A 57,671-nucleotide genomic window follows, 5' to 3' on the forward strand; every position below is an offset into this window, starting at 1 on the left:
AACCGCAATCGACACGGGCAGCGGGTCGAGTGCAGAGATCATCGCCTCAAGTATGCAATCGGGCAGCCCGCCGCCAAATATCACGGTCTCGGGGTCGAAGATGTTCTCGAGCATCGCTATAGCAGGCGCCAGGTGGTCCGCGGCCTCCACGATCCAATCGAGCAGCGCGGGTTCGCGCGCCTGATACAGGGCTTCGATCGCTTCTACGGTATCGATCCTATGACCGGCCGTTGCCATTCGCGCGCGCAGCGCGACTACAGATACGAAATTTTCTATAGCGCCATCGGGCCCATATAGTGCCGTCCGGTTGCGCGGGGTTATCGCCACGTGCCCGATTTCGCCCGCATTTCCAAACGTGCCGCGCAATGGGCGGCCGTCCTGAATGATACCGAGCCCAAGGCCTGCCCCAAAATAAAGATAACAGAAGTTGTCGATCCGTCGCCCTGCGCCGTAAAGCCGTTCACCCACCGCGGCGGCCGTCGCATCGTTGTCGAGACTGACTGGATACCCCGTCGCAAGGCCGATCATAGGAACCGGGTCGACGCCTTGCCATCCCGGAAGCATGCCCGGCCCGACCGAACTCATCGCCTCGACCTCAAACGGGCCAGGCATAACGACACCGATACCCAGAATGCGTCCGCCCCCGGCCAGTTCGGCGAGGGCGGCAACTTCATGAGCCACGCGCCCCGGGATAACTGCCGGACTGGTGTTCTGGAGCGGTATATGGGCCTGTGCCCTGACCCGGCCTGAAAGATCGAGTAGCACGCCCACCATATGGTCAGCGGCGATCTCTACCCCTGCGGTCATCGGTCCATCGGGGTTTATTGCAAACTGTATTGGTGGCTGGCCGCGGCCCGCCCGCAGGCGGCCCGTTTCGATCAACATGCCTTCATCGAGCAGCTCATCGACAATATTGGCCACGGCTTGTGCAGTAAGCTGGGCGTGGCGAGCAATTTCCGTACGGCCAAGATGGCCGTGTAGCCTTATCGCTTCCAGAACAACCCTGCGATTGTGCGCGCGGTTTCTACCGGGATTTGACCCAATGGCAAGCCGCTTGGACTGCGCGACCTGCCTCCTATTGCTGGTCATGGCCTCTCCCCGAATTCGCTGCCCCCATAAGACGTGGCGCAATATCATTGACCATCCACGCATCCATCCCAGAAGACTTCGACAAGGACAGTTGGTAAAAGCTAGGTCAGGCAATTCAATAACTCAAGTAGATTATTTTATTGACAACTTCTCTGTCCTCGTTTCACCTTGAGCTTTGGAATTGCGGGAATGTCTCGCGTTTCAACAAGGAGCGGACCCGATGCAGCGGGAGGGTATTGCAATAGCCGCATGCAAGGGCATCAAGGAGGTTTCAATGCGCAACCGTTTCACTTTGGCCGGCCTTGCTGCCGGTGTTTCCATGATGGCGATGGGTTCTGCCCAGGCTGTAGAAATCGAATACTGGCAATATGTGTTCGATAGCCGCGTGCAGGCGATGGACCAGCTCATCGCCAACTTCGAGGCAGCCAATCCCGGCATCACCGTCAGACACGTGACTTTTCCCTACGCCGACTACCAGACACGCGTAACCGCCGCCAAATTGGCGGGGCAGGGGCCTGACGTCGTGCAACTGTTCTATGGCTGGCTTGACAATTTTGTCGCGGGCGAACTGATCCAGCCCCTCAATCCCGACGTCTTCCCGCACGAAGAGATTGAGAGTGAGTTTTTCCCCATCGTCGGCGCCATGAAGCGAGGCGAGGACTATTACGGATTGCCGACAGCTGTCCGCTCTCTGGCTCTTTTCTATAACAAGCAACTTTTTGACGAAGCCGGTCTCGACCCCGATAACCCGCCCCAGACCCTCGAGGAACTGCTCGCCGCGGCTGAGGCGACCGTTAAGCGCGACGGCGCGGGCAATATCATCTCGGTTGGTCTTGCGATGGGGATGGCCGCGCAGGACCACCATTGGTGGCGTGAAGGCCTTATTCGCCAGTTCGGCGGTCAGGCCTATTCCGATGACGGGCGCACCGTGGCGTACAACGACGACGCAGGCCTCGCTGCAACGAGCTGGCAGGCCGACCTCTACAATACTCACGGCGTCACCCAGATCGGCTTCATGGATGAACCGCAGGCTGCCTTCCGGGCTGGTCTTGCAGCAATGTCGATTGATGGCACCTTCCGCCTCGGAGCGTTCAACGCCATTGAATCCTTTGAATGGGGGGTTACTGAACTGCCCGCCAACGCCGATGGCTATCGCTCCAACTATGCAAGCTATTTTGCAAATGCCATCGGAGCGAGCGCTTCTGGTGACGAGCTTGAAGCCGCCGAAAAATTCCTGGCCTACATTTCTTCCGAAGAGGCCATGGAAGTGTGGCTGGACATCGTGGGCGAGTTGCCGGCGCGCCAGTCTGCGGCGCTTACAGAAGAAAACCTTTCCCATCCGGTCTATGCGCCCTTCCTAAAGGGGCTCGAATACGCTCATACCACTGTCTTTGTGGATGAAGCGGCTCAGCGGCAGGTCGCCATCGACATGGAAGCCCGGATGTCCATTCAAGGGCAGGACCCTGCGGATGCGCTTGCCGAAGCTGCGGCAGCCGAGCAGGCCATTCTCGACAACTTCTACAGCCGCTAGGACTCGACGCGGTCGACCGGCGCCCGGGTAAGGGCGCCGGCCCCTCAATGGCTCGGCAAGGGGTGTTGCCTTTGTCTTTCGAGCTTCGTCGGGGTGTAGGGAAAAGGGGAGAAGCAATGTCCTTTGGAAATGAGGCTGGCCCGGCCGGTGCTGTCGGTATCTGGGATCGCATTACCATCGGGCAGAAGCGCGTGATCTGGGCTTGGGCCTTTCTCGCCGTGCCGATCGTTTTTTATGTCGGCATTCGCTTTTATCCGACATTCCAAGCCTTCTGGCTCTCTTTCACCAATTGGGACCTTCTGCGCCCGGCCCGTTTCATAGGGCTAGCCAATTACCAGAGGATGTGGGGCGATCCCCAATTCTGGCAGGTCTTTCGCAACACCTTCGCCTATCTCATCATAGGCACCCCAATCAGCCTCGTGGTCTCGTTCGTTATTGCCTATTATCTCGACCGCGTCCGTTTCATGCATGGTTTTATCCGCGCGCTCTATTTTCTGCCTTTCTTGACCACAGCCGCGGCAATGGCATGGGTGTGGCGGTGGTTCTATCAGCCTGTTCCCATAGGCATCATCAACAGTTTTCTGGCCAATTTCGGTTTGCCGTCCCAGCCGTTCCTGCGCTCCACAGAACAGGCGCTCCCAGCAATTATGGTCACCGCCATCTGGGCAGGGCTCGGTTTTCAAATCATCATATTCATGGCCGGCTTGAGGGCGATCCCACAGACCTTTTACGAAGCGGCCCGTATTGACGGTCTGGGCGAGTGGGCCATTCTGCGCAAGATCACCCTGCCGCTTCTCAAGCCCACCACTGTCTTCCTCGTCGTCTTCTCCTCGATCGGTTTCCTGCGGATATTCGATCAGGTCTACAACATGACGACCAACGATCCAGGCGGTCCGCTCAATTCGACCAAACCGCTGGTTCTCCTGATCTACCAGACCGCATTTTCTTCCTATGACATGGGATACGCCGCAGCTCAAACCGTCGTGCTGTTCACGATCCTGCTCGTTGTCTCCTTGTTGCAACTTTGGGTGTTGAGGAATCGCTGATGGCCGCCTTGATGACTCGCCCCGGCAGTCCCGAACTCGCAGCAAACCGCAGAAATATCCGTCCCGGTCGCGTGATGGTGTGGACGCTCTTGTTCATCGGTGGCGTGATAATGGTCACGCCGCTGCTTTACATGTTCTCGACCTCGCTCAAGTCGGCAGGACAAGTCTACGATCTGCGGCTCATTCCGGCCGCACCCACGCTCGACAACTATATCAAGGTGCTGTCAGACGGGCGCTTCCTTCGCTGGTTTTTCAACTCCACCCTGATTGCGCTCTGCGTCACGCTTTCGAACGTATTTTTCGACAGCCTCGTGGGCTACACGCTCGCCAAGTTCGATTTCCGCGGTCGATATCTCGTCTTCATCGCTATTCTTTCGACACTCATGATCCCGACCGAGATGCTGGTCATCCCCTGGTATCTGATGAGCGCGCAGTTCGGCTGGATTGATACGTATTGGGGCATCATGTTCCCCGGTATGATGACCGCCTTCGGCACCTTCCTCATGAAACAGTTCTTTGAATCGGTGCCCAACGACTTTCTTGAAGCCGCGCGTGTGGACGGTCTGAATGAATTCACCATCTGGTGGCGCATCGCCATGCCGATGGTCGTGCCGGCGATTTCAGCTCTTGCCATCTTTACGTTCCTTGGCAACTGGACGGCATTTTTCTGGCCCCTTATCGTCACCAACAGTCGTGAGCTTTATACGCTGCCCGTTGGCCTTTCGAGCTTTGCCGTCGAACAGTCGATCCAATGGGAAATGATCATGACCGGCGCTGCCCTCGCGACAATTCCAACTCTTCTGGTGTTTCTCGTGCTGCAACGCTTCATCGTGCGTGGCGTGATGCTGGCCGGTCTCAAGGGATAGGCGATGATGACAGACCCAAGACTATCGGACACAAGCGTTTTCCCCGACCCGGTCTACACGGAAACGGTGTTACGCCCACTATTCGAAGGGGCCAAGGCTCACCACGTCGAAGGATTTCGCGCCATCGATCGCGCCCATCTCGTGATGTTGGCGGAAACCGGGATTCTCGACGCGGGGCAGGCCTCCGCCCTTGCCTCGGCATTGGTGGACATCGATGCAGAGGTCGACGTCCCGTCTCTTACCTACACCGGGGAGGTCGAGGACTTTTTCTTTCTGATCGAACGCGAACTGCGCAAGCGCCTTGGTCCGGATCTCGCAGGCCGTCTGCATACGGCCCGTTCACGCAACGATATCGACCACACCCTGTTCAAAATCGGGCTGAAAGAGCGGATTGATGTTCTCATCGGTAAGGCCATGGCGCTGCATACCGCGCTCATCGACGCTGCCGAGCGGGAAAAGGACACGCTGATCGTTGCTTATACCCACGGACAGCCAGCTCAGCCCTCAACCTTCGGGCACTATCTTTCCGCCGTAATCGAAGTGCTCGCTCGCGACATCGAACGCCTCTTTGAAGCTCGAGCGGTTGTGGATCTCTCCCCGATGGGCGCCGCTGCGATCACGACGTCGGGGTTTCCTATAGATCGCGAGCTTGTCGCCCGGCTGCTGGGCTTTTCCGCCCCCCTCCAGAATTCATACAGTTGTATTGCAGCGGTGGACTACATAACGGCCACCTATGGCGCGATCGAGTTGATGTTTCTCCATATCGGGCGCCCGATTCAGGACTTTCAGTACTGGACGGCATTCGAGGTCGGCCAACTCTATGTGCCGAATGCGCTGGTGCAGATCTCGTCCATCATGCCGCAGAAGCGCAATCCCGTGCCGATCGAGCATCTTCGACATCTCGCGAGCCAGACCATGGCGCGCGCGCGCGCAATGCTCGATGTGATGCACAATACCCCGTTTACGGACATGAACGACAGCGAGGGCGAAACCCAGGCGATGGGGTACCAGGCGTTCGATTGCGCCTATCGTGTACTCGATCTGTTAAGTTCGGTCATCTCACAGGTGCGGGTCGATTCAACGCGTGTAGCGGGCACAATCCGCCGCTCCTGCATAACCATTACCGAACTTGCAGATAGCCTTGTGCGCCAGGAAGGACTGTCTTTCCGCGAAGGCCACGAAATTGCCGCGACCGTCGCACGCGCCGTGGTCTCGATTGACGGCGATCTTCTGATCGATGGCTACGGTCCTTTCATAGAGGCTTTCGAAAGGCTGACCGGACGCCACACCGCGATAGGACCGGAGCGCTTTGCCGAGCTTGTTTCGCCGGAGAATTTTGTTGCCGTGCGTGCACGATATGGCGGTCCTGCTGCCGGTCCTTTGGGAGAGGCCATCGCTGGCTACCGCGAAAAGGCCGAGTTCTTTTCCGAGATGGCCGCTGGCCATGCGCGGCGAACAGCCGCCGCCGCCGCCGAACTCGATACACGTTTCAACGCCTTGATAGGGGAAGCCTGATGGCCAGGATCGAACTCGAAAGGTTGGTCAAACGCTACGGTGCTACCACGGCTGTGCATGGCATCGATCTGATGGTGGAAGATGGAGAGTTCGTTGTCCTGGTGGGTCCTTCGGGCTGTGGAAAATCGACCACGCTGCGGATGATCGCCGGGCTGGAGGATATTTCGGACGGCGTGTTGCGTATCGGCGGCGAGGTGGTCAACCAGCGCGAGCCCAAGCAGCGCAACATCGCCATGGTCTTCCAGAACTACGCCATCTACCCGCATATGACCGTGGGGCAAAACATTGGATTTGGTCTCTACACATCCAAGCTTTCCAAGCCGGAAAAGCAGGCCCGCATCCTTGATGCGGCTAAAGTTCTCGGCCTCGAAGACCTTCTCGAACGCCGCCCTGCAGCCCTGTCGGGCGGACAGCGCCAGCGTGTTGCCATTGGACGCGCCATGGTCCGGGATCCCGTCGCTTTTCTTTTCGATGAGCCACTTTCCAACCTCGATGCACAGTTGCGCGCGGCCATGCGTATCGAGATCAAACGCCTTCATCAGCGTCTGGGCACCACGATCGTCTATGTAACGCACGACCAGATCGAGGCGATGACCATGGCAGACAAGATCGTTGTGATGCGGGACGGACGAATCCTTCAGGTAGGATCGCCTACCGAACTCTACGAGCATCCGGTAGACATCTTTACAGCACGCTTTATCGGCAGTCCCTCGATGAATCTCATCGAGGCGAATGCTGCCGGAGCGGAGATCGCGGTTGCCGGCCAGTCACTGCAAGGTTTCAAGGCCGAACACTCAGGACCTGTCCAGATCGGTGTCCGGCCACACGATCTGGTGGTTGGCGAGGCCGGCGGAGGCGGCCTTTCGGTTACCGGAAGCGTGACTGCGGTCGAACCGTTGGGGTCCGAAACTCTCGTTCATCTCGATATTGCAGGTGCGCAGATCATCGCCACCGCTCCGGGGCGCGTCGTACCCAAGGTGGGCTCCCAGATTGCCGCGCACGCCGAACCGGGAGCGCTCTATGTGTTTGACGCAGCCAATGAGAGAGCGCTCGGCCGCCTATGAGGACAACAGAAAAATCAGCAGTGCTCAGCCTGGGTCGCATCTATTGCGATTTGGTATTCACGGGCCTTGCCGATATGCCACATCTGGGGCGGGAGATCTTTGCTCGTGATATGGTGCCCACGCTTGGCGGGGGCGCCCTGATCACAGCCGCCCATTGTGCCATGCTTGGGCGTCCTGCGGCGTTGGTTGCACGCTACGGCACCGATCCCCTGTCTATGGCCCTCGAGGCGCATTTGGACCAACCGGGCTTGCATCGTGAATATGTGGAGCGTAGCGCGCAAGCAGGCCCGCAAGTGACCGTGGTCATGACTGCCGGAGAAGAGCGGGCCTTTTTGTCGCGCCGAGCCGGGCATGCGCTGCCTGATAGCCTGGACAAAGCACTGGCATGGGCCCGCGCATCGCATCTGCACATCGCAGAATATGCAACGCTACATGAACGCCCTAACCTTGTCGCCTTGGCGCGCCAGCATGGACTGTCGATTTCGCTCGATCCCAGTTGGGATGACGAATTGATCCACGATCCAGATTTCTTTCAACGCACAGCTGGAATCGATCTTTTCTTGCCCAATCTGGAAGAAGCTGCGGCTTTGACAGGGCATCAGGATCCAATGGGGGCTCTTGCTGCTCTCGCGCAGCATTTCCCTTCGGTGGCACTCAAACTCGGCGCGCGCGGGGCCATCGTTACGCTGGACGGCGCAATTTATGCTCAGGACGCTCCCACTGTCCCGGTCATCGACACGACCGGCGCAGGAGACGCTTTCAACGCTGGCTTCATCGACGCCTGGCTGGACGGAAAAACGCCCAATGACGCTCTTGCAGCCGCCATCGAATGCGGGTCGCGCTCGGTGCAGCACCCCGGTGGACTTGGGGGTCCGACCGGCCGGCTACTGGAGCCAACCCGACGGGCAGGGTAGGTAATCGCTCGCAATATATGTTGCCCAGGGTCTAGGTCTCCGCCGTTGTGTCGGAGCAAGGTGATGCCTCGGGATTTCAAAAAGGTTTCGTGAAAATCAGTGAAGGCACCTGCCCACGGATATAGACTTTTAGTTCAACGCCATTATGTTGATGAAATTGTCGACGATTTGAGGGCTCTATGATCACACTGGCGGCGGTCGGCGACGTAGGAGCGAAACGACACGATCCCGACGGCATGTTCGCAGGAATCGCGGACGCCTTGAAAACCGCGGACATACGGTTCGGGCAGCTCGAGACCGTCGTCTCGGATCGAGGCGCGATGAGTCCGAATGCGCGGCTAGCGATGCGAACGTCGCTCGACTTTGCGCCTGCGCTTTCTCGCGCCGGTTTCAATGTCATGAGCTTTGCCGGAAACCATTGTCTCGACTGGGGCTATCAGGGGTTTGACGACACCCTGAGTGCCATGAGCAAGGAACACATAGCGATTTGTGGCGCAGGCGAGGACCTTTCGACCGCGCGGCGCCCTGCAATTCTCAAGGCAAATGGGGAAAGGGTCGCCATCCTTGCCTACAATTCGATTCTACCCGAGGGGTACGCGGCGACCTCCAATCGTCCTGGTTGTGCGCCGCTGCGTGCCCACACGGTTTACACACCCATCGAGCCGGACCAGCCGGGAACCAGGGCTCGGGTGATGAGCTTTTGCGATCCCGGAGACCTCGCTGCGATGAAAGCCGATATCGAAAAGGCCCGCAATGCGGCAGAATACGTAGTGGTATCAATGCACTGGGGCATACATATGACTGAGGCCGTGCTAGCCGATTACCAGCGCGAAGCCGCTCATGCTGCCATCGACTGCGGCGCCGCAGCCGTGATCGGACACCACGCCCATATTCTCAAGGGTGTGGAGTTCTTTCGCGGAGCGCCGATCTTTTACAGTCTCGGCAATTTTGCAATCGAGCAGCCCCAAGTGTGGGATCCGGCGATCGTTGAGACTGAGAGTTTCAGGCATTTGGCGAGCCTCAATCCAGGGTTCGATCCGACCCGGATTTACATGCTGCCGCAAGAAACGCGGTTTACCGGCATTGTGAGACTCCAGATGGCCCAGGGTGCGGTGTCGCGCACCGAGTTCCTTCCTGCCTTCATCGGAGACGATAGTGTGCCTCAGATGGTCGGTCGAACTGACACGAAATTTGATGACATCCTCGCCTATCTGCGGCGTATCAATCAGGCCGAGGGCATCGAAACGCACATTGTCCCTGAAGGGGATGCAATCGTACTTTCCCCATGTTCCGACCGATCGTGATTATCGCATGGCTGTGTAAGTCGACGTAATTGTCGACAAAATGATGGACTAAAACTTCATTCTCCGCTTTGATGCAGCACATGGCGAGTGAGGAGGATGACTTGGCTGATATTTCGCGACCGGCGCCCAGAACCTTTGTTCCACCGAGAAACAATCTGCATGAATTCAGCGCGGATGTGGTGGAAGGTTTCGACGACGCACATGCGGCGTTCAAGGACTTGCGCGGCCGGTGCCCCGTCGCCCATAGCGCTGACTTCGAGGGCTTCTGGGTCCTGACGAAATATGATGACGTTGTCCGTGCCCTCGCTGATTACGAGAATTTCTCGACCGCCCACCAGAACGTCGTGCCGCGGGTAGCGACTTCAGGGCGCCGGCCCCCTTTGCATCTCGATCCGCCCGAACACACGCCGTATCGGCGGGCAATCACGCCGCTGTTCTATCCGGAACGCATGGCATTTTGGGAGCCAGTGGTTCGCAAGATCATCGCCGATCTTCTCACGCCACTGGTTGCGCGTGGTGAGGCAGACATCTGTGTGGACTTTTCCTATCGGTTGCCGATTTTCGTTCTGGCAGAGTTCTTTCATATTCCTGCAGAACAAGCCGAGAAAATCCGGAATATCGGGGCGGACTTCAATCGTGCGTTGCAAGTGCGCGATATGGCGGCACTCGAGCAGACAAGCTTGTTTCTCTACGATGTCGCTCGCGAGATCATCGCCCTGCGTAAGATAAGCCCGCTCGATCCCGGCGTCGACCCGACGAGCGCGATGCTCGCCGCGCGAGACGATGAAGGTAGGCCGCTGCCCGATGATATGATCCTGGGCACCATTCGGCAGTTGCTGGTTGTAGGCATTATCGCGCCAACGACATTTACCGGATCGATGGCCATTCACTTGGCGCGTCACCCGGAACATTTCGCGATGCTTAAGGCCAATCCAGCGCTGATCCCGGATGCGCTCGAAGAATTGCTACGGCTCTATACACCCTATCGCGGCTTTGCGCGCACGGCCAAACGAGACATGGAAATCGGTGGGCGGCAAATCAGGAAGGACGAGCCCATTGCGCTGGCCTTCACGTCTGCAAACCGCGATGCCGATGCCTTCGAGGACCCCGACACCTTCAGGCTCGATCGTCCGGGCGAGAAGAAGCACATGGCATTCGGACGCGGACCGCACCAGTGCGCCGGCGCGCCGCTTGCGCGCCTTATGCTGCGCGTCACACTGGAGGAACTGATCTCGAGAACCGGTGGTTGGAAGATTGTCGGGCCGGTACCGATGACTACATGGCCCGAATACGGTCCGTTGAGTGTACCTGTGCGGTTCCTTGGAGACGATGAGCGCTAACGGAAATGCTCTTCTGCCAACCGCAGTACGTGCTGGTTTCCTGCCCGGACATGCGCGCGCATGGCGGCTTCGGCAGCGTCTGGCTTGCCGGCAAGAATGCAACTGGTGATGACCTGATGGTCGCGGTTGGAACTTGCCATCGAGTCATTGGAAAAGCTGCGCGGAAGTTGCAGGCGGTAAAGCGGCAGTCGGACCCGTGACAAGGACTCTTCGACGTGACGGTTGCCAGCGATGCGGCAGATCGTGGCGTGGTATTCGAAATTCTCGGTGTTGTACCGGTCGACATCATTTGCCGCTTCCGCATCGTCAAGACGACCCTGATGGGCACGGAGAAGATCGCGCTGGTCGGGTCCTAGTTCCATTTCGGCGGCGAGGCGAGCCGATAGCCCTTCAAGCACCTCCCGGACCCTTCCCATGTCGAGGATTTCCCCGCGCGTGAAGCGACGGACATAAACGCCGCGATTGGCAATGAATTCAAGGTAACCCTCTCCGACGAGGGTTTTGAAGACCTCTCGAATTCGGCCGCGACCAACAGAAAATTCCTCGGCAAGGTCGACCTCGATCAGCCTCTGACCGGGCGCATAGCCTCCCCGGTGAATGCGCGTTTTGATGCCTTGGGCGATGGCCATTGCCGAGACCGGCTCTGATGTCGTGGTGGCGCTCATTGTGGACCCTTTACCCCTGCAGGACTGCTTTCGGAGTGCGCAACAAATTAGGGAGAGCAGGAGCGGAATGTCAAACCGAACTCCGAATAGCCGACAATTTTGTTGACTTATTAGTTCATTTTCATAACTATCTCAGCCAGGCATAGCCTATGGGAGGAACCAAATGAACAAGCCAATTACCGGACCGGTCCGACGAGCCGCCTTTGCCCTGCTCTGCGGCGTGGCATTGACTCTTGCGCCGGTCATGCCAGCGTGGGCGCAGTCGGACGATCTCATCGTCGCGCTTTCGACCTTTTCTGAAGAAACGATGACGCCTTGGGGCGGCAGCGGACAACGCAAGACCTATCTCGACGTCGTCTATGAATATCTCACCTATATGGATCCGGAAACGCTCGAAACGGTCCCAGGACTCGCTGAATCCTGGGAGATGAGCCCCGACGGCACGACATGGACGTTCAATCTGCGCCGGGGCGTTCAATTCTCCGGTGGCTATGGCGAGATGACGTCCGAAGATGTTGCCTATTCGATCGCTCGCCTAATTCGCGAGGATTCGCGCGCTGGACCGGCATCGCCGATGCGCCGAGCCATTGCCTCGGTCGAAACGCCCGACGCTTATACGGTCGTCGTCAATCTTAACTTCCCGGATTTCGAGCTGGCGCAGGGCTATTTCGGTGCCGGTCAGCAGCTTGGCGTCGTTTCCAAGAAGCATTTTGACACGCTGGGTGAAGCAGATGCCGAGCCGACCCCGATCGGCACCGGCGCCTATGAGCTGGGCAGCATCACGCCGGGCTCGGAAATCGTCATGACGTTGCGTGACGACGTTGCCGACCATTGGCGCGTTTCGCCCGAATTCGAGAACATCGTGTTCAAGGTCGTTCCGGAAGAATCGACCCGTGTGGCCATGCTGCGAACGGGCGAGGCCGATATTGCTCCGATCGGGTTTGACTCGATCCCGACGGTCCGCGATGCAGGCCTCGATATCGTGTCCGCCCAGGCGACCTGGTCTCCCGTGGTGCGCTTTGGCGGGCTGATCCAGACAGCCGAGAACCGCTACAATCCGGATAATCCGTGGGCGATCCGTGAGGTTCGCCAGGCGCTCAATTATGCCGTGGACAAGCAGACCATTATCGACGAGCTCTTCCAGGGTGAGGGTACTGTTGCTTCCGCTGATACCCCGGTCCCTGCCTGGTTGGACGTTGAGCCCTATCCCTATGATCCGGACCGTGCTCGTGAGCTGCTGGCAGAGACTGGATATCCCGATGGCTTCGATATCACGATCCGGACATTCACCACTGCGCCGGGTGCGGAACTGCCGCTGATGGCGGAGGCTGTCGCGCTTTACTGGCAGGATATCGGGGTCAATGCTTCCATCGAACCTGTGGATTGGCCATCGCTCCGTACCGAGTGGACCGAAGGCCGGGCCAACAATTATGTCTGGACCCATCGTGGTTTCCCGTTCGCCAGCGCAGCGAATGGCCTCGAAGCGGGGTTCATGGCGGCAAGCCTTTTTGCCAGCTTCACCTCACCCGAACTTGAGGCGATGATCCAGAGCTTTTCGGACGAAGGTGATCTGGATGCTCGCAGCCAGAAGTTCACCGAAATCGGGCAGTATCTGCGCGACGAAGCGGCGGCGGTGTTCATCGCCCTGGCCAATGAACCTTATGGGGTGAGCACCAAGGTTGATCAGTGGAAGATCACCACAGCCTATGTGTGGAACTTCGATCAGGTCAGCCGCGCCGACTAGTCTCCCTTGGCCCGGCGTCGCCCTCTCGGGACGATGCCGGGCCAGTTTGATTTCTGGATCGACACCGGACGACCATGCTCAAGATCATCGCCACACGCGTCATCGAAGCGTTCATCGCTCTGCTCCTGATGAGCATCGTGATCTTCTTGTTGAGCCGCCTCACTGGGGATCCGATTGCTCTGCTGTTGGGCGATGGTGCGACTGACGCGGACAAGATCGCGATGGCGCAGGAGCTCGGCCTCGATCGGCCGTTGCCGGTGCAGTATCTCAATTTCCTCGGCAATGCCCTCACGGGCGATTTCGGTCAGTCGGTAACGGCGGGCAAACAGCCTGCGCTTGATCTTGTGCTCTCAAGGCTTCCAGCCTCGCTCAGCCTTGCGGGGGTCGCGCTGATTTTCACGCTCATTATCGGCATCGTTTTCGGAGTACTGGCCTCTGTCACCCGCAATTCGCCAATCGACGTCGCAGCTCGTCTGATTGCGCTGGTAGGTCAGTCGGTCCCTAGCTTCTGGCTTGGCATCGTTCTGATGTACATCTTTGCGGTCCAACTGCGACTTTTGCCGACGTCCGGATACGGGCGGCCCGAGCATTATATCCTGCCGGCAGCGACCCTCGGGCTGTTCACACTTGCCGCTATTACGCGCTTGGTACGGTCCTCGATGCTTGAGGCGCTGGGGAGCGAATACATAAAGCTGGCGCGAGTCAAAGGACTTTCCGAAAGCATCGTCATCTGGAAGCACGCGCTGGCCAATAGCCTTATTCCCGTCATAACCTTCATGGGTACGTTTTTTGCTGTCATGATCACCGGTGCGGTGATTGTCGAGACAGTGTTTTCCTGGCCAGGCATAGGACGGTTGGCCTATGAATCGATCCTGTCGCGCGATTTTCCTGTCGTGCAGACAGTCGTGCTGGTCATCACCTCGCTATTCATCATCGCCAACCTCCTGGTCGACATTCTCTACATCGTCGTCGACCCGCGCATGAGGAGCCGAGGCTGATGCCCGATACGGCGATGGCACTCACGTCAAATGCGGGACGTTTCCGCGCCTTCTGGCGTCAACTCGACTGGCCCCTTCGGGTTGCGCTCGCGATGCTCGTCATATTTGTCTTCGTAGCCATATTTGGCCCCTGGATTTCGCCATATGACCCGCTGCAAGGCTCGCTGAGGGCGCGGCTGGCGCCGCCGGTCTGGCAGGAAGGCGGAAGCTGGGCGCATATTTTCGGCACCGACCGGCTTGGTCGCGATATTCTCTCGCGTATCATTGCGGGCGCGCGGATTTCGCTGACCGTCTGCGTTATTGTAATCGCGCTTGCCGGCGCGGTCGGCACTGCTGTCGGGACGGCCGCTGGCTATTTCGGCGGGTGGACCGACCGAATCCTGATGCGCCTTGTCGATCTTGCCTTGTCGTTCCCGGTTATCCTGCTGGCTCTGTTGCTTGGTGCGATTTCGGGTCCGAGTTTCACCAATATCATCATCGTCATTTCGCTGGTGCTGTGGAGTCAATATGCCCGTATGGCGCGCGGCGAGACGCTCAAGATCCGCAATGAGGATTATGTCGATCTGGCGCGGACTTCCGGGCTATCGGATTTCAGGATTATCTGGCGGCATATCCTGCCCAATATTGCGCCTTCGCTAATCGTTATCGCGACATTGCAGGTCGGTATCGTTATCGTACTCGAAGCCTCGCTGAGCTTCCTCGGTGTTGGCGTACCACCTCCTGCACCCTCCTGGGGATCGATGGTGGCCGATGGGCGGTCCTACATCACCTCGGCATGGTGGCTTTGCATGGTGCCGGGTCTGGCGATCCTGTTCACGGTGATGGCCGTGAACCTTGTTGGCGACGCGCTTGCCGACCGTATCAATCCGGCGCTCAGGGGGCGCAATATATGATGACCCTTGAGACCGAGACACCCTTGCTGGAAATGCGTGAGGTCAGCGTGCGGCTGGGCCGCGGCGCGCAGGCGCCGGCTCTGATCGAGAATATTGATCTGAAAATTTTTCCGGGTGAGACCGTGGGGCTTGTCGGTGAGAGCGGATCGGGCAAGACAACACTGGGCATGGCACTGATGCGGCTGTTGCCGCCTCTGCTCGATCAGGGGCTTTCGGGCGAAATCTTCTATGATGGTGAGGACATCGCAAATCTCCGGGCCGGCGAACTTGCGCGCCTCAGGGGTGGTGAGATTTCGATGATTCTTCAGGACCCGATGGCCTCCCTCAATCCGATTTTTTCCATCGGTAACCAGCTGAAGGAAGGCCTGCGCCTGAACGCAACCGCCAAGGGGAACCTGGAGGCGCGTGCCATTCAGGCGCTCGAGAGCGTAAGGATCCCTTCGCCGAAAACCCGCCTGGCCAACCATCCGCACCAGATGAGCGGCGGAATGCGGCAGCGCGTTGTGGGGGCGATATCGCTGACACGGTCGCCGCGGCTGTTGATTGCCGACGAGCCGACGACATCGCTCGATGTAACGATTCAATACCAGTTCCTTGAACTACTCAAGGATCTCCAAAAGCGCATGCGTATGGCTATGTTGTTCATCACCCATGATTTTGGCGTCGTCGCCAAGATGTGCGACCGCGTGGCGGTGATGTACGCCGGCCAGATTGTCGAGGAAGGACCGGTGCGGGATATCTTTAACCGACCCGCGCACTGGTATACGCGGGCGTTGCTCGAAAGCGTGCCGACCGTCGATCATGCACCAGAGCGATTGCCGACGATCCCCGGATCGCCGCCGACAATAACCGGCCGCCCCCGGGGGTGCCGGTTCCATCCACGCTGTGCCAACGCGCAGTCAAAGTGCTTGGAGCCGCCGGTGGATGTTGAAGTCGGCGCTAAACACCACGCGAAATGCTGGTTTCCGCTTCGGGCGCAGCGGGGTGCGGCATGAGCGAGGCCATCCTGTCAGCGACCGGGCTCGGGCGCGTTTTCAAGATCCAACACAAGGGCAGAAAACAGGACCTTCATGCCGTAACTGACCTTGATCTCGAGCTCCATACCGGGCGCACCCTGGGGGTGGTGGGAGAATCCGGGTGCGGCAAGACGACGCTCAATCGGATATTGTTGCTGCTCGACACACCCACAACCGGTGAGGTCTGGTTTAAGGGCAAGGCCTGCACGACGCTTTCGGGCGAGGCGAGGCGTGAGTTTCGGCGTGCCGTGCAACCTGTATTCCAGAATCCGTTTTCCTCTCTCGATCCACGCATGAGGGTCGGCAAGATTATCGCCGAGCCGCTTTCGACGATTACAGGGATGAGCAGGTCCGATATCGAGAAACGCGTTGGCGAAGTGCTGGAAGCTGTCGGCTTGCAGGCGGCCGATGCCCGGCGGTTCCCCAATGAATTCTCAGGCGGTCAGCGTCAACGTATCGCCATTGCGCGGGCGATTGCATCCAAGCCTGAAGTGCTGATGCTTGATGAGCCGGTCTCCTCGCAGGACATCTCGATCCGGGCGCAAATTCTAAATATCCTCAAGGACCTTCAGGCCGAATACGGGCTGGGTTGCGTGTTTATTTCTCACGACCTAGCAACCGTTCGGTTCATGGCCGACGACGTTATCGTCATGTATCTGGGACGGGTGATCGAAAAAGGGACGGCGCAGGCGATCTGCTCGACCCCGGCTCATCCCTATACCAAAGCACTGCTCGCTGCTGCGCTCCCGCCCGATCCCGACGCCCCCCGGCCCGAGTTGCCGCCACAGGGCGAAATCCCCAGCCCGCTCGATCCGCCGTCGGGCTGCCCATACCATACACGCTGCCCTCTGAAATTCGACCGCTGTGAAACCGTGCGGCCGCCGATGTTTGCGGCCCCCCATGGTGGCGCTGCGGCGTGTCATCTGCTTGATCCGGAAATCGCTCAATGAGCATTGATTTCGTTGCCGTCGGTGATGTCGCACCGGATCGCGAGGTCCCGGCGACCATATTTGAATTCGTCCGCCACCGGATCGGGCGGGCCGATCTCGGGTTCTGCCAGCTCGAGGTGAACCTCACGACGCGCGGCGTGCGCCTACCTCAGGCACGGCACACGATGCGCGGTGATCCAGCGATTGCCGATGCGCTGGTCGGTACGGGGCTTGAAGTGGTGTCGTTTGCCGGCAATCATTGCATGGATTGGGGGCCGGAGGGCTTGTTCGACACCATCGACAACCTCACGCGTGCCGGGGCCATCCAGATCGGGACAGGCAAGGATATCGCGGCGGCACGACAACCAGCCTATGTGACGCGCAACGGTGTGACTGTTGGCTTTGTCTCGGTCAACTCGATCCTGCCCATGAACTATTGGGCAGAGGAAAACAGGGCTGGCTGCGCGCCGCTGCGGGCTCATACGATTTACGAGCAGATCGAGCACGACCAGCCTGGTACCCCGGCGCGGGTTCACACTTACAGTTTCCGGGACGACCTCGATGCGTTGCTGGCGACGATCCGGCAAGTACGAGATAACGCCGATGTAGTCATCCTCTCGCATCACGCCGGCATCCATTTCGTGCCCGCCGTGATCCCCCACTACCAACGCGAGGTTGCCCATGCCGCGATTGATGCGGGCGCCGATCTTGTGCTCGGGCACCACGCGCATATCCTCAAGGGGATCGAAATCTACAAGGGTAAAACGATCGCCTACAGTCTCGCCAACTTTGCCATCGATCTGCGGATGGATGAGGCACATGCCAAGTCCAAGGGGTTCAGGGAAATCCAGAAGCTCAATCCGGACTGGGTGCCCGATCTTTCGAGCCGGTACAATTTCCCTCCGGGCGCGGAAATGAGCGTGATGCTGGAAGCAAAGCTTGGGCGCGACGGGGTAAGCGATGTGCGGTTTGTGCCGATCATGATTGGGCGCGATGCGGACCCCAAGATCGTTGCGCCTGAGCATTCCGATTTCGAGCGCATCCGCGCCTATTTGCAGGATGTTTCCGACAGGGCCGGTCTTGGCAGCACGATATCTGCAGAGGGCGAAGTGTTGCGCGTTTCGCCAGGCGAATGATGCTGACACAGGGCATACTCGAAGCCTATTGCGCGATCGATCGCGCCCGGATTGACGATGTGGTGCTGCGGGCAGCGAAACTCGCTCTGGCAGACGGGCTGGCGGTGATGGTAGCGGCAACCGGGCTCGAGCCAGCGACACAACGCTTCACCGATTATGCTTTATCTTCAGGCCACGGTCCTTCGTCGCTGATTGGTATGCCGCGAAAGGTTTCGGCTGTCCATGCCGCGCTGGCCAATGGCGCACTCGCTCATGCCATCGATTTCGAAGATACCTTCGAAGAAGGCATGATCCATCCCAACGCTTCTCTGATTCCGGCGGTACTGGCGCTGGCGGAAAGCGAGGGGATCGATGAACGGTCCACCCTATTCGCATTGGCGCTTGGCTGCGATTTCTCATGTAGGTTGTCGCTGGCGATTGACGGCGATCCAGCACAATTGGGCTGGTACCATCCCCCGATCCTCTCGGGTCTCGGTGCAACATTGGGTTGCTCGGTCTTGCTGCGCCTGGATGCCGTGGCGACCAACGATGCTCTTGGGCTGTTTGCTGCCCAGTTCATGCTGACCGACGAACTCAAGCGCAGCCCCAACTCTGATCTGCGCGCGGTTCGCGAGGGGTTCGCAGCGCGGGCCGCCGTTGAAGCCGCTCTCCTTGCAAGAGCAGGTGTCAGAGGCGTTGAAAAACCACTCGAAGGCCAGAGCGGTGTATTTCGGATTCTGACAGGAAAGCCGCCGCTGCGGCAGGCGTTTGAAGGCATCGGCTCACGCTATTGGGGGCCGGAAGTGGGTATCAAGCGCTGGCCTGCGTGTCGCGGCACCCACAGTGCGATCCTACTGGCGCAACGCCTGAAAACGAAACAGATTCCGGCAAGTGAAATTGCTCGGATCGGCGTCAAGTTATCCCCGCCTAACGATATGCTGTTCACACCGCGCACCCAGCGAATTGCCCCGTCAACCCCGATAGATGCGAAGTTCTCAATACCTTTTGTCTTGGCGGTCACGCTTCAGGACGGTGCTATTTCCCTTTCGAGTTTTTCCCAGGAGCGGCTGACGGATCCGGCGATTCTTGCCTTGACCAGCCGGGTTCATCTGGACGAAACGGCGGCGGCCGGGGGGCATGAGGCGGAGTATCGTGTTCAATTGAATGACGGATCGATTGTAGCCGAAATCATTGCCGATTTACCGGTGTGGCGCGCGCGCGATATCGATTTGTACGATCTGGCGGGGAAGGTTGGAGAGTGTTTCGGTGCGGGGACAGGTCTGGTGGACGCGGCGACATTCCTCTCAAGAATGAATGAATTCGGTGACGCAGGACCTGTGCGTCTCTCCTCTCTACTCTGGGACCACTCACTTTAAGGGCACAGCCTGATTTCGGCAGCCACCTGACCCAGGTGGGTTCCGACATCGGTTTGGCTCCCAAAGCCAGGAGCGGGGCAGGAGCCGATCGGTCGGCGTGCTAAAGAATGCTTTCGATTCTCAACGGCCAACACAAAAAGTGTTTGATCACACCGTGGCGCTGCAACCCCAGTGCGTCGATTGGTCGTTTCACCCGTCTCGTCTGTTGAAACGGGCCTTATGAAGGCCTGAATGGATATAACGGCCTGTGGACACCGCTTGCGCAGCGGGGCCGAAGCGAACCTTTCGCCAAACTCGACACCGCCATGCCACACCTGTTCTGGAGGTCCTGCCGACCGGATCATCATTATGGTGCGGCGATTTCGCCGCTATCCTCAGCGTATGTGGACCAGTTCGCCACTTAGCCCCGTTTCGAATTCAACGCTGAAGGTCGGCGTGGTCCATCGACCGTCGACCGCAATCCATTCCCTAGTTGTGCTGGTCAAGGGTTGCTCAACAGTGCTCGAATCATGAAGGCGAACATGCCCAGCAGGAGACCCGCAAAGCCCGCGGCGATCCAGGCCAGCAGCGTCGTGCGCGAGATAAACTCGGCGGTCCGACCTACGGCATCTGGTGTGGGCAGAGGCTGGAAGAGTTGCTTGTCATGGGCCAGACGCTCGAGATTGGCCTGAGCCAGTATGGCCTGGACATCGTCCCAGTCACTGTTAAGGGCTTCAACCAAACGGTCCGCTTCGGTGACGAATATCTCCTCAAGGCGCGATTCGTTGACCAGTTCGCGCCCCTCGGAAATCAGGGCCAGGCGGTGTGCAATGCGCTCGCGCTCGACGCCCAATACCAAGGCCCGCTGTTCGTATTCCAATTTGGCTTGGATCAGCGACTCGCGGAAATCGACGCCGGCATTCTCCACCGACATGCTCACGAGGCGATCCACGAGCTCCGGACCGAACTGCTGGACAATAGTAGCGGGAATGGAGGCCATGCCTTCGCCGCTCGAAACATCGGACAACCGGCGGTCGGCGCCGCGTACCAGCAAGGTATCGGACGTCGAAAGGGCGCGATCGAGAATCGCGGCATTCTCGTTTGCGAGCCGAATCTGGCGGCCCAGTTCCTCAAGCTGGAATTGGTATGAGGCTTGCGTGAGTTCCGGCGAGCGGTTGATGCCGAGTGCAGTCAGGGGTTCGAGGACATGGGTAAGCGAGAACCGTTCCAGATTGTGCAGATCGCGCTCGATGTCGTAAAGCGTGCGGTCGGTGAGTGGCGAGCTCAAGGAGTGGGAGCCGGAAATACTGCGCGCGAGGTCTATGCGCGCATAGAGCGTTTCAAATGCCGTCTTGAGGGCATCGAAAGCGGCCGGATAGTCCAGTTCCGTCAGTAGGTCGGACGAAATCAGGTTTGTCCGGGCGCCCGGCACGGGAAGGTCGAGCACGCCCAGTTGGTTGATGAAGATATCGGCCCAGACATCGGGGATAGATGTAACCACCATGCGTCCGACCGCAGGAGGGATGTTATGGCGTGCCGGCAGGTTAAACTGGACGACTGCCCCAGTCGCAAGGGACGCACGGAGAGAGTTGGCAAACTCCTCCTCGATTTGCTGGCGCTCGGCAAAAGTCAGATTTGTCTGGCCGAGGCGGCTGCGGTAGCGCTCGATGACGCCTTCATAGGTCTCGGATGTTGGTGTCACACTGATCGCGGCAGCAAAGTCGCGGTAACTCAGCCCGTAATCGTCAAGTTCCGCTCGGGCGTAAACACGTTGTAAGATGGCTGGCGAGCGCAGATCGTTCGGTGAAAATGTCAACCCGTTGGGATAGGTGCCCGCACTGCCAAGGTTCAATGCGATATTCTGGCGAAAGATCGTTGCGCCAGGCGTAGACAAATATATTGCCAATGAAACCAGAATGGCTGCCGAAAGGGCTACGGTGGCACCAACTATACCGTAAACGCGAGTGCGCCAAATCCCGCGCACAAGATCACCGATACTGATTTCATCGTCCCGTGCAACAGGAGTGTGGGTGGTGGTGTTTGACCGATTCAATTTACGTTTTCCAATGTAAAATAACTAAAATTGTGAGTTTTAAATTATAATTATATATACGAGTCAAGATAGTTTGTGGACAGCAGGATTGTGATTGAAAAGTGGTCGGCCAGCAATCTATGTCATTGCGTATGAGTTTAGAGGTCAGGTAAGAAGTCTGGACAATCATTAAATAAGAAAAACAGATAAATATATTGTCAGGTGGCTGTCGATCGCCGTCGACAGTCGCTCGGATTACTCCTTGTTCAGGCGCTACCGCGCCCCGGTGCCAAATAGAACCGTGCGGACAGTCCGGAAAAGAATTTGCAGGTCCAGGTCGAATGAAAGGTGCTTGATATAATAAAGATCGTAGGCGAGTTTCGTTCTCGCCTCGGCGGGGGTGCTGGTGGCGCCATTGTTGACCTGCGCCCATCCCGTGATGCCCGGCAGCACCAGCGTCCGATAATCCCATTCGGGGATTTCCTTGCGATACCAACGCACAAGATCGGCAGCTTCGGGGCGGGGCCCGATCAAGGTCATATCGCCCTTGAGAATGTTGTAGAGTTGAGGAAGCTCATCGAGGCGCGCGCGCCGTATGAAACGGCAGCCCGGGATGATGCGTTTGTCGGCCACCACGGTGGCGCCGCCCCGCGTACCGCGGTACATCGTCCGGAACTTGTAGAGCCGGAAAACGCGCCCCCCCAAGCCGTAACGATGCTGCACGAACAGAACCTGTCCGCCATCGCGCAAGGAGATATAGGCGGCTGTAAATAAGGCGAGGGGTATAGTGATGGGGAGAGTTAAAACGACGATGAGAAGATCGAGGAGCCGTTTGGCCCGGGCATAGAGACGTTGGCTGGGCGAGTATTGAAGATGACTCAGGTCGAAGGACGACACGTCCACCCTGCCCATGTGAATCTCGAGAAAGCGCGTCCAGGGCAGGATTTCGACGCCCGATAGATAGCATCGGGATAAAAGGTGGGCCCATTCGCCCGAAGGATGCTGATTTGGATCGACGAGGATGGTATCGAACCGGGTCACATCCTCCTCGGGGCTCCCGATCATGGCGACCGTTCCATTGAAAAGCGCCACCACCGTGGGCGCGCCGGCAAAGCCGATCACACCAACCCGATCCCTGATTGCCCTGTGAAAGCCGATATTGGCGAACGCCATCGCAACGGTCGAAACCGGCAGTGCGGCAGCCAGGGCGCCATAGCTCATGGGAATACGAAACGCTGAAAGCACCGTGACGGCAAAGCTGAAGAAGACCAGGACCACGGCCAGGGCGGAAACGATCGGGGCTTCGTTGCGCCGGAAGGCAGTCAGGATGAACGCGCTGAGTACGGGAACGCCGGTAAGCGCGGCAATGGTCGGAACAAGGCTGAAAAAGTCAGCGCGACCGGTGCGGAGAAAGATCGCTGAGTAAATGAGCGTCTGGCCCAGGGCCGCAATGAGCACGGGAATTGCAAACGCGCGTATGTCGCGCCAATAGCGATGGTGCCGGGTTTGCGCGCCAAGCATCCCCAGATGCGCAAAATACGCTCCCGTGCGACGATCCTTGGGTTGCTTCAAGACTTTGTCCATGCACCTGCCGTCCGAAAAATAGATCGCTGCCGGGGGACATGCCATTCCGATGTGCCCCTTTTGGCGGCGTCTTGTCAATGCCGCGGTTAAAGTTTCATTGCTCCGATCATCGTCGCGTTGACCTTGCGGACGTCGAATCGCTCCTCGACCAGGGCGCGGCTGCGTGCGCCCATCGACGCAACGAGCTCTGGCGCGGCGACGAACCGACGCATGGCATCGGCCAACGCTGCCGAGTCGCGCGGGGGCACGAGGAAGCCGTTGCTGCCCTCGATAACGGTCTCGCGGCACCCGGGCGCATCGGTGGTGATGACGGGGCGTCCCATGGCCATCGCCTCCTGGATGGAGCGTGGCACGCCCTCGCGGTAATAGGAAGGCAGGACGAAAACGCTAGCCTGGGCCAGCCAGGGCTTTACCGGCACATGGCCGGGCCATTCGAGAATCCCTTCGGCAACCCAGGCCTCGACGTCGGCCCGCGCGATGCCATGAGGGTTGGAATCGAGCCCGCCCAGAAGCACGAAGCGCGCTTCGGGCGCCTCCCGCTTGATCGCCCGCGCCGCCTCGACAAACTGGAAAATCCCCTTCTCGGCCAGAAGCCGCGCGGCGAGCATGAAGGTCATGGGCGCGACGACCGGCGGCGCGACCGCCCAATCGGCAAGATCCACCCCCGTGCCGTTGACGCGCACGATCCGGTCGCGGGGGGCCAGCCCCATGCGCACGAAATCCTCCACATCGTCCGGATTCTGCATGAAGACGGTCTGGCAGTGCGTCAGCGCCAGCCGGTAAAGCGATTTTGCGGCTCTATGGATCGCCCGCTGCTTGAACGATGATCCCTCCTCGGCAAAGGCATAGCCCAACCCGGCAATCAGCGCATGGCGCCGGGGCACGCCCGCTGCCCTCGCCGCCAGGGTGCCATAGATGACCGGCTTGATGGCAAAGCCGAGCACGCAATCGAGCCTCAGGCCCCGCAACACCCCCACCAGCCGCACGGCATCGGCACCGTCGCGCAGGGGATTGAGCCCGGTACGCGAGAGCGAGAAATCGACCGCCTCGACCCCCAGTGCGGCAAATTTCCGCCGCGTCTCGTCATCGAAATCCGGCGCCAGCGCAAAAACGGCATGTCCCCGCGCAACGATCTCGGCGAGCAGCGGCCCACGGAAATTGAGCAGCGAAAAGGCCTGGTTCCCGATGATGGCGAAGCGTTGGCCCATCAACCACCGAGCCCCAGGCGTTCGGCCAGTAATGCCCGCTCGGCCTCCGTGGGTTTCGCTGACGCGCGAACGCTGCCACGTCCGAAAAACAGCGGCTTGAGTCCCACGGCCTTGGCTGCATTGACGACGTTGTAAAGCCCCAGAGATCGCAACTTGTAGGAAAGGCTCCGCCCGAACTTGGCTGCCAGATAGGAGGGCGGGACGGCGCCCTTGTTGCTTTCGCCCGCAAGCGCTTCCGGCACTGGCGTGACAGGAATGGCGAGGGCGTCGCAAAGCTGGCGCACATAGGCATCGGGATCGGTCTTGAGCACGTCCAGATCCAGTTCGACGATCCGGGCCTCGGGCAGCGCCTCGCGCCAAACCTCCAGCCGCTCTTCATAACGGCTGGCTGTGAGGATCTGGGGAAACTCCGTCACAGCCTCTTCAAGAGGTTTGCGCGTATATCCATAGCGTCGCAGATGCATGTAATGCGACCAACTGCGTGCCACGGGGTCGCGCCGCGCCACGATCAGCGGCACTTCCCCGAGATCGTTGCGCACGCGGCTTGGCGCATCGGGCGAATGGAACAGGCTCGGAGCCACCTCGACGGCAATCCTGTGCCGGGCCGCGTCCCAGTGCCGGAAATGATGGCGGTACCAGTCCAGACCACGATCGTGGTAGCGGTCGAAATAGAAGGTTTCCTTCACCTCGAGCGGCAGGCACACATCCCCCCGCGCCTCCAGATAATCGTGCATCCAGGTGGTCCCGGCCTTCATGGGGCCGATGACGAGGGCCGTGGGGAGAGTCATCGAGCAATTTTCCTGCGCAGTCGCGTATAGGCGGGGACAGCCAGAATTACCAAAATGAATACAAACTTGGACCGATGCCGAAGCGCGGTGCCGAAATTGCTTGTACCCATGGAAAAGGCAACGATCAGGCCTGCCAGGATCAAAAAGACCATCAAGGCGGCCTTGTTACGTTTGATCAGATCGAAATTCGCGGCGACGGCGAAGGTGAGCGCCATGAAGATCAAGCCGTCGGCAAGGCCGATAAAATGGGCAGCTTGGCGAACGTCCCATGGAAAGGGCGAAAAGAGGAAGTAGGCCACCCGTAGCGGCACAAGATAGACCAGTTCCAACCCGTTGCTCGCCACAAGCCAAACGGGATAGCTCGCATCCCCCCTGGCGCGCACCCCGAGCACTTGAAGGTAACGCTCCGGGCCAAGCAGTTGGGTCGGGCGACCCAGCTTGGGGATGGATGGATCGACTAGGAACAGGAGCAGCAGTCCGATTACGGCAGCCATGACAATTGCAAACGACCGCAAAGGCACTCGACCTTTGACCAATCCTGCCGCCAGTCCGGTTCCGGCCGACAAAACAATCAAGGCAACCAGCGAGAGCAGCCCAACTATTATCCCGCCGTGAAACGCCGCGCCCATACCGAAGGCAACGACGGAGCCGGCGAGATGGCGGAGCTTGCCCGAGTTGACCCAGCGAGCGACAAACAGCAGCGCCAGCAATACGAAGAAGGTGATATAGGCTTCACGCATCGTCAGCGCCGCATACATTACCGGTATGGGAAATATGGCTACAATCCATGCCGGTCGCGAAGCGTACTCACGCCCCCATAATTCTGAGGCGAGCTTCCATACGAGATAGACGTTCAAAGTGCCGACCAGCACAGAGAACGCCTGCAGCATAAGAGGGCTGCGATCCGTAAAGGCGTAGGGGATGGCCAAGAAGAGGCTGTAGATGTAAGATGTACTATACCTGAAATCAGTGATGGTACCCCAGATATCCTGAGAGAACTCCCAAGCGGTTCGCTCGAATCCCACCGCATCGGCCAAGCCGCCAGGAAGGGGCAATACGTAATAGTGTATAAGTGCGGCGGAGGTTCTGAGGGTCAGGGCCGTCAGGAGAATAAGCGTGAAGCGCTGCCTACGAGCTACTAGCGCCGAGACCATCAACAAATTAAGGAGAAGCGCGCCAGCGCCAAGAACGTCAGCCATTTTGGGCGAACCCCTTGCAGTGTCGTGTTTCGGCTGGAGTTCGTTGCATGGATCCTAAGGCTTCAAATAGGCCGCAGATGAATCGCAATATGCCGAATCCGGCAAACGCTATATTGTTCGGTTGCGCAAAAGTTCCTTATACATTTCTGCATACTGGCGCGCTATCACTGGCGCGCTGAATTTCCGTTCGGCAACTTCCCGGCCGGATCGAGCGATACGGTCCCGCAGCGCCGCGTCAAACAATAAGACATCGATGCTTTGGGCTAGTGATTCTGCATCGCCTGGTCGACAGAGAAGGCCCGTCTGGCCAGTATCGATATACTCGCGAACGCCGGGCAGGTCGGAAGCAATGACAGGCCTCCCAGCGGCCATAGCCTCTACCGCCGCCAGACCAAAGCCCTCCCAAAGCGAGGGCATTATGCAGATATCGGCCGCCGACATGAGGGCCGGAATATCGTCGCGGAAGCCCGCCAAGTGAACGAAATTCTCAAGGCCAAATCGCGCGATCTCGGCACGAATTGTTTTCTCTTCGGGACCGCGCCCTGCGATCACAAGCTTGAACCTGATTGATACGCTACGCTTCAGGATGCCAATTGCTTCAACAAGACATCGATGGCCTTTGGCCTTTACTAGGCGTCCGACCGAAACCAGCAGCGCTTCATTCTCTTCTACCTCAAACTCATTCCTGATGCGATCGCCTTGCGAAGCATCAGCGCGGAAACGATGGATATCAACTGGATTTGGTATAACCACCGAGCCCTTCTTGTGGAGGTTTGCCCAGCTCTCGGCGACGCCTTTCGAAACATAGGTTCGCCGGTCAAAGGTGCCTTCAATCAGACGTATCACAGTGGATGTCGCCGGATTAAAACCTTCGCGCATGCCGTGGAACGTTGCGCATACGCTGGCTCTGCGGGGCGCGCAGAACGGCGCCAAGAGGATCGAACGTCCCATATGCGCGTGAACTACGCTTGGCGCCTTTTGACGAAGCAACCTATGGAGGGCGTGAATGGAGAGCACTGGATTTGGACTAGACGCGCCGATCACACTGACTGGTATTCCGAGATTCGAAAACTGTGCCGCGACGTTGTCGTTCTCAGGAGCTCTGTTCAAAGCGACAACCTCTACGTCGAACTCGGACTCGATGGAGGGATGAATGTCCCGCAGAATGTGTGGGATCGCGCCTGATCGAAAGGCATTCAACACATGGACAATTTTAGGCTTGCGCATCAGACCTCTGGAATGATCGGGAGCTCTGAAACCAATGACCAAGGTCCCTGCCCGTGAGGCGGGACAACAATAGAATGTCCTCCCGAAAATAATCCTCCAATATGGTACGCATTTCTGGTGTGAGTGTGGCCCTCGGCCGCTCAATGCGGTTCCATTTGCTAATGGCAGTGCCGACGCCAAAGCTTTTAGCCCGCAGACCCATTGCGATCTTTGCCCTGACGGCTAACGTTACCAGGGTTGCGAGCAGTTTGTTCTTCCATTGTTTGGCCGCATTCAGCCTAACAAAACTGTCTGGTTGCCATGCCGGAAGCTCGAGGAACTCCAAGAGCGACTGATAGACTTCTCCTGCGCTAGTATTCAAGTCTTCCATGAAAACGATACGGACCCTTGATGGTGAAACCGCACCAAATAGTCGCTCAAGCTGACGTCCAAGGCTGCAATAGCTTCCGTACTGAAGGTGTTTGGGGTCGACACATCTTAATGGGATATTTTGTCCTTGCGCTCTTGCGGATTGAAGGCGCCAAGCTTTCTCAAAGGACTCGACGTCTTCGTTTAGAGTAAATACGTATTGCTCGTGAAGCGACGCGGCCATCTCGACCGGGTTCCGCACCATTACGATGAATTTAGCTTCGGGTGAGTAGTCAAGAATGTTTCTAACTGCCATATCGGAGTTGAGATACCTGACCGATGCTTCGCCGACCTGCAGGTGTGCGTCACCGGCATCCTTGAACAGCCTCTCATAGCTGGCTAGGTCTTTTATGCCCGGCTTATGATCGGTATCGAAATGGTGCGGCTCCTTTATGGCGGAGAAAAAGACGTTGGGATGTTGCGAGAGCCACGTGGCCATGGAAGTAGTTCCACATTTTGGTGCACCCAATATAAAAAAGGTCGGCTTTTTCAATCTGATTTACCTCTCATGAAGGGGAAACCTACGCGTCCCAGCCGAGTAGTGAAAATTCGAACTCGGCACCTTTTTGAATGTCGCGCTTCTGCTGAGGTGTCAGCAACTCCCTCGTAACGAAGTCGTTCCTGAACTGTCCTTTGGCCATGGGCAATGTGTGGGGAAATGGATTGCCAGTTCTTTCCGCCAAGCTCTTCAGGTGGTCCCAGAGCTCTTCGTAACGAACAACTTGGTCCACAATGACTGAGCCATTATAAGTATATAGTGGATAGTTCAGATACCGATCAGTCGCTAAGAGATTGTCGATCTCCTGAATTAGGTCGTCCGGAGTATAGGAGCCCTGTCGCCCTAGTCTAAATGCCGACTGAGACAACACCTTATCATAGGGGTGCCGGTCAACAGCGAACGTATAGGCTCGCTCCCAGAACCCATTGAGCCTTTTACGTACTGCCGACGCATGCATGTGGCTGACATATTTTGCCCCGAACCAGCCACGATAGTTCATAGCTTGGCCCCCAAACTCGGCGCGAATATCCTCATCACGCGTGGAAATTGGCGTGCAGATATCATTCCCCCTGCACCAAGAACTCATAACAATCTCAGCGCTCGTTCCTGCCGTCTTTCGGGTCTTAATAAAAATAAAGTTGTGAGTGAATGAGGCGATCATTTTTCGTTCGATTCTTGTTGTTCTAGATTGGAGCGAACGGGGGTGGAAATCCTAGGGCGCCCCACGGATAGGCCAAGCGCCGACGCGTCAATTCCCAAGTGGCGGCGAACTACGCCCCACAAAATGAGGTTTTTGGTGGCGATAGTTGTTGCCGTTGCTAGTGCAGCCCCCGTTATTCCGAACATCGGTATCAAGGCATAATTGAGAGCCATGTTGAGCCCAACCATTGCAAAAAGCACCTGAGACAGGTGCCGTTCGTGACCCGACATGGACAACAGAGGGCCGACCGAACTGGCCAACGCATTTATAAGCTGACCGCAAGCCAAAATAACCAATGCAGTATAGCCGGGCTCGAATTCGTTCCCGAATAGAATGCCAATGATTTCGCGACCGAAAACCACGATCACCAGAAATGCTGGCAATGAAAACATAGCCGTCGAGCGAGCTGAGGTGGTGGCGACACGCTGCAATCGCTTCAAATCGCCCTGTGCATAGAGGCGCGCAATATGTGGCATGACAACAAGATTAGCCGCCGAAAGCACAAGGGCGACGAGGACGGCTCCCTGGACGGCGATTTTGTAGTAGCCTACATCTGCGTGTGCCTTGAAAAAACCAAGCATAACGACGTCGGTGTTTGTAATGAGCTGGTTCATCCCCGCTATCATTGCCAACGGCACTGCGCTCGCCAGCCAGAGGCGGGTATGTACTTCGGGGTTTTGAGCCGCCTTGAGCTCCACCGGGCGTGCCCGCAATAGCAGCCATGCCCCGATCATGAACGCCATAAGGCTGGCGACCGCGTGCAGCATCATCGCGTCGGAGGCCGTCAAGGCGCGGGCTGAAAGGCCGAAATGCGCCGCAAGGACCAGCCCGATCAGGAAGGCCGGCCTGAGGATGAATTCGGGCAGTTGTCCCTGCACCACATGGCGCAGTCCGCGCAAGGCCGCGCCGCGCAGGTTTCCCAGCGCCACCAGCGGCACCAGCACGAGGCCCCAGTAAAAAACCGCAATTCCGCCCTCCGGCAGGTTGGCGGCGAATATCCAGGCGGCCAGCGCGCCGATGGCCATGAGGACGGCTGACATCCCCAGCGCCATAAGGCTCGACCAGCGCCACAGCCCCTTCATCAGCCCCCAATTTTCCCCGGCCTGCGCCTTGGCCGTTTCCCGCACGACGAGATTTGGCAGGCCCATCTGGGCGGGGATGGCCATGATGGTGATGAGCGCAAAGACGAACGAATAGACCCCGAACCCTTCCGCCCCCAGCGCGCGCGCAAGAACGATGGCGAGGCCGACATTGAGCAGGGTCGAGCCGATCTTGATCGCAACAGAGCCCACCCCGCCGCGCAAAAGCTGGCCCTTCAGCCCCTGTCCTGAACGAAATGCAGTTAAAAAGGAAGTCAAGGCCATCTTGATAACGCGAATCTTGAGGAGGTTACTCAATAGAGGGCATAAAACGGCCGAAAAGGGGCAATAGAACGTATTTACGCAGATTGGTCACGAACTGAACGCTATCGAACGCTTTCACGGCCTTTATGCAACAACCTCTGCGCAGCGATAGACCGAAATTATCGCTATTCCCCCGATTTGTACGCCCTATACCATTTGACGAAGGCGCCGACTGTCTCCTCGATTCCCTTTTCGGGCACAAACCCGGTCAGGGCCTTGAGCAGCGAGGGGTCGGCAAAGGTCGCGACCACGTCGCCCTGCTGCATGGGCAGCATGATCTTTTCAGCGCTCCTGCCCAGGGCGGCTTCGATGGCCTGGATGAACGTCATGAGCCTGACCGGCTGCCCGCCGGCGATATTGACCACCCGCCAGGGCGCGACGGGAGAAAGGGAGTCCGCGACGCCCTCGACCGGCACAGGCCGGCCCCTTACGGGAACGGCATCGAAGAGCTTCACAATGGCTTCCACGAGATCGTCGACGCTGGTCGCATCGCGCTCCATCTCGCCATTGCCGTAGACTTCGATGGGCTCGCCCCGTTCGATGAGGTCCACGAATTTGTAGAGCGCCATATCGGGCCGTCCCGCCGTGCCATAGACAGTGAAGAACCGGAAGCAGGTGGTGGGGATATCGTTGAGATGCGCGAACGAATGGGTCAGCGCCTCGCCGGCCTTCTTGGTGGCCGCATAGAGCGAGACAGGGAAGTCCGTGCGCTCGGCCTCTTCGAACGGCATCTTTTCGTTGCCCCCGTAGACCGATGACGTCGAGGCAAAAAGAAAATGGTCCGGCCGGTGGACCTTGAGAATGTCTATGAGGTTGGCCGTGCCCACCACATTGGAGGAAATGTAGGTTTGCGGCGCTTCGATCGAATAGCGCACGCCTGCCTGCGCAGCCAGGTGCACGACGATCCGGGGCTGAAATTGCGATACCGTGCGGTCCAGCGTTTCCCGGTCCTCGAGCATGGCCTCGACGAACCGGTATCTGGGGTTCTGCGCCAGGATCGCGTTGCGGTACCGCTTGAGCGAGACGTCGTAATAGGGCGTCATGCCGTCATAGCCGAGCACCTCATGCCCATCGGCAAGGAGCCGTCGCGAAAGATGATAGCCGATGAAGCCCGCGCTTCCCGTGACAAGAACCCTCATTGAGCGGCATCCATATGGAGGATTTGGTTTTGTGTCTGTGCGCCTTGTCCGATGGGTGTGTAGGCGATGCCGGCCTTTTCCATTTCGGTGGCGCGGTAGACATTGCGCAGGTCGACAAAGCAGGGGGTAGCCATCAGGGCCCGGATGCGCCCGAGGTCGAGAGATCGGAACTGGTTCCACTCGGTGACCAGCACCAGGCAATCGGCGTTGTTGGCCAGGTCATAGGCATCGGCGGCGCATTCGAGCCCTTCGATGAGGGATTTGGCCATGTCCATGCCTTCGGGGTCGTAGGCCCGGATTTCCGCGCCGGCGTCGCGCAGGGCCTGGATGATGGCGATGGAGGGGGCATCGCGCATGTCGTCGGTATTGGGCTTGAAGGTCAGGCCCAGAATGCCGATCCGCTTGCCGCGCACCGAGCCCCCGCAGGCCGCGATGACCTTGCGGCCCATGGCCCGCTTGCGGTTCTCGTTGACCGCCACGGTCGCCTCGATCAGCCGCAGCGGCGCGTCATATTCCTGGCCCGTCTTGACCAGGGCCAGCGTATCCTTGGGAAAGCAGCTTCCGCCATAGCCCGGGCCGGCATTGAGGAATTTGGGGCCGATGCGCTTGTCGAGCCCGATCCCGCGCGCCACCGCCTGTACGTCGCCCCCCGCCTTCTCGCACAGGTCGGCCATCTCGTTGATGAAGGTGATCTTCATGGCCAGGAAGGCATTGGCGGCGTATTTGATGAGTTCGGCGGTGCGGCGGCCGGTGAACATCAGGGGCGCCTGGTTGAGATAGAGCGGGCGGTAGACCTCTTCCATCACGGGGCGGGCCCGCTCGTCCTCGAGCCCCACAACGATGCGGTCGGGGCGCTTGAAGTCCTCGATCGCGGCGCCCTCGCGCAGGAATTCGGGGTTGGAGACGACGACGAAATCGGCATCGGGGTTGGTCTCGCCGATGATCCGCTCGACATCGTCCCCGCTTCCCACCGGCACGGTCGACTTGGTGACGATCACCGTGAACCCTTCGAGCGCGCGGGCGATATCGGCGGCCGCCGCATGGACATAGGAGAGGTCTGCATGTCCGTCCCCGCGCCGCGAGGGCGTGCCGACCGCGATGAAGACCACATCGGCCTTGCCCACCGCCGCCGCCAGATCGGTCGTGAAATCGAGCCGCCCCGCCTCCATGTTGGTGCGCACCAGTTCCTCGAGCCCGGGCTCGTAGATCGGCATTACCCCGTCCCGCAAGCGCTCCAGCTTGCCCGCGTCCACATCAACGCACGTCACCCAATGACCGAAATCGGCAAAACACGCCCCGCTCACCAGCCCAACATAGCCAGACCCTACCATCGCTATATGCATTCCTGAGCTCCTCGCTGTCTTCCCATCGCTGCCGATGGTTGTCCCGGTTTTGCTGCGTGCAATTCGATTTGGCGATCCCCGCGCTTTTCTGCCAGTTGCTGCGCATTGGCAAGGCTTGAATTTGACGGAATGAACTTAGACCAGCCAGCCCTGCGCCCAATACCTCATTTTGCAGCATACCCGCCTTGACGAAATCTCATGCACGCAGGCGTTAGACTGAAAACCGTGTCCAGCAAATGACAGCGCCAGCAAACTACACCCGAGCAGGGCAGGAATATGACAATGGGTCGGTCCCGTATGCCGATACGCCTGCTGGACGAACCGGCAATGGCCGCATAACGTGCCTCGGCCTATCCGCCTCAAGTCCGAAAGTCCCCATGCCCTCTACTCTCCTCGATTCCGACTATTACCGCGATCAATACAGCGCCGGGGCGATGCGGGCGGTCTTTTCCGACACCGCGCGCTATCGATCCTGGCTCGACGTCGAGGTCGCCCTTGCGCGCGCCCAGGCCGATCTCGGACTGATCCCGCAGGAGGCGGCGCAAGCCATCGCTGCGGCAGCGAAGGTCGAAAATCTCGATATCGTTGCCATGAAGATCGAGTTCGACAGGGCCGGCTTTGCCATCATGCCTCTGGTGCGCCAGTTGGGTAAGGCAGCGGGGCCGGATGCAGCGCGCTTTGTGCACTGGGGCTCGACCACCCAGGACATTCTCGATACCGGGCTGGTGCTGCAAATGCGTGCGGGGCTCGATCTGATTGCCGCCGAGCTCGACGCGGTCTGCATCGCTTTGGCCGCTCTGGCGCGCACGCATCGCAATTCGGTGATGGCGGGACGGACCTTCATGCAGCAAGCCGCGCCGATCACCTTCGGATATAAAGCCGCGATCTGGCTCGATGAGATGCTGCGCCACCGCGAGCGGTTGCCGCAAATCCGCGCGCGGCTCGAAGTGGTTCAATGCGGCGGCGCGGTGGGCACGCTGGCCACCATTGGAGAAAAGGCCCTCGCGATGCGGAAGCGGCAGGCCGAAATCCTCGGGCTGGGCGATCCCGCCATAAGCTGGCACAACGCGCGAGACGGTTTTACCGAGACCGTTTTCTGGCTGGGGCTCGTCACCGCCAGCCTCGGCAAGTTCGCCACCGAAATCGCCACCCTGATGCGCACCGAAGTCGGTGAGGTCCGGGAACCTTACGAGACGGGGCGGGGAGCCTCGTCCACCATGCCGCAGAAGCGCAACCCGATTGCCTGCCCGCAGGTCATCGCCATCGCCGCCCTCCTGCGCGAAAAAACGGCCTCCCAGATGACGGCGATGATTCAGGAGCATGAGCGTGCCGTCGCAGGAATGCCGATCGAATGGATGGTGATCCCCGAAGCGTTCCTGCTAGCGTCCGGGGCATTCAAGCATATGCGGCCCGTCCTCGAGGGGCTGGAAGTGGATACGGCGCGAATGCGTGCCAACCTCGAGGGCGATGGGGGGCTCATCATGGCGGAGTCCGTCATGATGGGGCTGGCGCCCCACATCGGGCGCAACGCGGCGCATGAACTCGTATTCGGTGCGGCCCAGACCGCGATCGCGCAAAATACCACCTTGCGCGCGCAGCTGGAAACGCTTGACGAATTGAAGGAATACCTCGCGGCCGGTCAACTCGACAGCCTGCTCGATCCCGCGAACTATACCGGCGCTGCCCCGCAAATGGTCGATACGGTACTCAACCGCGCACAGGAACAAGGGCTTTCGGCCTCCTGAACCCCATTCGAGGGAATCTTCGAGCCCGCGCGGGTCTTGTAGTGATGCCCTATTGCGGTGAGCGGGATAGCGTGGATAGAGTGCGGGATATTTGTTGCTTTCGTTTTTTTTGCATTTGCATTTATTCATTGTGCGGTTCGTTGATCCGTCCCGAGCGGCGATGAGCCAGAGATGACAAGAGCGTTATGGCCGTCGACTACAGCATCAGTTTTGGCACGTCCGGCCTGCGCGGACACGCGAATGGGTTCACCGATACGGCGGTTGCCTCTTATGTGGCGGCTTTCCTTGAGGAAGCGTGCGCGGGCGCGCGCGAAAGGGCCGTATGGATCGGCGCCGATTTGCGTGCATCGAGCCCGGTTATCGCGCGGCGCGTGGCGGCGGCGGTCGCCGGGAGCGGGTGGACCCCGCGCTATGCCGGGGTTGCGCCCACGCCCGCTGTTGCCGCTTTTGCACTGCGGCAGGGGGTGCCTGCCATCGTCGTGACGGGCAGCCACATACCGGCCGATTATAACGGTCTCAAGTTCTATCGCCCCGACGGCGAGCTTCTCAAATCGGACGAGGCCCCGATCCGGGCGGCGGTCGAAAAAGGGTCGATGCGCCTCCTCGGTGCGAAGCCTGATTTGCCACCCCCCGACAGGGCCGTGGTCGCTGCCTATCGCAAGCGTTATCGCGAGGCCTTTGTGCCTGGCGTGCTCGAAGGGCTACGCATCGGCGTCTTCGAGCATTCCGCTGCCGGGCGGGACCTGATTGTCGAAATCCTCGAGGCGCTGGGCGCCGAATGCCTCCGGTTCGGACGGAGCGCAGATTTTGTGGCCGTCGATACCGAGGCGGTCGGCCCGGGCGCCATGAGCGAGCTGCGGACGGCGCTTGCGGCGCACGATCTCGATGCGGTGGTCTCGACCGATGGCGACGGCGACCGCCCACTGGTGCTCGACGAGACCGGCAGCCAGATCAATGGCGACGTCTTGGGTGCCCTGACGGCGCGGGCGCTTGGCGCGCGGGTCGTGGTTACGCCGCTGACCTCGACGAGCGCCATCGAAAAGAGCGGGTGGTTCGAAAAGGTCGTCCGTACGCGCATCGGTTCGCCCTATGTCGTCGAAGCGATGGCGGCGGAGCCAATGAGCGCCGTGGGCTTTGAAGCCAATGGCGGGTTCCTGGTCCAGAGTTCGTTTGACCTGACAGGAGGGCGGCTCGATCCGCTTCCCACGCGCGATGCCATCCTGCCTATGGTCGCTGTTCTGGCTGCAGGTGCGGCAGGCCGGAGGCCACTCTCTGCGCTTGTGGCCGATCTGCCGTCGCGCGCAATGAAAGCGGATCGGCTCAAGGATATCGCGCCCGATAGCGGCGGGGCTTTCGTTGCGGGGATGGCCGGGAACAAGGAATGGCGCGCCGCTTTTGCCCGCCTTCTCGCCGAAACTGAGGCGATCGACACCACCGACGGCACGCGATTGACGCTTGCCGATGGCTCGATCGTACATTTTCGCCAGTCGGGCAATGCACCCGAACTGCGTTGCTACGTTGAAGCCGATACGATTGCGGCGGCTGATGCAATGCTCGAGATGCTGATGACGCGACTAAACGATTATTTTGACAGCACGGTTGAACGATAATGTCTTCAAAAAATGGACGCATTACGCCGATTGTCCTGGCGGGCGGAACAGGCACGAGGCTGTGGCCAATGTCACGGTCGTCGCGTCCCAAGCAATTCCTGGCGCTTCTGGGCGAAGACAGCCTGTTTCAGGATACCCTCAAGCGTCTGGCATCCGATCCGCGCTACGCAGCCCCTCTTGTCGTAACCAATGCGGAATATCGCTTTCTTGTTGCCGAGCAGGCGCAGGACGTAGGCATCCCGCTTTCGGGCATTTTGCTCGAACCGATGGCACGTAACACGGCTCCCGCCATTGCGGCCGCGGTTCTCTTCGCCGCGCGGGGGGACAGCACCAGGATCGTTCACGTTCTGCCGTCCGACCACCAGATCGAAATCGACGCTGCCTATCGGGCGGCTCTCGATGCTGCCGAAACAGCGGCCGGTGAGGGGGCTCTCGTCACGTTCGGAATCGCGCCGACCGAGCCCGCGACCGGCTTCGGCTATATCGAGGCCGGGGAACAGCGCGTTTCGGGTGCCTGCGCCGTTACGCGCTTCGTCGAAAAGCCCGACGCCGCCCGCGCGGCAGAAATGATTGCCGCCGGAAATTACTTCTGGAATTCAGGCATGTTCGTTTTCGACGCCCAGACCTTTCTCGACCAATGCCGGAGGTTTGCGCCCGACGTATTGTCGGCGGCGAAGGGGGCCGTCGATGCAGCCGTATCCGATCTGGACTTTCTGAGGCTCGATGCTCAAGCCTTTTCCAAGGCGCCCGACATCTCCGTCGATTACGCGATCTTTGAAAAGACCGACCGCGCGGTCGTCGTCCCGGCCCCCATCGTATGGTCGGATCTGGGCTCATGGGATGCGGTCTGGAAGTCCGGCAAGCGCGACGCGAAGGGTAATCTGGGCGTAGGGCCGGTGACGCTGGGAGAGACTTCCGCCTCGCTCGTCATCTCCGAAAAGTATCATGTCGTCGTCGATGGGCTCGAGGATGTCGCAGTCCTTGCCAGCGAGGACGCCGTTTACGTTGGGCGCCTTTCCTCTGCGCAATCCGTCGGGTCGGTCGTCAAGCAGCTCAAGGCCGATCCGGCAACGCGCGACCTTACGGAAACCCACCTGACCAGCTACCGGCCGTGGGGCGGCTACTCCTCCGTGCTCAATGGCGAAAGGTTTCAGGTCAAGCGTCTGTTCGTCAAACCGGGCAAGCGCCTCAGCCTGCAAAAGCATTTTCACCGCTCCGAGCATTGGGTTGTCGTGCGCGGTACGGCGGAAGTCCAGGTGGGCGACAAGATCAAGACTCTGCGGGAAAGTGAAAGCGTTTATATCCCCCAGGGCGCCGTTCACCGCCTTTCCAACCCCGGCAAGATCCTGCTCGAACTCATCGAGGTCCAGACGGGCTCCTATCTTGGGGAAGACGATATCGTGCGCATCGAGGACGAATTCGGGCGCAATTAGTTCGAGTTAATCCCCGCTGCGCGGGGGCGGCTTATCCTTGGTCGGACATCGCTTGACCGGCACAAGGAGAAGATCGTGTCCGAACTGCAAACCCGCGCCTTGGCGCAAGACGCCCCCGCATCGGGCGGTTTTGCCATTGTTCCCGATGACGAAGTCGAACTCGGGCGTCCGACCCGCGCCATCTACGTTGGCTGGGGCGGCACGCTGGAGGTTGAGCTTTTGTCGAGCGAGACGATCACGTTCCATAACCTACCCGATGGCGCGTTGCTCCCGGTTCGCGCACGCAAGGTGCTCGAGGCAACGACGGCTGCATCCCTCGTGGGGCTTTACTGAATGGGTAACCTGGGTTTGGGGCTGGCGCTCGCTGAAGGCGATATAGCTTTGCGGCAGCCGGGATCGGGTGCGCGCGTGAGTGTCGTCGCATGGGGCGACAGCCTGACGCGCGGGGCGGGCGTAAGCGGGGATGCGTTCCGCTATCCCGTCCGGCTTTCGGCCATGCTCGGCGGCCGCACGGTGGTCAATCGCGGCATTGGCGGGCAAACCTCGACGCAGATCGCGGCCCGCCAGGGGGGCGTGCCCATTCTGGTCACGTTGGACGGCGACGCAATCCCTGCTTCTACGCTTTGGACCTTCAACTGGTCGCAGAATACCGACGGCTGGTATTCGCGCTCTGGCGGCGCAAGCCCCGCGCTGGTCACCGTCGATGAAGGCGACCTCCTGATTGCCGGGCAGGCGGCCTCCAGCCAGATGGGCGCGCAGGTGCGCCTGACCCCTCTGTCGGAGACGCTTCCGGTCGGCACGCAGATCGTCGTCACCTTCGGCCTCGAGACGACAGCCGATACGCCGATGCAGGTTGGGCTAACCAGCGCCGGCAACGCCTCTACCGCGGGGAGTTGGGTGGCCGGTTCGCCCATCGGCGTGACGGGGTCCGGCCACAAGTCCGTTACCCTTTCCGGTTCCGGCGGGTCCACGCTCGCCCTCTTCATCGGCACAAGCACGCATACCTTCCGGATCAGCAATCTTGTGGCGGCCGCAACGCTGCCGGTGGCGGTCAGCGAAAAGTCGGTCAACGTCCTCTTCAACAGCGGCGTTTTCACCGGCTCGTCTTTGGGGACGATCGCGGGCGTGCACGGCCGGATGACAACCGACAGTTCGGGCCACTGGACGTTCACGCGCGACGATTTCGGGTCGGCGGTTACTTGCCCGCCGGGCACGCCTTTTATCCCCGACGAAGCGACGTCCCTGCGCACGCACACGGCACTGATCTGGGCGGGGCGGAACAATTCCGGCAATCCGGCCGCCGTCAAGGCGGATATCGCCGCCATGATCGCGCATCTGGGCCATGGCCGCTATCTCGTCGGGGCCATCCTCAATGGCGGCACCGAGATCACGGGAACCAGCGCCCATGCCGCCATCACCGCGCTCAATGCCGAGCTCGCCGCGCTCTATGGCGCCCGCTTTGTGGATCTTCGCGCCGCGCTCATCGCCGCGGGGGACCCGACCGCCGATGCCGCGGACATCGCCAACGACGTGATGCCGGCCTCGCTCCGCAGCGACCACATCCATCTTAACGACGCCGGGTATGGGGTTGTGGCGGAAGCGATCCGGCGACGCTTGGCCGGGTAATCAGTGCGTCTGACGCTTGCGTACGGTACGCGCCGGATTGCCGACATAGACCGTCCACGGCATCAGACTTTTGACGGTGACGCCGCGCGCACCGAGCACAGCGCCTTCGCCGATTTCCACCCCGGGACCGACAAAGGCCTCCGCGGCCACCCACGCTTTGGGACCGATGACGATTGGCCGGACCACCAGTTGAAAATGGGGGTCGTCGATGTCGTGCGAGCCTGCGCATAAATGGGCGCGCTGCGAAACAACCGCATCGTCGCCGATCTCCAACGGCGCCATGGAATAACAGATCGCGCCCGGGCCGATCACGGCATTGCGCCCCACGCTCAGATTGGGCGGGTACCAGACGCGCACAGAGCCGTAAATACGCGCGGTTCTGTCGATGCGCGCCCCGAATGATCGCAGTAGGAAGCCCCGCCAGCCATGCATGGGCGGGGGCGTCCAGCGCGCACCGAGTGTCCAGACCACAGCCCATAATGCCCGGACGAGCCGATGCCTGAGCGAGAAACTCGGACCGCCATGACGCGATCCGGCAGCGCGCGCATCGAGTATGTCGGATGGTCCATCTTCCGGAATTGTCATCGCCGGGCGCCCCAAATGGTTTCATACTGCTCGACCATCGCCTGCGCGACAGCACTCCAGAGATAGCGTTCGGAATACGCCTTGGCCCGCTCGGAGCGCGCCCGGAACGTCGCCTCGTCCCAGCGGACGGCAAGGCCCAATACGCGGTCGAAATCCGTGAAATCGGAGCTTATGCGCAGCGCGATTCCATCCTCGAACAGTTCCGGGAGATTGCATTGGTCGGTGATGACGGGAACGGCGCCGTATTGCAGCGCCTCCAGCACCGCCATCGGGAGTCCCTCGCTCAGCGACGGAAGGATGAAGAGTTTCGCAGCTCGCAGGGCCGCCGTTTTCGCCTCGTGATACAGCGCGCCGGCAAAGGCGATATTGGCGGTCTGGGCCGCAAGCGCCTGGACCTCCGCTTCATAAGCCCTTTCGCCCCATCCCGCGATCGTCAGCGTCTCGCCGGAAAGGGCAGGGTTGGCAGCCCAGGCGCGCATCAATTCCAGAACCTGCTTTTTCTCGTGCAGACGGCCCAGATAAAGCGCGCCGGACCGCGAGCCGGAGCCGCCCATGCGGTCTGCTGCGGGTACGCCATTGGGGAGAACGAACACCCGATCCGCCAACTCGGGCATGAAACGAACGATCGATTGCCTCTCGCTTTCGGCGAGGGCATGAACCTGCGCTTTTCGGAGCATCGGGCGCTCGAACAAGGCTGCATGCAGGGTCTTGGTGCGAGGGCGGCGCGCGAGAATCCAGGGGTCCAGCATGCCGCGCGGGGAGACGACAACGGGCAGATTCTGCAAGGCCGCCACCCGGCCATAGACCGAGGCCGCCGACCAGATGCCGTGGATATGCAAGACGTCCGGCCGATACCGCACGATGTCGCCGATGATCGCAGGGTGGAAGCCGTAGCGGCCAAGCGGCGCAGCATATGACCTGACATCCAGATCGCCCCATACGGCCCTATCCCCCGCAAAATGCGCGTCCGCACCACCAAAAACGGCCACCTCGTGCCCCTGAGCGGCGGTCGCGCGCGCGAGGCCGGAGACCGAGTAGTAAAGGCCACCTGCGGAGCGGGACAGGGAGGTGGAATAGTGGGCGATTTTCATTATCGGCGTATGGGAAGTTGGCTTGAGGGGGTTGGTTTTACCCAAGGCGGGCTCGAGACGCTGAGGATCAGCAGCGACAGGATTTGCATTGAAAATAAGGGGAGGACCGCGCCGACCGGCCCCCGAAGCAGGATAGGCGTGGACGCAATGAAGAGGAAATGCAGGACCGGCAGGCCATAAAAAAAGCCGAACTTCCGCTTGAGCGTCCAGGCGAGGAGCGCAGCGCACAACGGCCCGCCGATGCACACCCCCACAAGGCCCAGATCCATGTAGAAATCACCGCCGATGAAAAAAGACAGGTTGGCCGTCCCCTCCATGCCGATCGCATGGATCTCCTTCCCGATATCGAGACCCCCCACGATCGGCTTTTCTGGCCAGATCGACCGGGGAATGAAGAAAAGGACAATAGCGCCCAGCTTTTCCAGCACGGTGTGATCGTTTGCCTGCATGTAGCGCACGGCATGAACGAGCGTGTCGTAGACATCGACGAAGGGAATATGGAGCACATATTCGAGGAAGTTGATGTGGGCGATTGCATTGAGGCCATCGACACCCAGCCGGGTGGTAAGGCTCAAGATCGGAAACAGCACGACCAGGCCAAAGAGACTGCCGAGATTAAAGAGTGGCGCCGGCAGGCGCCCGCCCGTCACGGCGAGGACAACCGGTAGCCAAGCCGCCAGAAGGGAAAAGCGGGAGGCGTTGAAAGGGTTTCGCGTCACCACCAGCGCCACGATTGCCAAGGTGAATATGGCCACCGCTAGTGGCGTCACCTTCCGGTGCATGCGCAATGCTATCAAGGCGGTCGTTACGGTCTGCAGCCCGAGAAACAGTGTGCTGGCAATAAACCCGTCGGCGCCCGCCTGCTCCAGACGCGGCGAGAGCACGCCGGCAATGCCGCCCTGGGAGATAACGAAACACACAAAGCCCGCGGCGTTGGCCATCGCGAGCGTGCCAAGTCCTGGTGCTTTTCCGGACAACGGTACCGGCGGATATTCAAGCCGTATGAAAACGAAGGGAAGAAGGAAGAGGAACACGATAGTTGAGGCGAGAATGTATTCGTCGGCCGTGTAGACAATCTGGGCCCATCCATCCCGCGCACCGATTGTCCATCCGGTCATTCCCTGGATCGGGCCGAGAACGAAAAAGATGAAGACACAGAACCAGAAAACGTCTCCCACCTGTACATTGGGAGAACGCAAGCGAACCAATCCGACGATGACGAGAGCAAAAGCCGGCAGCGTCAGCACCAGGCTTGCCGGATTGTCCGCGAAAGGCAGGTTGATCAGGTAAAGCACGCAAACGGCCAGCCAGCGCCACGGCGGCTGATGCGTTGCACGGCCAACCGGGTCCGAGCGTGTCGCGAATGCGGTGTCCACCGAGCTTCTCACACGCTTGCTTGTTCGCGGCTGCGGGCGCGTCGATGAAGGAGCCCGCACGCAAGCGCGACTGTCAGGACATTGGCGACCACATCGGCAAACGCCAGTACGGCAAGGCTGGAAATCGCGACGGTAACACTGCTCAATGCCGTTCCAAGCGCGACGGAAAACAGCATGATGATGGCGGCCGAGCTATAGAGTCCGAGAGCATTCAGGCCCTGTATGAACGAAAGCGCGATGGCACCCGAGAGAACGGTCGGCCCAAATATCGCGACTGCGACACCAGCGCTGGCCGGCGCATCCTTGAGGACCAAGCCTGAGACAATACCTACCGTGCAGAGAAGTATCATTGAGATGGCTGCAGCCAGGGTTCCTTTCTGCTGGACCCTGAGAATTTCGCTTATCGGATGACCTGTTGCGGCGCCGAGCCTGGCAACCAGGTCGGGAAACTCGACACGGCGCATGAAGGCGATCAGCTGCGAAAATCCCGAGACAAGCTGTTTGGCATAGATGAGGATGGCAACCGCCACCTCGCCCAGAAACGCTGCGGCGAAAATGAGTTGAACGCGGAAATAAAGCTGGCCGGGCAGCGTGGACCACAACGCGCCGAACCCGCTTTGCCCTGCGCGCCAGATGTTAGTCCAATTGGGCCTTGCCCATTTTGGTCCCCGCCCGGTGACCTGGACAAAGGTGAATTGAATGGCGACGACGAGTGCAAACCCGACGCTCAGCGCGGCGCCCATGATCAGGCCGGCCGTTTCGGGTTCGCTGCCACTGGCAAGGACGATGCTCAGAGCCGCGAGAATATAGGGAGGAATGGCGGAGATGCCGCTGATCCCGCTCATGCGCCATCCGTCCAGAAGACCCGTCAAATTGAACGGCCATATCAGGATGAGCGGAAGCGCCGCCAGCAAATAGGCTTTCGTGAAAACGTCCGAGGAGATCGCGAAGGTCACGAGAGCGGCAGCGCCCACCACAAGGCCCACGAGCAGGCGGAACGCTGCCATCGACCAGTACGCGCCCCAGATTTCAGTGGCGGAACGCGGTTGAGAAGCGTGTTGCGCGGTTTCGCGTGCGAGGACAGTGACCCCGCCCCAGTCGATAACCAGCGCAGCCAATATCACGAAAGAAAAATGAATACCGAATGCAGAAAGCAGCGCGAGGTCCTGGCGCGCCACCAGCCATGTCTGGGCAAGAAATATGGCGCCTTGCCCGGTGGCAAAGCCCCCAAGCAGGAGAACCAGATTGGTGAATTTTCTTGCTCCGGTGGCCATCAACTTCCGTCTCTGACGATGTTTTGCGACCGTGCCGGCCGTGCAAAGGAGGAGGTAAACAGCCGGGCCTCTAGGCGGGACAAAATCTCCCGCGCGCCCCAACGCGCCTCTGCGCGCGCGCGCGCCGATGCTGCCAGTGATTGATAGGTCGGGGGTGCCGCGATCAGCATGGTAATCCCGGCGGCAAATGCCTCCACGTCTCCCGGCTTGGTCATGATCCCGCACCCCTCTACCTCATCGTAGAGCCCGGTGCCCTTCTCCGCCGTTGCCACGACGGGTCGACCCGAGGCGAGCATGTTGGTGAGTTTTGAGGGCAGCACGAGATCCGCTGCACCGGCCATTTGCGGCAGCAGGTGGATCGTGGCGAGACCCAGCAGATCGTTCAGCCGTTCCTTGGGCTGCAGGTTGTGGAACTGGATATTGTCGAGGTCCCCGGCCTGTGCCTCGAGGTTTGCCTTGTTGGGGCCTTCGCCGCAGACAATGAATGTCAGGTCCCGGCGATCCTTGAGCCGCCGCGCTGCCTCCACAACAATCTCGATTCCCTGCTTGTTGGCGATGTTGCCGGAATAAAGCGCCACATGGGGCGTCTCGACGTTCCACTCGGCCCGGAAGGAGGAGGACCGCTCCATCGGACGGATCGCGTCGATATCGGCCCAGTTGCGGAACTCGACGACCCGGTCGGGCTCGATACCCTTCTCGATGAGCTTGCGGCACATCTGCGGCGATATCGAGCTGACGGTATCGAAACTCTGAATCACCTGGCGCTCGAACCAGCGGGCCGCACGTGCAGGGCGGCCACCATCCGCAAGCAGCCCCGTGGCGAAGGCAGCCTCTACTTCGAAGTCCTGGATGTGGAGCCATGAACGCGCACCGCACAGGCCGGCGGCCAACCGGGCAATCGGCGCGGCGATCAGCGAGGGCGCGATCGTCATGACGACATCCGGGCTCCATGCCGCCGCGCGCCAGAGCATCGGGAAAAAACTGGTTATCGCAAAGATCGCATGATGGAGCAGCCGTCGTGTGCCCGAGGGGTTTTGCGGTATGTAGTGGGGAACGCGCGTCACATCGACGCCGTTTTCCTTCCCGCGCGAATAGGTGAACGCATTGTGTCCCTCGAGGATTTTCCAGCCCGGATAATAGGGGCGGCCAGCCACCACCTGGACCTCGTGTCCCGCCGCCGCCAAGGCTTCGGCCATGCCGGCCGTGTAGACGGCGATGCCCACGCGTTCGGGCGCATAATTGAGGCCGAGGATCAGAAGCTTCATCTTGCCGGATCCTTCGTCTCGTTTTCGAGAAACCAGCGATAGGTGCGCGCGATCCCGTCTTGGAGCCCGATCTTCGGCATCCAGCCCATGCCGCGTAGCCTGTCGCTGCTCATGAGTTTGCGCGACGTACCGTCGGGTTTGGTGAGGTCGTGTTCGATCACGCCGTCAAAGCCGACCACCCGGCACACGAGGCGGGCCAGATCGAGAATTGAGATGTCTTCTCCCGACCCCACATTGACGTGGCTTGTCTCGGAATACGACTTGAGCAGGAATACCAGCGCATCCGCGCAATCGTCGGCATGGAGAAATTCGCGCAAGGGCGCGCCCGTGCCCCAGATGGTGATCGCGGAAGCCCCCGATTGCTTCGCTTCGTGCACCTTGCGGATGAGGGCAGGGAGGACGTGCGAGGAGTTGAGGTCGAAATTGTCGCGGGGTCCATAAAGATTGGTCGGCATCGCCGAGATGTAGTCGCGCCCGAACTGCTTGCGATAGGCCTGAGCGAGCTTGATCCCTGCGATCTTGGCAATCGCATACCATTCGTTTGTCGGTTCGAGCGGGCCGGTCAGCAGGGCTTCTTCGGTGATGGGCTGAGGCACAAGTTTGGGATAGATGCAACTCGATCCGAGAAACAGCAGCCGATCCACATCATAGGCGTGCGCCGCCGCGAAGATATTGGTTTCGATCTGCAGGTTCTGCACGAGAAAGTCGACGGGATAGCTGTCATTGGCGAGAATGCCGCCCACCTTGGCCGCCGCCAGAACGATTGCATCGGGTCTGGCATCGCGGACAAAGGCTTCGACGTCGCTCTGACGCGTCAGGTCGACCTCGCCGCGGTCGACGGTGGCGATTTTGCAGGGCTCGCTCGCGAGCCGGCGCAGAACCGCGCTGCCGACCATGCCGCGATGACCAGCCACCCAGATGCGCTTGTCCCTGAGATCGAAGGCCATGGCTTAGCCTTCCATGCTCACGGGCATTTCGAGTCCGTTGGCTTTGAGCAGCGCGTAGCGCCTCGCCATCAGATGATCGGCTTCGATCATTTCGCGGCACATTTCCTGCGCGGTGATCTGCGGTTCCCAGCCGAGCTTTCGTTTGGCCTTTTCGGGATCGCCGAGCAGCGTTTCCACCTCCGATGGGCGGAAGTAGCGCGGATCGATGCGAACAATCGTGTCGCCGGTTCTCACGTTTGGCGCGAGGTCGCCATCGACCTTGGCGACGATGCCGATTTCATTGACCCCCGAGCCGCAAAACTCCAGCGTGATCCCGAGCTCTGCCGCTGCCCAGCCGATGAACGCGCGCACCGAATATTGATGCCCTGTCGCGATGACAAAATCTTCGGGCTCGGCCTGTTGCATCATCATCCACTGCATGCGGACATAGTCCTTGGCGTGCCCCCAATCGCGGAGCGCATCGATATTGCCCATGTAGAGACAGCACTCGAGCCCGAGCGCTATGTTGCACAGCCCGCGGGTAATCTTGCGCGTGACGAAGGTTTCTCCCCGGCGCGGGCTCTCGTGATTGAAGAGGATGCCGTTGCACGCGTAGAGCCCGTACGCCTCGCGATAATTGACGGTGATCCAGTAGGCATAGAGCTTGGCCACCGCGTAGGGCGACCTCGGGTAAAAAGGGGTGGTTTCGCGCTGCGGGGTTTCCTGGACCAGGCCGTAAAGCTCGGACGTCGAGGCTTGGTAAAACCGGGTCTTGCGTTCGAGCCCAAGGAAGCGGATCGCTTCCAGCAGGCGTAGGGCGCCGATCGCGTCCACATCTGCGGTATATTCGGGCGCCTCAAACGACACCGCGACATGGGATTGGGCACCGAGATTATAGATCTCGTCCGGCTCGATGTCGCGCACGAGCCGCGTGAGGTTTGAAGTGTCGGTCAGGTCGCCATAATGGAGCTTCATCGGAACGCGGCCGACGTGCGGGTCCTCATAGAGATGATCGATGCGCTGGGTGTTGAACAGCGAGGACCGGCGCTTGATGCCGTGGACCTCATAGCCTTTTTCGATCAGCAACTCGGCAAGATAGGAGCCGTCCTGCCCCGTGATGCCGGTAATCAGGGCTCTCTTGGTCGTCATTTCAATCCAACTCAAAAAACGAGAGAAACGCAGTTAAAATGGTCTAAAATATTGAATTTGCAGGCAGTTTATCTGCTATCTTCAGAATTTCGGTTGCAAAATCCTCATTGAGCGGCATCCATATGGAGGATTTGGTTTTGTGTCTGTGCGCCTTGTCCGATGGGTGTGTAGGCGATGCCGGCCTTTTCCATTTCGGTGGCGCGGTAGACATTGCGCAGGTCGACAAAGCAGGGGGTAGCCATCAGGGCCCGGATGCGCCCGAGGTCGAGAGATCGGAACTGGTTCCACTCGGTGACCAGCACCAGGCAATCGGCGTTGTTGGCCAGGTCATAGGCATCGGCGGCGCATTCGAGCCCTTCGATGAGGGATTTGGCCATGTCCATGCCTTCGGGGTCGTAGGCCCGGATTTCCGCGCCGGCGTCGCGCAGGGCCTGGATGATGGCGATGGAGGGGGCATCGCGCATGTCGTCGGTATTGGGCTTGAAGGTCAGGCCCAGAATGCCGATCCGCTTGCCGCGCACCGAGCCCCCGCAGGCCGCGATGACCTTGCGGCCCATGGCCCGCTTGCGGTTCTCGTTGACCGCCACGGTCGCCTCGATCAGCCGCAGCGGCGCGTCATATTCCTGGCCCGTCTTGACCAGGGCCAGCGTATCCTTGGGAAAGCAGCTTCCGCCATAGCCCGGGCCGGCATTGAGGAATTTGGGGCCGATGCGCTTGTCGAGCCCGATCCCGCGCGCCACCGCCTGTACGTCGCCCCCCGCCTTCTCGCACAGGTCGGCCATCTCGTTGATGAAGGTGATCTTCATGGCCAGGAAGGCATTGGCGGCGTATTTGATGAGTTCGGCGGTGCGGCGGCCGGTGAACATCAGGGGCGCCTGGTTGAGATAGAGCGGGCGGTAGACCTCTTCCATCACGGGGCGGGCCCGCTCGTCCTCGAGCCCCACAACGATGCGGTCGGGGCGCTTGAAGTCCTCGATCGCGGCGCCCTCGCGCAGGAATTCGGGGTTGGAGACGACGACGAAATCGGCATCGGGGTTGGTCTCGCCGATGATCCGCTCGACATCGTCCCCGCTTCCCACCGGCACGGTCGACTTGGTGACGATCACCGTGAACCCTTCGAGCGCGCGGGCGATATCGGCGGCCGCCGCATGGACATAGGAGAGGTCTGCATGTCCGTCCCCGCGCCGCGAGGGCGTGCCGACCGCGATGAAGACCACATCGGCCTTGCCCACCGCCGCCGCCAGATCGGTCGTGAAATCGAGCCGCCCCGCCTCCATGTTGGTGCGCACCAGTTCCTCGAGCCCGGGCTCGTAGATCGGCATTACCCCGTCCCGCAAGCGCTCCAGCTTGCCCGCGTCCACATCAACGCACGTCACCCAATGACCGAAATCGGCAAAACACGCCCCGCTCACCAGCCCAACATAGCCAGACCCTACCATCGCTATATGCATTCCTGAGCTCCTCGATCATCGATGATGAAAGGGCCAAGGGCCCGGCCTCCGGGGCCTCAGTCGGCTTGCCCGTTGATGACCTCTCGCCACAGCGTGAGCTGGATGATCTTGAGGTCGAGAGCGATGGAGTGATTGGCGGCATAGGCGAGATCGTGATCGATCCGCAAGCGGGCCAGCATTGCGTTCTTGGTCGGCCCGCGCAGGCCGTTGACCTGGGCCCAACCCGACAGGCCAGGCTTCACCCTGAGCCGCTCGGGGTAATAGGGCACCAGATCGTCGTATCGCTGTCCGCCGGCCAGCATGCCGGGAACATGGGGGCGCGGTCCGATGATGGACATCTCACCCTTGAGTACGTTGAAGAGCTGGGGAAGTTCATCGAGGCTCTTTTTGCGCAGCAGCCTGCCGATCGGCGTCACCCGGTCGTCATCGCGCTGCGTCTGGGCGATGCCACTTGCATCGCACCGGTCGGGATACATCGTGCGGAACTTGTAAATCGAGAAGATTTCGCCGTTGAGCCCTTCGCGCGCCTGCCTGAAGAATACAGGTCCCGGACTCGTGAACTTGATGGCCATGGCGATGAGGACGAAAACCGGCAGAAGCACGACAAGCGCACCGAACGAGAGCAGGATGTCCAGCCCGCGTTTGATGGCATCCGTCGACGGGCGGACGGCCGGGTCGACCGCCGGAACGCCATTTTCGAAGGTCAGCAGCAGGCCCGATACGTCCTGCACGATGACCCCCAGGCGCGCCCGCCTGCCGTAATGATAGGAAGGTTCGGGCTGGCGCGCGTCCAGCCCGGGGATTGACGGTTTTGCTTCTGCCGGAAGTTGTGTCGCCTGATAATCGATCAGGTCTATCGAGGTTCCCTCGGACATGCTTTTTGCCCTCCAGATCGGGCTAATTTTTTTAAAAAAGGTCACGGCTTAAAAAATGGGCGCCGTCGGCAATAAGACGCATTAATGCACAATCAAATTTGCTTTCCAACCATTTCTTTACGTCTGGTTAACCAACCAAGCGCTGCCCGGAATGCCGAACCCCCCGGTATCCGGGGGATCATCGCCTTCGCGCCATGCACCTGTTGCAGACCTGCAATGAGGTGCCGGCATGACCAGAATAACTTGGAAAAGTTGCTGCGCATCGGCATCGCGGGTGGATATATATTAAGGGGAATTTAATTTTTGACGCGCGTAATTGCTGGACGATTAGTGTAGGATCGCACGATGAGCATACTGATCTGCTTTTTGCTCGGCCTCGTTTCCGCCCGTTCGGGGGTGGCGCTGATCCTTGCCGCCGCGCTCCTCGCCGCGGTCCTCCCTGTCATGGCGCTGATCCTGGGGCTCCTGCCCGCCCTGATGGCCTTCATGGCGTTCAATATGGGCGTTGTCGGTAACCTCGTCGGGCTGCCTCAAATGCAGCGCATACGCTCGCGCTGAGGCGTTCGATTAAATCGCGGCCCTGACATTCGCCTCGCCGCACGTTCAACAACCAGCCAGATGCGAACGCTCGCCCCAAGAGGCGAGCGCTGGCGCATAGGTCAGCCGGCGGTTCTCTTTTAGTTCGGGCTGGCCGGCGTCGGAGCGCCGATAGCGGCGACCGGAAGGTCCTGTCCGTTCTGGATGGCCGTGGCCAGTGCGACGAGCTGGGCGGCTTGTGCCGGATCGCTCACCTGCTCGGCTATCGTATTGAGAGCCAGGGCGATAATCCCGCTCGGCGCGCCAGGCAGCAGGGAATCTTCGGCAAGGGCTGCGGCGAGCTGGCCCAGAAGCACATCGATGTCCGCGGCCGAGAGCCCCTGCGCGCGCAAAGAAGCTACGTAAGCGAGGATCGCTGCCGTGCATGCGGCCTGCTGCGCATCCGGTAGCGAGCAGACGGTGCGAATGCTCGAAAAGTCGGGCGCCGCTGCGACCTGGGTAGATGCGGGTGTGACGGAGGAAAGGGCTAAAACGGCAGCAATCGCCACCGGACCAAGGGCTTTAAACATGGCAAACACCAAAAAAGTTATAGTTAAATATTGGTTTATACTATTTGGTGGGGCAGCATCCTGTCAAGGAGATCGCCGGTAGCGCGCAGATGCCGTGCTCTATTTGCCGCGCGCAATTTATCTAAAATTGTCATCAAATAATGGACAAAATTTTGAAGGCGGCGATGGCAGGATTGCTTCCACGAACCGAACCCGTGGAGAAATCCGATGCGTATACCCGCCTTTGTTCTTGCTGCAGCTCTTACCTTGAGCCTGGCGCCGAGCGGCCTGGCGCTTGCTCCGTCCGCACTCGATCGTACAGGCCTTACCGGCCCAACCGCCCGCATCACCACGCTGGGGGCAACCACCGCTCCGGTCGGGCTACAGATTTTCTGCCTGCGGAGCCCGGCCCATTGCAAGGGCGGACCTGCCACCCAGGTCCAGCTCGACGCAGCGATGATGAACGCGCTCAATTCGGTCAACCGCTCGGTCAACTCCTCGATCCGCCCCGTGCTGCGTCCAACTCAGGTTTGGGAACTCGGCGCGCGCTCGGGCGATTGCAAGGACTACGCGATGAACAAGCGCGCACGGCTCATCGAGATGGGGGTTCCCGCCGGCGCCCTGCGCCTGGCAATCGGCTATACCTCGCGCGGGGAAGGCCATGCCGTGCTGGTGGTGCGCACCGATCAGGGCGACCTTGTACTCGATAACCTCACCGGCCAGATCAAGCCCTTCAACCAGACAGGCCATCGCCTGATCGCCATTTCCTCCCCGGACCTCCGGAAGTGGAATTCGGTGGCGTAATCAAGACGATACTTCCCCGGCATGCGGGGAACTGAAGCAATGACGCGCCGCGCCGGACTTTCCGCGCGGCGCGTCGGTTTATGAGCAAGGGGCCGGCTGGCTTCTCGCAGCCGGGCCGAAGTGCCGGTTACCCTTCGTAATAGCCGCCATAGGCCCGCCCATATCCGGCGCGCGTCTCCGCCTGCTGATTGAGCACGGTCAGGATGGGCGGGTTCCGCATGGATCCGCCGAGCCGTTCGAGCGCGGAGCGCACTTCGCTCTGCGCGGTCGAGGACCATTTGGCGATGAACAGGACGGCATCCGCATGGCGAGCAAGATAGATTGCGTCGACCACCGGAAGAACCGGCGGGGTGTCGAGGATGATGATGTCGAAATTGCTGGTGGCCGCTTCGATCAGATTGCCGAAGGTCACCCCCGTGACAAGCTGGTCGGTCGGAATGTCGGAACGCCGCGATCCAACGAGCACGCTCAGGCCGGTCTGGTCGTCGCGCATGATCAGCGAGCCGAGCGATTTTGGCTCGCTGCGCCCCGCGAGATACTCGAGCAAACCCACATTGGGATCGAAGGAGAGATGCTTGTGTACGGAGGGCCGGCGTAGGTCACAGTCGATGATCAGGGTTTTCTTGCCCGAAACGGCATAGGCGCGCGCCAGCGAAAGCGCGATGGTCGTCTTGCCCTCGCCGGAGACCGAGGAGGTGACCATCACCACCTTGCCGCTGCCCGCCCTGCTTGCCCGCATTTGCCCGGATTCCCGGCCTTCGCTGAGGTGCAGGTCGATTCCCGCGCGGATGCGCCGTATGGATTCGGCATATCGCGACAAGGGCGCGTCGACCATCAGCTTTGCCGCCGAGACTGTGTCGGCCGGAAGTTTCTGCAACGGCACTTCGCCCAGCGAAGGCTTGCGCGTTACGGTCGCGAGCTGGGTGTCCGAGAGGAAGCCGCCCACGAAATTCTCGTAAACAAAGGCCAGTCCAATGCCCAGGCCGAGTCCGCCCAGCCCTGCCAGCAGCAGGATCAGCCGCGTATTGGGAAAGCTCGGCTGGGCGGGCGGCATGGCACGCGAGACGATACGGCTGTCGGAAAGCTGGAGCTCGGCCTGCACCCGCAAATCGCTGCCGCGCGCCAGAAGGGTCTGGAGCTGGGCGCGGGCCAGGTCCGCCGATTGCTGCAGTTCGAAAAGCCCCGTCAACACATCGAGGGGTAGGTCGCTGGCCAGAAGGTCCGATCGCATCCGCTGGCGCATACCCCCGACCTCTTCGTCCAATTCGGCCACCTCGGCGCGGATCGAACGGATGTCTCGGTCCGCCTGTTGTTCGAGACTGCGCTCGATGGTCGCCAGCTCTTCACGCAGGTTGACCGCCGCGGGCGATCCGGCGTCTGCCGCGGACAGCGCCGCTGCCGTGGCTTCGCGCTGGCGTTCGAGTTCGGCCAGCGCATCGCTCTGCAGGGTGGAAACCACCTCTGCCCAATCGCGTTGCCGCAGCGCGGCGCCGCCGGCCACGACACGGTTTTGCAGAGCCTCGCGCTCAGTCGTCAGTGAATCCAGGCTGGAGCGCAACATCGCCACGCTCGAGCCCGGCTGGGCCGCCAACTGGTCGATATTGTCCGAAATGAACGCATCGAACCGTTCCTCGCTTTCAAGGACATTGGCCCTTGCTTGCGTCACGCGTGCTTCGAGAATCTGGCTTGCCGCCATCACGCCTTCGACCTTGGCGCGCAATTGAGCGCCGATATAGGCCTCGGCAATGGCATCGGCGAGAGCCGCCGCGCGGTCCGGGCTTTCGGACCGCACCTGGACCGAGATCAGATAGGTGAGGCCGCGGCGTTGGATGGTCGTCGCGCTTCTGAGCTTCCCCAGCACGCTCTGGACCGCAGCCTCGCCCGAGGGAAGCTGGCCCTCGCCGAGGCGCAGAAAGGCGAGAACATTGTCGCGCAGGCCCAGCTTGACGCCGAACTCGGGATCCATGATCAGTCCCAGCCGGTCGATCACGTCGATGAGAATGGTGTCGGACCGAAGGATTTCCACTTCACTGTCGACCCGGGCATTATCGGAGGCCGCGCTGGTGTTCTGCATGTCGGGATCGAGCAGGTTCTTGCGCGCCGTATCGATGAATATCAGCGTGGACGCGGTGAAGAGGGGCGTCAGCGCTATCGTCACGATACCTGCCAGCACCAACACGGCCACCAGGGTCACGATAATCAGCCGCAGCCTGCGCCGTAACAGCCCGATTATGCTCCGGATATTGAACTCGGACTCTTCCATCGCAATTCCATTATCTAAAAAAATCAAAAAATGCCGGGCACTCTAGCCCGAAAGCGTCACAGTTGTATTTCCATTATTTTGGGAGACCGCCCCTGCATGAGACGCACGGCTGCGAGTCGGCCGGAGGCGAAGGCCCCGAGATCAAGCCCGATGCGGCGTTTGCTGACGTGAACGGACGGGGCGATGGTATGACCGTGAACGACGGTAGCGCCGAAATCAAAGCCGCTCTCGAGAAAGAGGTCGCGTATCCAGCACAGGTCGTGATCGGTCTGGTCTTCTATCGCGACGCCCGGCCTGAGGCCGGCATGGGCGAACACATAGCCCGGAACCCGCAGCATGACGGGCAGTCCTGCAAGAAACGATATGTGCTCGATGGGAATGTAGTCGGCCAGAACGTTCTGCACGACCTCCCAGCGTGCCCTGACCGCGTCTTCTGAAATGCCATAGGAGGCGAGCGTTTCCGACCCCCCGAAACGCAGCCACCATGAAAAGCTCTCGGCATCGTCGAGCGCCTCGAACATCGCCTGCTCATGGTTGCCGCAAAGGCAGATACGGCGAAGCCCGTCGGCCATGGGCGAAATGAGATGGGCGAGGGTCTGGGCACTGGATGGCCCGCGGTCGATATAGTCTCCGAGCATGACGATCAGTGCCTGCCCGGAAATCGTGACCGCATCGGTGGCGATTTTCTCTTCCAGGCGCTTGAGCAGGTCGAGGCGCCCATGAACATCCCCCACTGCGTAGATAACGGCCGGAAATTCGGGCGTAGCAAGGCGTGGACGGCCCTGCCCAAGAGGACGTGCGGCGCCGCCGTTGCTCAACCGGCCGGCAAGAAAGCGCATCATTTATGCCCGCTCCTGGGGACGAAATTGCTTTCGCCCGCCAATCCGATGGCGAGTATCGCTACAAGGAAGAACGCATTGGCCTGCATTTCAAGAGAGAAATCGACGAGCGAGTGGAGCGCCGCGACGACGATGGCTCCCAGCGCGGCCAGAGGAAGGGTCCAATCCGTCTTGCGGAGGACGAAAAGCCGCGCGCATTTGAGCCCGATCCAGCCGATAGCCAACAAGGGAATGGAGCCGGCAATGAGCCCAAGTTCCACCCAAAGCGAAAGATAGGTCGAATGCGCCTTGTCCCAGACGCGATCGGGGCTGACGGGCAGGTCGCGGACAAGAGGAAACGCCAGCTCGAAGCTCCCCGCGCCAAATCCCAGCCACGGCCTTTGACCGATCAGCACCGCCACTTGCTCGTAGAGCGCCCGGCGCACGTCCAGGTCATGTTCGGTGCTGCCCAGTCGTTCGAGCGTTCCGCTGCCAAAAAGCATCGCGAGCCCCGCCACGGCAACGGCGCCAAGGCAGATTACGGCGAGCCCGAGTGCCGGGCGCTCCCGGCTCATTTTGACGCCCCCCGCCGCCAGCACGAATACGCTGCCCGTTAGCCCGGCAGCCAGACCCATGCGCGATTGCGAAAGCAGGAGTGCGGAAACGATGACGGCCATTCCCAGCCCGTAAAGGATAAGCGTGGAACCCCTGGGACTCCGGCCCTCGGCCAGTTTCCGGATTGAAAGAGCCGCGCCGATGACCAGCCCGAAGGCGAGGAACGTCGCATAGGAATTGCGGTTGACGAAGGTCGCGGTCGCCGAACCGTGATAGGCCCACTTCTCAAAAAACAGCAACGTATCGCCGAACTGGGTCAATGCCAGAACGCCATAGACTGCAAAGGCCACGACGATCGCGAAAAGCGCCTCGGCAACCGGAATGGCCCGCGAGCGGTTGCTCGTGACCTGCAACATCAGAAAAAAGAAGACGCCGAAGGTTGCGAACTGCACCAGCGCCAGGATCGTCATGCCCGGCGCGATGGAGATCTGGGAGGTCGTAAAGATATCGCCCCATCTGGTTTCCGCCCCGAACGCGCCGACTGGCAATAGCTGGACGACCATATAAAGGCACAGCGCGGTCCATAAGATCGTCAGGGCTGGCACGCGCAGGAGCGGGAAGCGGAACCGTTCCTCCATGCGCATCATGGCGATGGCGTAAACCAGAGCCAGGGCGCCGATGGCCATGGCGTTGATGGCCCAGAATATTGGCCTGTTGGCGGCAAGGGGAATGGGAAACAGAAACAGCATGGCAACCAGGGCGGCGGCCGTGCCCTTGTTGAGCCGCGATTGTCCGCTGCGGCCAGCCCGCATCCGGCTTGGTCCTGCCGGTGCGCGCGTGATCTCGAAACCGTCAAGGTCCAGTGCCATCACCCGCTCCTATCGCCGTGCCAGCAGCGCATTGGCTTCAGAGCGGACGGTCTGCACGAAACGCGCCTGGACGTCAGGCGGCAGGGTTTCGACGACATCGGTTACCCGGCTCCTGAAATCGGGACTCGCGACATACCGGTGCGCGATCGAGCGTATGCCGCGGCGGGACTGGACGAGCATTGCCAGATCCAGGCGGTGGACGGAGCCGATATAATCGCCCAGCAGTTCGGCGTTGTCCTCGGCGAGCGCCACGCGCAACTCGGCGATCCACTGCTCGTTTCGCGCGCCCTGGTGCGATAAAAGCAGCGCCTCTTCCGCCGCCTCGGCCCGGTAGAGCGCCAGCAGCGCCATTGCCGAAACATAGTGCGCATAGGAATAAGTGGGCATGAGCCGTGCGGTCTCGCCAGCCATGTCGAGGCACCGATGGGCGACGGCGGTTTTGAGGGCCGTGGGGCTGGCGAGAAAGGATACCCCCTGCATCCCACGGGCGCATGTATCGAGGAGGACACGGTTGCCTTCGAGCGAAAGCGCATGGGCTGGCGCTGCGTCGGCGTAAGCGGCCGCGTCGCGTAGGACCGCAAACGAAAACTGGTAGGGCGAGAGCTCCCGCGCCGTCAGCCACCATCCAGCAGCCGCAAGGGCAAGGGCAGCGATGCCCAGCATCAGGGCACTAGGGTACGTATGCATGAAAAGACTTGGTAAAATGAAGTAATCAATAAGCCCGCAGGTTGCGCGCATCAGGCCCCACGGTCAAGGTCCTCCTTGACGCAGGGTTAAAGGCTGGTCGCCGCTAGGCCCGGTCCCCGCGGATCACCATCAGCTCTCCGATATTCTCGGGCGTGATGTACCCCCTGAACGAGCCGTCCGCCGCGATCACGCCCACGGCGGGCGCGCTGGCCTTGCGCATCGCCTCGATGGCGAGATGCAGGCTCGAACCGGTCCGCACGACGGGAACATCGACGTGCATGATCGCCGAGACGGGGGCGCTGCGCTCCATCGAACCGAGCGCCTTGAACAATGCGGAACGGGTGACGAACCCGGCAAGATGCCCATTGGCGTCGAGCACGGGAAACTCCTCCTGCGTGGTCCTGACGACCGCATCCGCCGCATCATCGAGCGTTGACTGCGGCGAAAGGGTTTCGAACCGCGTGATGGTCGCATCGCGCGCCGCTAGCGCCCGAGCGGCTTCGATCATCGTGACCTCACTGCTTTCCGCCGTCGCCGCGAGATAGACGAAGACGGCGACGAAAACGAGCAGCGGGTTGCCCGCGACCAGCCCCAGGAGCCCGAAGAGAAAGGCAAACACCTGCCCCGCCACCGCCGCATACCGCGTGGCCCGCGCGCGGTTGAAGCGGAGCGCGAGCACGGCCCGCAACACCCGCCCGCCATCCATCGGGAAGGCCGGGAGCAGGTTAAAGAGGGCAAGGAACAGGTTGATGCTTGCGAGCCGCATCAGAAGATCGGTCTCGAAATCGACGACATTGGGTAGCGCCGCAGGATCGAGCCTTGCACCGAGAACGATCACGAGGGCGATGACGATAACAAGATTGACGACCGGGCCGGCGAGGGCGACCGCAATCTCCTGGCCGGGGTTCTCGGGCATTCTTTCCAGCCGCGCCAGCCCGCCGATGGGCAAGAGCGTAATATCGGGCGTCCTGATACCGAAACGCTGCGCCATCAGCACATGGCCGAATTCGTGGGCCACTACGCAGGCGAAAACGGCCAATATGAGTACGATCCCATCGATGGCCGCCGGAACCCCGCCCGCCAACCCCGCCGAAATGCCGATCCAGGCCAGCAGCAGGAAAAAGGTGACGTGGATGCGAACCTCAGTCCCGAACAGCGACCCTATGGGAAACGACCAACTCACGCGACTTGCCCTTTCCAGGGTACGAACGGCATGGCTACAGAGTGGTCGTAACCTGCCGGTATGTCAAAGGGGACTGCCTACCCCGCG

Annotated in this window: 51 protein-coding genes (2 of these 51 only partly in view); 22 read left to right on the forward strand and 29 right to left on the reverse strand. The window is 60.3% G+C overall.

The genetic code is table 11. The features are described 5' to 3' along the window. Positions 1 to 1,089, reverse strand: the 5' portion of a protein-coding gene (locus I2G20_RS10545; protein ID WP_196259658.1) for an ROK family transcriptional regulator. It extends 150 nt beyond the left edge of the window; 1,089 of the gene's 1,239 nt are visible here — the first part of the coding sequence; it begins with the start codon at positions 1,087 to 1,089; its stop codon lies beyond the left edge, outside the window. Positions 1,090 to 1,363: 274 nt separating this feature from the next. Between I2G20_RS10545 and I2G20_RS10550 the strand changes: the two genes are divergently transcribed. From I2G20_RS10550 to I2G20_RS10585, 8 genes are all read left to right on the forward strand, one after another. After that, positions 1,364 to 2,620 (forward strand): extracellular solute-binding protein, encoded by a 1,257-nt coding sequence (locus I2G20_RS10550; RefSeq protein ID WP_196259659.1) that lies wholly within the window; start codon positions 1,364 to 1,366, stop codon positions 2,618 to 2,620. A 116-nt stretch (positions 2,621 to 2,736) separates the two neighbouring features. Beyond that, positions 2,737 to 3,666, forward strand: coding sequence for a carbohydrate ABC transporter permease (locus I2G20_RS10555; RefSeq protein ID WP_196259660.1), 930 nt, complete (start codon positions 2,737 to 2,739; stop codon positions 3,664 to 3,666). Beyond that, positions 3,666 to 4,532, forward strand: coding sequence for a carbohydrate ABC transporter permease (locus I2G20_RS10560; RefSeq protein ID WP_246473008.1), 867 nt, complete (start codon positions 3,666 to 3,668; stop codon positions 4,530 to 4,532). The genes I2G20_RS10555 and I2G20_RS10560 overlap by 1 nt, the downstream gene beginning before the upstream one ends. Positions 4,533 to 4,535: 3 nt before the next feature. Continuing rightward, complete coding sequence (argH, locus tag I2G20_RS10565) at positions 4,536 to 6,047, forward strand: argininosuccinate lyase (protein ID WP_425502636.1); 1,512 nt, start codon at positions 4,536 to 4,538, stop codon at positions 6,045 to 6,047. Continuing rightward, positions 6,047 to 7,111, forward strand: coding sequence for an ABC transporter ATP-binding protein (locus I2G20_RS10570; protein WP_196259661.1), 1,065 nt, complete (start codon positions 6,047 to 6,049; stop codon positions 7,109 to 7,111). The genes argH and I2G20_RS10570 overlap by 1 nt, the downstream gene beginning before the upstream one ends. After that, positions 7,108 to 8,025, forward strand: a complete 918-nt coding sequence (locus I2G20_RS10575) for a carbohydrate kinase family protein (RefSeq protein WP_196259662.1) — start codon at positions 7,108 to 7,110, stop codon at positions 8,023 to 8,025. The genes I2G20_RS10570 and I2G20_RS10575 overlap by 4 nt, the downstream gene beginning before the upstream one ends. Before the next feature lie 179 nt (positions 8,026 to 8,204). Beyond that, entirely contained in the window at positions 8,205 to 9,329 is a 1,125-nt protein-coding gene (locus tag I2G20_RS10580; RefSeq protein ID WP_196259663.1) for a CapA family protein, read from the forward strand. A 101-nt stretch (positions 9,330 to 9,430) separates the two neighbouring features. Next, a complete protein-coding gene (locus I2G20_RS10585; protein WP_207747601.1) occupies positions 9,431 to 10,669 on the forward strand; it encodes a cytochrome P450 in 1,239 nt (412 codons plus the stop codon). On the opposite strand, the gene I2G20_RS10590 is transcribed toward I2G20_RS10585, so the two are convergent. Beyond that, positions 10,666 to 11,334, reverse strand: coding sequence for a GntR family transcriptional regulator (locus tag I2G20_RS10590; protein WP_196259665.1), 669 nt, complete (start codon positions 11,332 to 11,334; stop codon positions 10,666 to 10,668). The genes I2G20_RS10585 and I2G20_RS10590 overlap by 4 nt on opposite strands. Before the next feature lie 163 nt (positions 11,335 to 11,497). Here I2G20_RS10590 and I2G20_RS10595 point away from each other — a divergent pair, with 163 nt between their 5' ends. From I2G20_RS10595 to I2G20_RS10625, 7 genes are all read left to right on the forward strand, one after another. Next, positions 11,498 to 13,078, forward strand: coding sequence for an ABC transporter substrate-binding protein (locus I2G20_RS10595; protein ID WP_196259666.1), 1,581 nt, complete (start codon positions 11,498 to 11,500; stop codon positions 13,076 to 13,078). Between the two features lie 74 nt (positions 13,079 to 13,152). Next, entirely contained in the window at positions 13,153 to 14,076 is a 924-nt protein-coding gene (locus I2G20_RS10600) for an ABC transporter permease (protein WP_196259667.1), read from the forward strand. Continuing rightward, the gene (locus I2G20_RS10605; protein WP_207747602.1) at positions 14,076 to 14,969 is read left to right on the forward strand and encodes an ABC transporter permease; all 894 of its coding nucleotides are present in this window, start codon (positions 14,076 to 14,078) and stop codon (positions 14,967 to 14,969) included. Before I2G20_RS10600 ends, I2G20_RS10605 begins: the two co-directional genes overlap by 1 nt. A 32-nt stretch (positions 14,970 to 15,001) precedes the next feature. Next, complete coding sequence (locus I2G20_RS10610; protein ID WP_246473034.1) at positions 15,002 to 15,964, forward strand: ABC transporter ATP-binding protein; 963 nt, start codon at positions 15,002 to 15,004, stop codon at positions 15,962 to 15,964. Further along, the gene (locus I2G20_RS10615) at positions 15,961 to 16,935 is read left to right on the forward strand and encodes an ABC transporter ATP-binding protein (protein ID WP_196259669.1); all 975 of its coding nucleotides are present in this window, start codon (positions 15,961 to 15,963) and stop codon (positions 16,933 to 16,935) included. The genes I2G20_RS10610 and I2G20_RS10615 overlap by 4 nt, the downstream gene beginning before the upstream one ends. Continuing rightward, positions 16,932 to 18,050 (forward strand): CapA family protein, encoded by a 1,119-nt coding sequence (locus tag I2G20_RS10620; RefSeq protein WP_196259670.1) that lies wholly within the window; start codon positions 16,932 to 16,934, stop codon positions 18,048 to 18,050. Before I2G20_RS10615 ends, I2G20_RS10620 begins: the two co-directional genes overlap by 4 nt. Further along, the gene (locus tag I2G20_RS10625; RefSeq protein ID WP_281389676.1) at positions 18,050 to 19,405 is read left to right on the forward strand and encodes an MmgE/PrpD family protein; all 1,356 of its coding nucleotides are present in this window, start codon (positions 18,050 to 18,052) and stop codon (positions 19,403 to 19,405) included. Before I2G20_RS10620 ends, I2G20_RS10625 begins: the two co-directional genes overlap by 1 nt. 481 nt (positions 19,406 to 19,886) lie before the next feature. Here the strand turns inward: I2G20_RS10625 and I2G20_RS10630 are convergent, their stop codons facing one another. The 11 genes from I2G20_RS10630 to I2G20_RS10680 form a co-directional block, all read right to left on the reverse strand. Beyond that, the gene (locus I2G20_RS10630) at positions 19,887 to 21,236 is read right to left on the reverse strand and encodes a hypothetical protein (protein ID WP_196259672.1); all 1,350 of its coding nucleotides are present in this window, start codon (positions 21,234 to 21,236) and stop codon (positions 19,887 to 19,889) included. Positions 21,237 to 21,689: 453 nt separating this feature from the next. After that, positions 21,690 to 22,988, reverse strand: coding sequence for a sugar transferase (locus I2G20_RS10635; protein WP_196259673.1), 1,299 nt, complete (start codon positions 22,986 to 22,988; stop codon positions 21,690 to 21,692). Between the two features lie 98 nt (positions 22,989 to 23,086). Continuing rightward, complete coding sequence (locus I2G20_RS10640) at positions 23,087 to 24,208, reverse strand: glycosyltransferase family 4 protein (RefSeq protein WP_196259674.1); 1,122 nt, start codon at positions 24,206 to 24,208, stop codon at positions 23,087 to 23,089. Further along, a complete protein-coding gene (locus I2G20_RS10645) occupies positions 24,208 to 24,996 on the reverse strand; it encodes a sulfotransferase family protein (RefSeq protein WP_196259675.1) in 789 nt (262 codons plus the stop codon). Before I2G20_RS10645 ends, I2G20_RS10640 begins: the two co-directional genes overlap by 1 nt. Then, positions 24,993 to 26,195: an ArnT family glycosyltransferase gene (locus tag I2G20_RS10650; protein WP_196259676.1), complete on the reverse strand. Its 1,203-nt coding sequence runs from the start codon at positions 26,193 to 26,195 to the stop codon at positions 24,993 to 24,995. The genes I2G20_RS10645 and I2G20_RS10650 overlap by 4 nt, the downstream gene beginning before the upstream one ends. A gap of 108 nt (positions 26,196 to 26,303) precedes the next feature. Beyond that, the gene (locus I2G20_RS10655; RefSeq protein WP_196259677.1) at positions 26,304 to 27,422 is read right to left on the reverse strand and encodes a glycosyltransferase; all 1,119 of its coding nucleotides are present in this window, start codon (positions 27,420 to 27,422) and stop codon (positions 26,304 to 26,306) included. Further along, on the reverse strand, positions 27,409 to 28,323 hold the full coding sequence (locus I2G20_RS10660; protein ID WP_196259678.1) for a sulfotransferase domain-containing protein: 915 nt from the start codon (positions 28,321 to 28,323) through the stop codon (positions 27,409 to 27,411). The genes I2G20_RS10655 and I2G20_RS10660 overlap by 14 nt, the downstream gene beginning before the upstream one ends. Positions 28,324 to 28,351: 28 nt before the next feature. Then, on the reverse strand, positions 28,352 to 28,990 hold the full coding sequence (locus tag I2G20_RS10665) for a hypothetical protein (protein ID WP_196259679.1): 639 nt from the start codon (positions 28,988 to 28,990) through the stop codon (positions 28,352 to 28,354). After that, positions 28,987 to 30,393, reverse strand: a complete 1,407-nt coding sequence (locus I2G20_RS10670; protein ID WP_196259680.1) for a flippase — start codon at positions 30,391 to 30,393, stop codon at positions 28,987 to 28,989. The genes I2G20_RS10665 and I2G20_RS10670 overlap by 4 nt, the downstream gene beginning before the upstream one ends. Before the next feature lie 164 nt (positions 30,394 to 30,557). Then, a complete protein-coding gene (locus I2G20_RS10675; protein WP_196259681.1) occupies positions 30,558 to 31,571 on the reverse strand; it encodes an NAD-dependent epimerase/dehydratase family protein in 1,014 nt (337 codons plus the stop codon). Further along, entirely contained in the window at positions 31,568 to 32,914 is a 1,347-nt protein-coding gene (locus I2G20_RS10680) for a UDP-glucose dehydrogenase family protein (RefSeq protein ID WP_196259682.1), read from the reverse strand. The genes I2G20_RS10675 and I2G20_RS10680 overlap by 4 nt, the downstream gene beginning before the upstream one ends. Before the next feature lie 377 nt (positions 32,915 to 33,291). On the opposite strand from I2G20_RS10680, the gene I2G20_RS10685 reads away from it, so the two are divergent. The 5 genes from I2G20_RS10685 to I2G20_RS10705 all read left to right on the forward strand — a co-directional run bounded on the left by I2G20_RS10685 (position 33,292) and on the right by I2G20_RS10705 (position 39,328). Continuing rightward, on the forward strand, positions 33,292 to 34,659 hold the full coding sequence (locus tag I2G20_RS10685; protein WP_196259683.1) for a class-II fumarase/aspartase family protein: 1,368 nt from the start codon (positions 33,292 to 33,294) through the stop codon (positions 34,657 to 34,659). Between the two features lie 185 nt (positions 34,660 to 34,844). Continuing rightward, a complete protein-coding gene (locus I2G20_RS10690) occupies positions 34,845 to 36,269 on the forward strand; it encodes a phosphohexomutase domain-containing protein (protein ID WP_196259684.1) in 1,425 nt (474 codons plus the stop codon). After that, a complete protein-coding gene (locus tag I2G20_RS10695; protein WP_196259685.1) occupies positions 36,269 to 37,702 on the forward strand; it encodes a mannose-1-phosphate guanylyltransferase/mannose-6-phosphate isomerase in 1,434 nt (477 codons plus the stop codon). The genes I2G20_RS10690 and I2G20_RS10695 overlap by 1 nt, the downstream gene beginning before the upstream one ends. Positions 37,703 to 37,777: 75 nt before the next feature. Then, on the forward strand, positions 37,778 to 38,035 hold the full coding sequence (locus I2G20_RS10700) for a spike base protein, RCAP_Rcc01079 family (protein WP_343070326.1): 258 nt from the start codon (positions 37,778 to 37,780) through the stop codon (positions 38,033 to 38,035). After that, positions 38,036 to 39,328 (forward strand): SGNH/GDSL hydrolase family protein, encoded by a 1,293-nt coding sequence (locus I2G20_RS10705; protein ID WP_196259686.1) that lies wholly within the window; start codon positions 38,036 to 38,038, stop codon positions 39,326 to 39,328. Here the strand turns inward: I2G20_RS10705 and I2G20_RS10710 are convergent, their stop codons facing one another. The 9 genes from I2G20_RS10710 to I2G20_RS10750 form a co-directional block, all read right to left on the reverse strand. Beyond that, on the reverse strand, positions 39,329 to 39,913 hold the full coding sequence (locus I2G20_RS10710) for an LbetaH domain-containing protein (RefSeq protein WP_196259687.1): 585 nt from the start codon (positions 39,911 to 39,913) through the stop codon (positions 39,329 to 39,331). Further along, positions 39,910 to 41,004: a glycosyltransferase gene (locus I2G20_RS10715; protein ID WP_196259688.1), complete on the reverse strand. Its 1,095-nt coding sequence runs from the start codon at positions 41,002 to 41,004 to the stop codon at positions 39,910 to 39,912. Before I2G20_RS10715 ends, I2G20_RS10710 begins: the two co-directional genes overlap by 4 nt. Next, entirely contained in the window at positions 41,004 to 42,380 is a 1,377-nt protein-coding gene (locus tag I2G20_RS10720; protein ID WP_343070327.1) for a hypothetical protein, read from the reverse strand. Before I2G20_RS10720 ends, I2G20_RS10715 begins: the two co-directional genes overlap by 1 nt. A gap of 8 nt (positions 42,381 to 42,388) precedes the next feature. Beyond that, positions 42,389 to 43,654 (reverse strand): hypothetical protein, encoded by a 1,266-nt coding sequence (locus I2G20_RS10725; RefSeq protein ID WP_196259689.1) that lies wholly within the window; start codon positions 43,652 to 43,654, stop codon positions 42,389 to 42,391. Further along, positions 43,654 to 44,919, reverse strand: a complete 1,266-nt coding sequence (locus I2G20_RS10730) for a WcaI family glycosyltransferase (RefSeq protein ID WP_196259690.1) — start codon at positions 44,917 to 44,919, stop codon at positions 43,654 to 43,656. Before I2G20_RS10730 ends, I2G20_RS10725 begins: the two co-directional genes overlap by 1 nt. Beyond that, positions 44,916 to 45,866 carry a GDP-L-fucose synthase gene (gene fcl / locus I2G20_RS10735; RefSeq protein ID WP_196259691.1) on the reverse strand — a complete coding sequence of 317 codons (951 nt, stop codon included), beginning with the start codon at positions 45,864 to 45,866 and terminating at the stop codon, positions 44,916 to 44,918. Before fcl ends, I2G20_RS10730 begins: the two co-directional genes overlap by 4 nt. Before the next feature lie 3 nt (positions 45,867 to 45,869). Next, on the reverse strand, positions 45,870 to 46,994 hold the full coding sequence (gene gmd / locus I2G20_RS10740) for a GDP-mannose 4,6-dehydratase (RefSeq protein WP_196259692.1): 1,125 nt from the start codon (positions 46,992 to 46,994) through the stop codon (positions 45,870 to 45,872). 104 nt (positions 46,995 to 47,098) lie between these two features. Beyond that, positions 47,099 to 48,445: a UDP-glucose dehydrogenase family protein gene (locus tag I2G20_RS10745; RefSeq protein ID WP_196259682.1), complete on the reverse strand. Its 1,347-nt coding sequence runs from the start codon at positions 48,443 to 48,445 to the stop codon at positions 47,099 to 47,101. Between the two features lie 56 nt (positions 48,446 to 48,501). After that, positions 48,502 to 49,320: a sugar transferase gene (locus I2G20_RS10750; RefSeq protein ID WP_196259693.1), complete on the reverse strand. Its 819-nt coding sequence runs from the start codon at positions 49,318 to 49,320 to the stop codon at positions 48,502 to 48,504. A 345-nt stretch (positions 49,321 to 49,665) separates the two neighbouring features. Between I2G20_RS10750 and I2G20_RS10755 the strand changes: the two genes are divergently transcribed. Further along, positions 49,666 to 49,878: a hypothetical protein gene (locus I2G20_RS10755; RefSeq protein ID WP_196259694.1), complete on the forward strand. Its 213-nt coding sequence runs from the start codon at positions 49,666 to 49,668 to the stop codon at positions 49,876 to 49,878. Positions 49,879 to 49,997: 119 nt separating this feature from the next. Here I2G20_RS10755 and I2G20_RS10760 read toward each other — a convergent pair whose 3' ends face one another. Then, positions 49,998 to 50,426, reverse strand: coding sequence for a hypothetical protein (locus tag I2G20_RS10760; protein WP_196259695.1), 429 nt, complete (start codon positions 50,424 to 50,426; stop codon positions 49,998 to 50,000). A 207-nt stretch (positions 50,427 to 50,633) separates the two neighbouring features. Here I2G20_RS10760 and I2G20_RS10765 point away from each other — a divergent pair, with 207 nt between their 5' ends. Continuing rightward, positions 50,634 to 51,209, forward strand: a complete 576-nt coding sequence (locus tag I2G20_RS10765) for a transglutaminase-like cysteine peptidase (protein WP_196259696.1) — start codon at positions 50,634 to 50,636, stop codon at positions 51,207 to 51,209. Positions 51,210 to 51,336: 127 nt separating this feature from the next. On the opposite strand, the gene I2G20_RS10770 is transcribed toward I2G20_RS10765, so the two are convergent. From I2G20_RS10770 to I2G20_RS10795, 6 genes are all read right to left on the reverse strand, one after another. Continuing rightward, entirely contained in the window at positions 51,337 to 53,472 is a 2,136-nt protein-coding gene (locus tag I2G20_RS10770) for a polysaccharide biosynthesis tyrosine autokinase (RefSeq protein WP_196259697.1), read from the reverse strand. A gap of 56 nt (positions 53,473 to 53,528) precedes the next feature. Further along, positions 53,529 to 54,314 carry a metallophosphoesterase gene (locus I2G20_RS10775; RefSeq protein WP_196259698.1) on the reverse strand — a complete coding sequence of 262 codons (786 nt, stop codon included), beginning with the start codon at positions 54,312 to 54,314 and terminating at the stop codon, positions 53,529 to 53,531. Beyond that, complete coding sequence (locus I2G20_RS10780; RefSeq protein WP_196259699.1) at positions 54,311 to 55,714, reverse strand: O-antigen ligase family protein; 1,404 nt, start codon at positions 55,712 to 55,714, stop codon at positions 54,311 to 54,313. Before I2G20_RS10780 ends, I2G20_RS10775 begins: the two co-directional genes overlap by 4 nt. A 9-nt stretch (positions 55,715 to 55,723) precedes the next feature. After that, complete coding sequence (locus I2G20_RS10785; protein WP_196259700.1) at positions 55,724 to 56,401, reverse strand: hypothetical protein; 678 nt, start codon at positions 56,399 to 56,401, stop codon at positions 55,724 to 55,726. 103 nt (positions 56,402 to 56,504) lie between these two features. Then, complete coding sequence (locus I2G20_RS10790; RefSeq protein WP_196259701.1) at positions 56,505 to 57,584, reverse strand: site-2 protease family protein; 1,080 nt, start codon at positions 57,582 to 57,584, stop codon at positions 56,505 to 56,507. Positions 57,585 to 57,661: 77 nt separating this feature from the next. Continuing rightward, positions 57,662 to 57,671 carry the 3' end of an ABC transporter ATP-binding protein gene (locus I2G20_RS10795; protein ID WP_196259702.1) on the reverse strand. Its footprint extends 995 nt past the window's final position, so 10 of the gene's 1,005 nt are visible here — the last part of the coding sequence; the start codon falls outside the window, past its right edge — the gene reads right to left on this strand; its stop codon occupies positions 57,662 to 57,664.

This window comes from Pelagibacterium limicola (genome assembly GCF_015694405.1).
Taxonomy (GTDB): domain Bacteria; phylum Pseudomonadota; class Alphaproteobacteria; order Rhizobiales; family Devosiaceae; genus Pelagibacterium; species Pelagibacterium limicola.

Excerpts from the sequence above, each read along its gene's own strand:
- I2G20_RS10550 (WP_196259659.1), top strand. The coding sequence starts at position 1,364 with ATGCGCAACCGTTTCACTTTGGCCGGCCTTGCTGCCGGTGTTTCCATG.
- I2G20_RS10555 (WP_196259660.1), top strand. The coding sequence starts at position 2,737 with ATGTCCTTTGGAAATGAGGCTGGCCCGGCCGGTGCTGTCGGTATCTGG.
- I2G20_RS10560 (WP_246473008.1), top strand. The coding sequence starts at position 3,666 with ATGGCCGCCTTGATGACTCGCCCCGGCAGTCCCGAACTCGCAGCAAAC.
- argH (WP_425502636.1), top strand. The coding sequence starts at position 4,536 with ATGATGACAGACCCAAGACTATCGGACACAAGCGTTTTCCCCGACCCG.
- I2G20_RS10570 (WP_196259661.1), top strand. The coding sequence starts at position 6,047 with ATGGCCAGGATCGAACTCGAAAGGTTGGTCAAACGCTACGGTGCTACC.
- I2G20_RS10575 (WP_196259662.1), top strand. The coding sequence starts at position 7,108 with ATGAGGACAACAGAAAAATCAGCAGTGCTCAGCCTGGGTCGCATCTAT.
- I2G20_RS10580 (WP_196259663.1), top strand. The coding sequence starts at position 8,205 with ATGATCACACTGGCGGCGGTCGGCGACGTAGGAGCGAAACGACACGAT.
- I2G20_RS10590 (WP_196259665.1), bottom strand. The coding sequence starts at position 11,334 with ATGAGCGCCACCACGACATCAGAGCCGGTCTCGGCAATGGCCATCGCC.
- I2G20_RS10595 (WP_196259666.1), top strand. The coding sequence starts at position 11,498 with ATGAACAAGCCAATTACCGGACCGGTCCGACGAGCCGCCTTTGCCCTG.
- I2G20_RS10600 (WP_196259667.1), top strand. The coding sequence starts at position 13,153 with ATGCTCAAGATCATCGCCACACGCGTCATCGAAGCGTTCATCGCTCTG.
- I2G20_RS10605 (WP_207747602.1), top strand. The coding sequence starts at position 14,076 with ATGCCCGATACGGCGATGGCACTCACGTCAAATGCGGGACGTTTCCGC.
- I2G20_RS10610 (WP_246473034.1), top strand. The coding sequence starts at position 15,002 with ATGCGTGAGGTCAGCGTGCGGCTGGGCCGCGGCGCGCAGGCGCCGGCT.
- I2G20_RS10615 (WP_196259669.1), top strand. The coding sequence starts at position 15,961 with ATGAGCGAGGCCATCCTGTCAGCGACCGGGCTCGGGCGCGTTTTCAAG.
- I2G20_RS10620 (WP_196259670.1), top strand. The coding sequence starts at position 16,932 with ATGAGCATTGATTTCGTTGCCGTCGGTGATGTCGCACCGGATCGCGAG.
- I2G20_RS10625 (WP_281389676.1), top strand. The coding sequence starts at position 18,050 with ATGCTGACACAGGGCATACTCGAAGCCTATTGCGCGATCGATCGCGCC.
- I2G20_RS10640 (WP_196259674.1), bottom strand. The coding sequence starts at position 24,208 with ATGGGCCAACGCTTCGCCATCATCGGGAACCAGGCCTTTTCGCTGCTC.
- I2G20_RS10645 (WP_196259675.1), bottom strand. The coding sequence starts at position 24,996 with ATGACTCTCCCCACGGCCCTCGTCATCGGCCCCATGAAGGCCGGGACC.
- I2G20_RS10650 (WP_196259676.1), bottom strand. The coding sequence starts at position 26,195 with ATGGCTGACGTTCTTGGCGCTGGCGCGCTTCTCCTTAATTTGTTGATG.
- I2G20_RS10655 (WP_196259677.1), bottom strand. The coding sequence starts at position 27,422 with ATGCGCAAGCCTAAAATTGTCCATGTGTTGAATGCCTTTCGATCAGGC.
- I2G20_RS10665 (WP_196259679.1), bottom strand. The coding sequence starts at position 28,990 with ATGATCGCCTCATTCACTCACAACTTTATTTTTATTAAGACCCGAAAG.
- I2G20_RS10670 (WP_196259680.1), bottom strand. The coding sequence starts at position 30,393 with ATGGCCTTGACTTCCTTTTTAACTGCATTTCGTTCAGGACAGGGGCTG.
- I2G20_RS10675 (WP_196259681.1), bottom strand. The coding sequence starts at position 31,571 with ATGAGGGTTCTTGTCACGGGAAGCGCGGGCTTCATCGGCTATCATCTT.
- I2G20_RS10680 (WP_196259682.1), bottom strand. The coding sequence starts at position 32,914 with ATGCATATAGCGATGGTAGGGTCTGGCTATGTTGGGCTGGTGAGCGGG.
- I2G20_RS10685 (WP_196259683.1), top strand. The coding sequence starts at position 33,292 with ATGCCCTCTACTCTCCTCGATTCCGACTATTACCGCGATCAATACAGC.
- I2G20_RS10690 (WP_196259684.1), top strand. The coding sequence starts at position 34,845 with ATGGCCGTCGACTACAGCATCAGTTTTGGCACGTCCGGCCTGCGCGGA.
- I2G20_RS10695 (WP_196259685.1), top strand. The coding sequence starts at position 36,269 with ATGTCTTCAAAAAATGGACGCATTACGCCGATTGTCCTGGCGGGCGGA.
- I2G20_RS10705 (WP_196259686.1), top strand. The coding sequence starts at position 38,036 with ATGGGTAACCTGGGTTTGGGGCTGGCGCTCGCTGAAGGCGATATAGCT.
- I2G20_RS10710 (WP_196259687.1), bottom strand. The coding sequence starts at position 39,913 with ATGACAATTCCGGAAGATGGACCATCCGACATACTCGATGCGCGCGCT.
- I2G20_RS10715 (WP_196259688.1), bottom strand. The coding sequence starts at position 41,004 with ATGAAAATCGCCCACTATTCCACCTCCCTGTCCCGCTCCGCAGGTGGC.
- I2G20_RS10725 (WP_196259689.1), bottom strand. The coding sequence starts at position 43,654 with ATGGCCACCGGAGCAAGAAAATTCACCAATCTGGTTCTCCTGCTTGGG.
- I2G20_RS10730 (WP_196259690.1), bottom strand. The coding sequence starts at position 44,919 with ATGAAGCTTCTGATCCTCGGCCTCAATTATGCGCCCGAACGCGTGGGC.
- fcl (WP_196259691.1), bottom strand. The coding sequence starts at position 45,866 with ATGGCCTTCGATCTCAGGGACAAGCGCATCTGGGTGGCTGGTCATCGC.
- gmd (WP_196259692.1), bottom strand. The coding sequence starts at position 46,994 with ATGACGACCAAGAGAGCCCTGATTACCGGCATCACGGGGCAGGACGGC.
- I2G20_RS10745 (WP_196259682.1), bottom strand. The coding sequence starts at position 48,445 with ATGCATATAGCGATGGTAGGGTCTGGCTATGTTGGGCTGGTGAGCGGG.
- I2G20_RS10750 (WP_196259693.1), bottom strand. The coding sequence starts at position 49,320 with ATGTCCGAGGGAACCTCGATAGACCTGATCGATTATCAGGCGACACAA.
- I2G20_RS10755 (WP_196259694.1), top strand. The coding sequence starts at position 49,666 with ATGAGCATACTGATCTGCTTTTTGCTCGGCCTCGTTTCCGCCCGTTCG.
- I2G20_RS10760 (WP_196259695.1), bottom strand. The coding sequence starts at position 50,426 with ATGTTTAAAGCCCTTGGTCCGGTGGCGATTGCTGCCGTTTTAGCCCTT.
- I2G20_RS10765 (WP_196259696.1), top strand. The coding sequence starts at position 50,634 with ATGCGTATACCCGCCTTTGTTCTTGCTGCAGCTCTTACCTTGAGCCTG.
- I2G20_RS10770 (WP_196259697.1), bottom strand. The coding sequence starts at position 53,472 with ATGGAAGAGTCCGAGTTCAATATCCGGAGCATAATCGGGCTGTTACGG.
- I2G20_RS10775 (WP_196259698.1), bottom strand. The coding sequence starts at position 54,314 with ATGATGCGCTTTCTTGCCGGCCGGTTGAGCAACGGCGGCGCCGCACGT.
- I2G20_RS10780 (WP_196259699.1), bottom strand. The coding sequence starts at position 55,714 with ATGGCACTGGACCTTGACGGTTTCGAGATCACGCGCGCACCGGCAGGA.
- I2G20_RS10785 (WP_196259700.1), bottom strand. The coding sequence starts at position 56,401 with ATGCATACGTACCCTAGTGCCCTGATGCTGGGCATCGCTGCCCTTGCC.